The sequence below is a fragment of the Paracoccus sp. J39 genome (assembly GCF_000518925.1).
In the GTDB taxonomy this organism is placed as follows: Bacteria; Pseudomonadota; Alphaproteobacteria; order Rhodobacterales; family Rhodobacteraceae; genus Paracoccus.
This window is the reverse complement of the sequence record NZ_JAEN01000015.1, coordinates 1-53,545: the sequence shown is the minus strand read 5'-3', so window position 1 is coordinate 53,545 and position 53,545 is coordinate 1. Positions and strand designations below refer to the sequence as shown.

General features: G+C 67.4%; 56 protein-coding genes and 2 tRNA genes (1 of these 58 cut by a window edge). 32 read left to right on the top strand and 26 right to left on the bottom strand.

What is annotated here, in order from left to right:
• The 8 genes from trxC to L632_RS0115130 all read right to left on the bottom strand — a co-directional run.
• Positions 1-146 carry the 5' end (the start) of a thioredoxin TrxC gene (trxC, locus tag L632_RS0115165; protein ID WP_028713497.1) on the bottom strand. It extends 277 nt beyond the left edge of the window, so the window shows 146 of its 423 coding nt (coding positions 1-146); its start codon is at positions 144-146; the stop codon falls past the left edge of the window.
• 52 nt (positions 147-198) lie between these two features.
• Positions 199-1,041, bottom strand: a complete 843-nt coding sequence (locus tag L632_RS0115160; RefSeq protein WP_028713496.1) for an ATP-dependent Clp protease proteolytic subunit — start codon at positions 1,039-1,041, stop codon at positions 199-201.
• Positions 1,032-1,784: a rhomboid family intramembrane serine protease gene (locus L632_RS0115155; protein WP_028717082.1), complete on the bottom strand. Its 753-nt coding sequence runs from the start codon at positions 1,782-1,784 to the stop codon at positions 1,032-1,034. The genes L632_RS0115160 and L632_RS0115155 overlap by 10 nt, the downstream gene beginning before the upstream one ends.
• Positions 1,785-1,817: 33 nt before the next feature.
• A complete protein-coding gene (locus L632_RS0115150) occupies positions 1,818-2,396 on the bottom strand; it encodes an NADH dehydrogenase ubiquinone Fe-S protein 4 (protein ID WP_028713494.1) in 579 nt (192 codons plus the stop codon).
• Positions 2,393-3,532, bottom strand: a complete 1,140-nt coding sequence (locus tag L632_RS0115145; RefSeq protein WP_028717081.1) for an RNA polymerase sigma factor — start codon at positions 3,530-3,532, stop codon at positions 2,393-2,395. The genes L632_RS0115150 and L632_RS0115145 overlap by 4 nt, the downstream gene beginning before the upstream one ends.
• A 78-nt stretch (positions 3,533-3,610) precedes the next feature.
• Positions 3,611-6,517: an ATP-dependent Clp protease ATP-binding subunit gene (locus L632_RS0115140; RefSeq protein WP_028717080.1), complete on the bottom strand. Its 2,907-nt coding sequence runs from the start codon at positions 6,515-6,517 to the stop codon at positions 3,611-3,613.
• 63 nt (positions 6,518-6,580) lie between these two features.
• A complete protein-coding gene (gene ftsH / locus L632_RS0115135; RefSeq protein WP_028717079.1) occupies positions 6,581-8,413 on the bottom strand; it encodes an ATP-dependent zinc metalloprotease FtsH in 1,833 nt (610 codons plus the stop codon).
• Between the two features lie 14 nt (positions 8,414-8,427).
• Positions 8,428-8,859 carry a MarR family winged helix-turn-helix transcriptional regulator gene (locus L632_RS0115130; RefSeq protein ID WP_028713490.1) on the bottom strand — a complete coding sequence of 144 codons (432 nt, stop codon included), beginning with the start codon at positions 8,857-8,859 and terminating at the stop codon, positions 8,428-8,430.
• A gap of 202 nt (positions 8,860-9,061) precedes the next feature.
• Between L632_RS0115130 and L632_RS0115125 the strand changes: the two genes are divergently transcribed.
• The 5 genes from L632_RS0115125 to L632_RS0115105 all read left to right on the top strand — a co-directional run bounded on the left by L632_RS0115125 (position 9,062) and on the right by L632_RS0115105 (position 11,948).
• Positions 9,062-9,487 carry an Hsp20/alpha crystallin family protein gene (locus L632_RS0115125; RefSeq protein WP_028717078.1) on the top strand — a complete coding sequence of 142 codons (426 nt, stop codon included), beginning with the start codon at positions 9,062-9,064 and terminating at the stop codon, positions 9,485-9,487.
• 14 nt (positions 9,488-9,501) lie between these two features.
• The gene (locus L632_RS0115120; protein ID WP_028713488.1) at positions 9,502-9,900 is read left to right on the top strand and encodes an Hsp20/alpha crystallin family protein; all 399 of its coding nucleotides are present in this window, start codon (positions 9,502-9,504) and stop codon (positions 9,898-9,900) included.
• Between the two features lie 20 nt (positions 9,901-9,920).
• Complete coding sequence (locus L632_RS0115115; RefSeq protein ID WP_028713487.1) at positions 9,921-10,412, top strand: Hsp20/alpha crystallin family protein; 492 nt, start codon at positions 9,921-9,923, stop codon at positions 10,410-10,412.
• Between the two features lie 115 nt (positions 10,413-10,527).
• Entirely contained in the window at positions 10,528-11,007 is a 480-nt protein-coding gene (locus L632_RS0115110) for a phosphate-starvation-inducible PsiE family protein (protein ID WP_028717077.1), read from the top strand.
• Entirely contained in the window at positions 11,004-11,948 is a 945-nt protein-coding gene (locus tag L632_RS0115105; protein WP_028713485.1) for a zinc metalloprotease HtpX, read from the top strand. The genes L632_RS0115110 and L632_RS0115105 overlap by 4 nt, the downstream gene beginning before the upstream one ends.
• A gap of 573 nt (positions 11,949-12,521) precedes the next feature.
• Here L632_RS0115105 and L632_RS22780 read toward each other — a convergent pair.
• Positions 12,522-12,953 carry a helix-turn-helix domain-containing protein gene (locus L632_RS22780; RefSeq protein WP_036698444.1) on the bottom strand — a complete coding sequence of 144 codons (432 nt, stop codon included), beginning with the start codon at positions 12,951-12,953 and terminating at the stop codon, positions 12,522-12,524.
• Between the two features lie 127 nt (positions 12,954-13,080).
• Here L632_RS22780 and L632_RS23930 point away from each other — a divergent pair, with 127 nt between their 5' ends.
• The 3 genes from L632_RS23930 to L632_RS0115085 all read left to right on the top strand — a co-directional run bounded on the left by L632_RS23930 (position 13,081) and on the right by L632_RS0115085 (position 14,642).
• Positions 13,081-13,287, top strand: a complete 207-nt coding sequence (locus L632_RS23930; RefSeq protein ID WP_198021835.1) for a helix-turn-helix domain-containing protein — start codon at positions 13,081-13,083, stop codon at positions 13,285-13,287.
• 64 nt (positions 13,288-13,351) lie between these two features.
• Complete coding sequence (locus L632_RS24395; RefSeq protein WP_156933669.1) at positions 13,352-13,510, top strand: hypothetical protein; 159 nt, start codon at positions 13,352-13,354, stop codon at positions 13,508-13,510.
• Positions 13,503-14,642 carry a tyrosine-type recombinase/integrase gene (locus tag L632_RS0115085; RefSeq protein ID WP_156933668.1) on the top strand — a complete coding sequence of 380 codons (1,140 nt, stop codon included), beginning with the start codon at positions 13,503-13,505 and terminating at the stop codon, positions 14,640-14,642. The genes L632_RS24395 and L632_RS0115085 overlap by 8 nt, the downstream gene beginning before the upstream one ends.
• Before the next feature lie 15 nt (positions 14,643-14,657).
• Here L632_RS0115085 and L632_RS0115080 read toward each other — a convergent pair.
• Both L632_RS0115080 and L632_RS0115075 read right to left on the bottom strand, forming a co-directional pair.
• Positions 14,658-14,734, bottom strand: a tRNA-Arg gene (locus L632_RS0115080).
• 93 nt (positions 14,735-14,827) lie between these two features.
• Positions 14,828-16,258, bottom strand: coding sequence for a HAMP domain-containing sensor histidine kinase (locus L632_RS0115075; RefSeq protein WP_028714354.1), 1,431 nt, complete (start codon positions 16,256-16,258; stop codon positions 14,828-14,830).
• Between the two features lie 239 nt (positions 16,259-16,497).
• Between L632_RS0115075 and rpmH the strand changes: the two genes are divergently transcribed.
• The 10 genes from rpmH (at position 16,498) to L632_RS0115025 (ending at position 24,972) form a co-directional block, all read left to right on the top strand.
• Positions 16,498-16,635: a 50S ribosomal protein L34 gene (gene rpmH / locus L632_RS0115070; RefSeq protein WP_028714353.1), complete on the top strand. Its 138-nt coding sequence runs from the start codon at positions 16,498-16,500 to the stop codon at positions 16,633-16,635.
• 31 nt (positions 16,636-16,666) lie between these two features.
• Positions 16,667-17,107, top strand: coding sequence for a ribonuclease P protein component (gene rnpA, locus L632_RS0115065; protein ID WP_036698437.1), 441 nt, complete (start codon positions 16,667-16,669; stop codon positions 17,105-17,107).
• Positions 17,104-17,343, top strand: coding sequence for a membrane protein insertion efficiency factor YidD (gene yidD / locus L632_RS0115060; protein WP_028714351.1), 240 nt, complete (start codon positions 17,104-17,106; stop codon positions 17,341-17,343). The genes rnpA and yidD overlap by 4 nt, the downstream gene beginning before the upstream one ends.
• 54 nt (positions 17,344-17,397) lie before the next feature.
• On the top strand, positions 17,398-18,297 hold the full coding sequence (ttcA, locus tag L632_RS0115055; protein ID WP_051416349.1) for a tRNA 2-thiocytidine(32) synthetase TtcA: 900 nt from the start codon (positions 17,398-17,400) through the stop codon (positions 18,295-18,297).
• Between the two features lie 60 nt (positions 18,298-18,357).
• Positions 18,358-19,638 (top strand): EAL domain-containing protein, encoded by a 1,281-nt coding sequence (locus L632_RS0115050; RefSeq protein WP_028714349.1) that lies wholly within the window; start codon positions 18,358-18,360, stop codon positions 19,636-19,638.
• Positions 19,639-20,057: 419 nt separating this feature from the next.
• Positions 20,058-21,980, top strand: coding sequence for a membrane protein insertase YidC (gene yidC / locus L632_RS0115045; protein ID WP_028714348.1), 1,923 nt, complete (start codon positions 20,058-20,060; stop codon positions 21,978-21,980).
• Positions 21,977-22,735, top strand: coding sequence for an MOSC domain-containing protein (locus tag L632_RS0115040; protein ID WP_028717074.1), 759 nt, complete (start codon positions 21,977-21,979; stop codon positions 22,733-22,735). Before yidC ends, L632_RS0115040 begins: the two co-directional genes overlap by 4 nt.
• Positions 22,732-23,382 carry a ribosome biogenesis GTP-binding protein YihA/YsxC gene (gene yihA, locus L632_RS0115035; protein ID WP_028714346.1) on the top strand — a complete coding sequence of 217 codons (651 nt, stop codon included), beginning with the start codon at positions 22,732-22,734 and terminating at the stop codon, positions 23,380-23,382. Before L632_RS0115040 ends, yihA begins: the two co-directional genes overlap by 4 nt.
• Positions 23,383-23,443: 61 nt before the next feature.
• The gene (gene argB / locus L632_RS0115030; RefSeq protein WP_028714345.1) at positions 23,444-24,343 is read left to right on the top strand and encodes an acetylglutamate kinase; all 900 of its coding nucleotides are present in this window, start codon (positions 23,444-23,446) and stop codon (positions 24,341-24,343) included.
• A 110-nt stretch (positions 24,344-24,453) separates the two neighbouring features.
• On the top strand, positions 24,454-24,972 hold the full coding sequence (locus L632_RS0115025) for a histidine phosphatase family protein (RefSeq protein ID WP_028714344.1): 519 nt from the start codon (positions 24,454-24,456) through the stop codon (positions 24,970-24,972).
• Between the two features lie 14 nt (positions 24,973-24,986).
• On the opposite strand, the gene L632_RS0115020 is transcribed toward L632_RS0115025, so the two are convergent.
• A complete protein-coding gene (locus L632_RS0115020; protein ID WP_028714343.1) occupies positions 24,987-25,958 on the bottom strand; it encodes a 1-phosphofructokinase family hexose kinase in 972 nt (323 codons plus the stop codon).
• Positions 25,958-26,365 (bottom strand): metallopeptidase family protein, encoded by a 408-nt coding sequence (locus L632_RS0115015; RefSeq protein ID WP_028714342.1) that lies wholly within the window; start codon positions 26,363-26,365, stop codon positions 25,958-25,960. The genes L632_RS0115020 and L632_RS0115015 overlap by 1 nt, the downstream gene beginning before the upstream one ends.
• A 76-nt stretch (positions 26,366-26,441) precedes the next feature.
• On the opposite strand from L632_RS0115015, the gene gltX reads away from it, so the two are divergent.
• Complete coding sequence (gltX, locus tag L632_RS0115010; protein ID WP_028717073.1) at positions 26,442-27,767, top strand: glutamate--tRNA ligase; 1,326 nt, start codon at positions 26,442-26,444, stop codon at positions 27,765-27,767.
• An 853-nt stretch (positions 27,768-28,620) separates the two neighbouring features.
• Entirely contained in the window at positions 28,621-29,955 is a 1,335-nt protein-coding gene (gene tig, locus L632_RS0115005; protein ID WP_028714340.1) for a trigger factor, read from the top strand.
• A gap of 204 nt (positions 29,956-30,159) precedes the next feature.
• On the opposite strand, the gene L632_RS0115000 is transcribed toward tig, so the two are convergent.
• The 4 genes from L632_RS0115000 to rpsF form a co-directional block, all read right to left on the bottom strand.
• On the bottom strand, positions 30,160-30,984 hold the full coding sequence (locus L632_RS0115000; protein WP_028717072.1) for a hypothetical protein: 825 nt from the start codon (positions 30,982-30,984) through the stop codon (positions 30,160-30,162).
• Positions 30,985-31,142: 158 nt separating this feature from the next.
• Positions 31,143-31,727 carry a 50S ribosomal protein L9 gene (rplI, locus tag L632_RS0114995; protein ID WP_028714338.1) on the bottom strand — a complete coding sequence of 195 codons (585 nt, stop codon included), beginning with the start codon at positions 31,725-31,727 and terminating at the stop codon, positions 31,143-31,145.
• Positions 31,728-31,739: 12 nt separating this feature from the next.
• The gene (gene rpsR / locus L632_RS0114990; protein ID WP_011747229.1) at positions 31,740-31,967 is read right to left on the bottom strand and encodes a 30S ribosomal protein S18; all 228 of its coding nucleotides are present in this window, start codon (positions 31,965-31,967) and stop codon (positions 31,740-31,742) included.
• 18 nt (positions 31,968-31,985) lie between these two features.
• On the bottom strand, positions 31,986-32,381 hold the full coding sequence (gene rpsF, locus L632_RS0114985) for a 30S ribosomal protein S6 (protein WP_028714337.1): 396 nt from the start codon (positions 32,379-32,381) through the stop codon (positions 31,986-31,988).
• A 286-nt stretch (positions 32,382-32,667) separates the two neighbouring features.
• Between rpsF and L632_RS0114980 the strand changes: the two genes are divergently transcribed.
• On the top strand, positions 32,668-33,249 hold the full coding sequence (locus L632_RS0114980; RefSeq protein ID WP_028714336.1) for a YceI family protein: 582 nt from the start codon (positions 32,668-32,670) through the stop codon (positions 33,247-33,249).
• A 70-nt stretch (positions 33,250-33,319) separates the two neighbouring features.
• Here the strand turns inward: L632_RS0114980 and L632_RS0114975 are convergent, their stop codons facing one another.
• Entirely contained in the window at positions 33,320-34,396 is a 1,077-nt protein-coding gene (locus tag L632_RS0114975; protein ID WP_028717071.1) for a cytochrome-c peroxidase, read from the bottom strand.
• Positions 34,397-34,533: 137 nt separating this feature from the next.
• Between L632_RS0114975 and prfA the strand changes: the two genes are divergently transcribed.
• The 3 genes from prfA to L632_RS0114960 all read left to right on the top strand — a co-directional run bounded on the left by prfA (position 34,534) and on the right by L632_RS0114960 (position 37,459).
• Positions 34,534-35,589, top strand: coding sequence for a peptide chain release factor 1 (gene prfA / locus L632_RS0114970; protein WP_028714334.1), 1,056 nt, complete (start codon positions 34,534-34,536; stop codon positions 35,587-35,589).
• A gap of 4 nt (positions 35,590-35,593) precedes the next feature.
• The gene (gene prmC, locus L632_RS0114965) at positions 35,594-36,421 is read left to right on the top strand and encodes a peptide chain release factor N(5)-glutamine methyltransferase (RefSeq protein WP_028717070.1); all 828 of its coding nucleotides are present in this window, start codon (positions 35,594-35,596) and stop codon (positions 36,419-36,421) included.
• A 246-nt stretch (positions 36,422-36,667) separates the two neighbouring features.
• Positions 36,668-37,459, top strand: coding sequence for a DUF4167 domain-containing protein (locus L632_RS0114960; protein ID WP_028714332.1), 792 nt, complete (start codon positions 36,668-36,670; stop codon positions 37,457-37,459).
• 2 nt (positions 37,460-37,461) lie between these two features.
• On the opposite strand, the gene rsmA is transcribed toward L632_RS0114960, so the two are convergent.
• The 6 genes from rsmA to lptF all read right to left on the bottom strand — a co-directional run bounded on the left by rsmA (position 37,462) and on the right by lptF (position 45,312).
• Positions 37,462-38,310, bottom strand: a complete 849-nt coding sequence (gene rsmA / locus L632_RS0114955; protein WP_028714331.1) for a 16S rRNA (adenine(1518)-N(6)/adenine(1519)-N(6))-dimethyltransferase RsmA — start codon at positions 38,308-38,310, stop codon at positions 37,462-37,464.
• A complete protein-coding gene (gene pdxA, locus L632_RS0114950) occupies positions 38,307-39,275 on the bottom strand; it encodes a 4-hydroxythreonine-4-phosphate dehydrogenase PdxA (protein WP_028714330.1) in 969 nt (322 codons plus the stop codon). Before pdxA ends, rsmA begins: the two co-directional genes overlap by 4 nt.
• A gap of 65 nt (positions 39,276-39,340) precedes the next feature.
• Positions 39,341-40,699 (bottom strand): peptidylprolyl isomerase, encoded by a 1,359-nt coding sequence (locus L632_RS0114945; protein WP_256380443.1) that lies wholly within the window; start codon positions 40,697-40,699, stop codon positions 39,341-39,343.
• Entirely contained in the window at positions 40,644-43,049 is a 2,406-nt protein-coding gene (locus L632_RS0114940) for an LPS-assembly protein LptD (protein WP_232220985.1), read from the bottom strand. Before L632_RS0114940 ends, L632_RS0114945 begins: the two co-directional genes overlap by 56 nt.
• Complete coding sequence (lptG, locus tag L632_RS0114935) at positions 43,046-44,167, bottom strand: LPS export ABC transporter permease LptG (protein ID WP_028714327.1); 1,122 nt, start codon at positions 44,165-44,167, stop codon at positions 43,046-43,048. The genes L632_RS0114940 and lptG overlap by 4 nt, the downstream gene beginning before the upstream one ends.
• A complete protein-coding gene (gene lptF, locus L632_RS0114930; protein ID WP_028714326.1) occupies positions 44,164-45,312 on the bottom strand; it encodes an LPS export ABC transporter permease LptF in 1,149 nt (382 codons plus the stop codon). Before lptF ends, lptG begins: the two co-directional genes overlap by 4 nt.
• Before the next feature lie 130 nt (positions 45,313-45,442).
• On the opposite strand from lptF, the gene L632_RS0114925 reads away from it, so the two are divergent.
• Together L632_RS0114925 and L632_RS0114920 are read left to right on the top strand one after the other, a co-directional pair.
• Positions 45,443-47,044: a leucyl aminopeptidase gene (locus L632_RS0114925; RefSeq protein WP_028717069.1), complete on the top strand. Its 1,602-nt coding sequence runs from the start codon at positions 45,443-45,445 to the stop codon at positions 47,042-47,044.
• Complete coding sequence (locus L632_RS0114920) at positions 47,044-47,493, top strand: DNA polymerase III subunit chi (RefSeq protein WP_028714324.1); 450 nt, start codon at positions 47,044-47,046, stop codon at positions 47,491-47,493. Before L632_RS0114925 ends, L632_RS0114920 begins: the two co-directional genes overlap by 1 nt.
• Positions 47,494-47,591: 98 nt before the next feature.
• On the opposite strand, the gene L632_RS0114915 is transcribed toward L632_RS0114920, so the two are convergent.
• Together L632_RS0114915 and L632_RS0114910 are read right to left on the bottom strand one after the other, a co-directional pair.
• Positions 47,592-48,167 (bottom strand): TIGR02281 family clan AA aspartic protease, encoded by a 576-nt coding sequence (locus L632_RS0114915; RefSeq protein WP_028714323.1) that lies wholly within the window; start codon positions 48,165-48,167, stop codon positions 47,592-47,594.
• Positions 48,167-48,778 (bottom strand): MarC family protein, encoded by a 612-nt coding sequence (locus L632_RS0114910; protein WP_028717068.1) that lies wholly within the window; start codon positions 48,776-48,778, stop codon positions 48,167-48,169. The genes L632_RS0114915 and L632_RS0114910 overlap by 1 nt, the downstream gene beginning before the upstream one ends.
• 161 nt (positions 48,779-48,939) lie before the next feature.
• Here L632_RS0114910 and L632_RS0114905 point away from each other — a divergent pair, with 161 nt between their 5' ends.
• The 6 genes from L632_RS0114905 to L632_RS0114880 all read left to right on the top strand — a co-directional run bounded on the left by L632_RS0114905 (position 48,940) and on the right by L632_RS0114880 (position 52,217).
• Positions 48,940-49,266, top strand: coding sequence for a twin-arginine translocase TatA/TatE family subunit (locus tag L632_RS0114905; RefSeq protein WP_028714321.1), 327 nt, complete (start codon positions 48,940-48,942; stop codon positions 49,264-49,266).
• 19 nt (positions 49,267-49,285) lie between these two features.
• A complete protein-coding gene (tatB, locus tag L632_RS0114900; protein WP_028714320.1) occupies positions 49,286-49,786 on the top strand; it encodes a Sec-independent protein translocase protein TatB in 501 nt (166 codons plus the stop codon).
• A gap of 31 nt (positions 49,787-49,817) precedes the next feature.
• Positions 49,818-50,678 (top strand): twin-arginine translocase subunit TatC, encoded by an 861-nt coding sequence (gene tatC / locus L632_RS0114895; protein ID WP_028714319.1) that lies wholly within the window; start codon positions 49,818-49,820, stop codon positions 50,676-50,678.
• On the top strand, positions 50,671-51,513 hold the full coding sequence (locus tag L632_RS0114890; RefSeq protein WP_028714318.1) for an ATP-binding protein: 843 nt from the start codon (positions 50,671-50,673) through the stop codon (positions 51,511-51,513). Before tatC ends, L632_RS0114890 begins: the two co-directional genes overlap by 8 nt.
• Positions 51,514-51,722: 209 nt before the next feature.
• Positions 51,723-51,799: transfer RNA gene (locus L632_RS0114885), tRNA-Met, on the top strand.
• A 223-nt stretch (positions 51,800-52,022) separates the two neighbouring features.
• Entirely contained in the window at positions 52,023-52,217 is a 195-nt protein-coding gene (locus tag L632_RS0114880; protein ID WP_028717067.1) for a hypothetical protein, read from the top strand.
• Positions 52,218-53,545 lie beyond the last annotated feature (1,328 nt).

Genomic DNA, 53,545 nt, shown 5'->3' with positions numbered 1-53,545 from the left:
TGACGGTCAAAATTAGCCGCTGTAAGCGTGACGGGCCTGCCTTGAAAGAGAGGCGCGCCGCAGCGTCCGCAATTGGGAGTATCGGTCAGGCGCTCTTGCGGCACTCTGTTGGTGGAGTTGCACTGCGGGCAAGCGACCGTGGGCATCCTGTATCCTTTCGTTGACGGGCCGGTCTTGACGGCCGGCTGATGCAAGCATTCAGCGCGTGGACATGGCGCGGCGCGCCTGTCGCTGCCGCGGCTCGGGCAGGTATTCCACGCCACCGCCCTGGCGTCGAACCGGCTGCGGATAGAGCGTCATCAGCTCCAGTATTTCCTTGGGCATGTCCGTTCCGACGGGCAGGCCCAGCTCGCGTGCCTCATCGGCGGAGATCGGATAATCATGGGTCCAGGTGCCGGTCGCCAGTTTCGCCGCCACATCCGCCGCCCGGGCCTCATCCATCTTGTCCGAGAGAAGCCGTTTCGCGAATGCCTCGATCTGCGCGATGGCCTTGCGGCCGACATCGGCCATGATCAGGGTCTGGTCGTCGATCTCGGCGATGGGTTTCTCCTCGACGACCTTGATGAGCGAGGCAGCAGGCAACTGGCCAAGTTGCGGATCGACGGGTCCCAGCACGGAGTGTTCGCACATCACGATCTCGTCGGCAGCGAGTGCGATCAGCGTGCCACCGGACATCGCGTAATGTGGCACGAACACTGTGACCTTGCCCTTGTGTCCCTGAATGGCGCGGGCAATCTGTGTTGCCGCCAGCACAAGGCCACCCGGTGTGTGCAGCACGATGTCGAGCGGCACTTCGTCGTCGGTCATCTGGATAGCGCGCAGGACTTCCTCCGAGTCGTTGACGTCGATGTAACGCATTAGAGGGAATCCCAGCAGGTTCATCGTCTCCTGTCGATGGATCAGCAGGATGACGCGACTGGCGCGTTTCTTCTCGATCTGGGCGATCTTGCGTGTGCGCATCGCCTCAAGATAGCGGCGCTGGAGAACCGGCTGCAGCGCCGAAATGATGAAGAACAGCCAGAAAAGCTGCATTATGTCCATGGACCTTGTCCCCCTTCCCGTCGGCCATCCGGCAGAAAGCCATAGATGCCCTCGTCGCGATAATAATGGCGATAGGTGGCTGCCCGCCTTCGCAGGAGTGGCGTGACAATCCAACCGGCGAGAAACCCGCCGATATGCGCCCACCAGGCGATCCCGCCCGTGGCCTGATCGCCGCCGAGCGACAGAAAGCCGGGAATGACCTGCATGAAGAACCAGATCATTGCGAAAATGAACGCGCGCACTTCGAAGAACAGCGGAATGAACAGAATCGGCACGATCACCACCAGCCGAGCCGCCGGAAACATGCGTGCGTAGCAACCGATCACGCCCGCGATCGCCCCCGACGCGCCAAGCGCGGGAACGACCGAGTCCGGGTTCGCCAGCGCGTGAGCCAGTCCGGCCGCAACACCACAGAACAGATAGAACAACGTGAATCTACCCGGTCCGAGCCGATCTTCGACGGCGGGGCCGAAGATCCAGAGCGTCCACATGTTCAAGATGAGGTGCAGCCAGCCCCCGTGCAGGAAGATATTGGTCAGGAATGGGGTCCAGTCGGACGGGGCGACGAGGCTCAGCTGTCCGAAGAAGCGCGAGGGCACCAGCGCGAACTCGAACAGGAACCAGTCCAGCACGCGCGGCGGCAGGCTGGTCTGATAGAGAAACGCGACGACGTTCATGCCGATGACCGTCCATACGATGACGGGGGAGTAGCGGCGCGCGACGCTGTCAAGATAGGGAAACAAGCCGCAGATCCTCGCTCGCGCTGGCCATTCCGTTCATTGTTCTTTCCCGGCTATCGTCACGCCCGTCCAGGCCGGCGGATCGGAGGCCGGGAAGGATTCGAGCGAGGCTTCGAGCACCGGATCGAATTCGGCCTGTTCTTGCGACGACAGGTCCACCGTGCCTTTCTCCTCGACCGCGCGCCGGAGGCGGTGATCCGTGCGACCCCGATCCAGGCGGGACGGTATGCGAAAGGCGTCCGGGGCGTCGGCTCCCTTGTAGAGGCGATGCCGCTCCTCTCCCCGCCAGCGGTCAGGCGCATGCCGGTGAGCTGTGTCCTCACGCACGAAATAGCGCCAGTCCTGCCGCTCCGCGAATTCGACCGCGCTTTCGCGGTCAGGGAATTTCAGCCGGAGCGGACGATAGGGATCGTCGCTGGAGGTATATCCCATCAGCGGCTCGATTTGGGGCGGGCGCGACGGTTCGAATTCCAGTATCCAGTCGTTGGGCCGCGGCGCCGATGTCATCGCGGAACGAGCCGGCCGGTAGATGATCGCCGTCGGAACGTCCCACGACCTCATATCGGTCCCGGGTATCTTCGGCGGAAAGGGTGGACGATTGTGACCGCGCATCATGGTGCTACCCCTCGGTTGTCTCCCAGAAAAGCGTGTTCCAGCCGGGCGCGATCCCGCAGGGGCTGGGGAATTCGCGACCCTCTCTGATGAGCACTGTCAAACAGCGCATGAACGGTATCGGAAGACTGACCTGAGTCGCGCAGTTTATCGCGAAGATAATCGCGCGCCGCTTGGGCGATCCGGGTCACGTCGTCTTCGGGAATGCCGAGAACCGAGGAGGCCGTTTCAAGCGGGGTGTCGTTCAGGTCGACAAGAAACAGGACCCTGCGCCATAGCGCCGGCAGACCGGCGATCGCCCGGTGAAGGGCCAGCCCGTCCTGCCGTTTCGCGACCGCCGTTTCGGGGTCGTCCCCGCCGTCGTCGGCGATGAGCTCCTCGAGCAGCAGCACGTCGTCGGGCTGGTAGAACTCGAACATCTCCTCGTCCGACTCGGTGGGTTCCTCGGCCGGAGTCTCGGGTTTCGCGTCGATCGAGGCGGCGTCCTCCGGCACCGCGCGGCGCGCGGCGCGCGCCTCGGCCTCGATGGTCTCGAAAGCCAGTTTCAGCAGCCAGTCGCCTATGGAAAACTCGGTGGGCCGCTGCTCGAACCTTTCCAGTCCCTTGAGGATCGTCGCATCGACAAGATCGCGAACGCTGAGGTAACCCTCCGGCACAGATCCGCTGCATTCGAGATAGGTCAACTCGCGCCTGACGGTGTCGTAGACCGTATCGAGATGATCCTCGATCAGGTCGAAGAAGAGTTGGCGCCGCTCCGCCTCCGCCGCATCCCGCGCGGGCGGCAGCGGGGCGCCGATCCGGCGCCGGCGGGCGGGACGCTTGTACTCCGGCTCGTGCTTGAGGCGCGCCACATGCCGATCGACCTGGTGGCGCAGGTCGGCAAAGGCCTTGCGCAGGACCGGCTCGATCTCGAACCCCTCTTCCTGCGCCGCGATCACGCCTGAGGGCAGTTGCAGGCGCAGGCCGACTTTGATGCGCGTCTTGCCCCTCGTCTGCGAGGCGACGACTTCGAGCCGGACGAGATTCTCGCGGAAGCGTATAAGATGCGGTTCAAGTTGCCGCACCTCTTCCTCGATGACCTCAGGCGCGCGCTGTTGGCCGTGCCGGTCAAGATTGCGAAATGCTCTGATGACTTCCATGCCGCGGATCCTTCCTGCAACCCTCCGACGAAATGGGCCGGCGCGACCGTCGTCGCGCCGGGCCAGTCCTTCGCAAAGTCACCCGGCGGATTTGTCGTCCTTGGACTGCACCTCATCCTTGGCCTCGGCCGGGACGTCGGGCGTCGGAGCGTGCGCCTTTTCTTGGGCAACTTTGCCGGACTCGTCGATCCCGGCCTTGGCCTGATCGTCCGGGCTGTCGTCAGCGGTGTCCTTTGCGATCTTTTCGAACACGACCTTCTGCTCGTCCGCCGACCAGGCGACGCGGACCTTGTCACCATCCTCGATCCGCCCCGAGAGCATCTCGCGGGCCAACTCGGTCTCCAACTCCGACCGGATCAGCCGGCGCAGCTCGCGGGCGCCGAATTCGGGACGGAAGCCGACCGCGCCGAAGTGATCCACGACGCTCACATCGAATTCGAGTTCGACACCCTGGGTCAGGGCGGTCCGCTTCACCCGGTTGAGCTGCAACTCGACGATCTGGCGGATCTCCGACTGATTCAGCGAATGAAAGACGATGATCTCGTCGATCCGGTTGATGAACTCTGGCCGGAAATGACCGCGCAACACCTCCATCAGCTCGGACTTCTGCTTTGCCTCGTCGAACTCCTTGGTGCCGCGCTTCTTGAGGTTGCGCTGGATGATGTCCGAACCGAGGTTCGACGTGGCGATGATGATGGTGTTGGTGAAGTCCACCACGCGCCCCTTGCCGTCGGTCAGCCGGCCGTCGTCGAACACCTGCAACAGAATGTTGTAGACATCCGGGTGCGCCTTCTCGATCTCGTCGAGCAGCACGACCGAGTAGGGCCGACGGCGCACCTTCTCGGTCAGTTGCCCGCCTTCGTCGTATCCGATGTAGCCGGGAGGCGCGCCCACCAGCCGGGCGACCGAGTGGCGCTCGCCATACTCGGACATGTCGATGCGGATGATTGCGTCCTGATCGCCAAAGATTACTTCGGCGAGCGTCTTGGCCAGTTCCGTCTTGCCAACCCCGGTCGGCCCGAGGAAGAGGAATGTCGCGGTCGGGCCGCGTCCCTCGCGCAGTCCTGCGCGCGCCAGGCGCACCGCATCCGCCACGGCGCGGATGGCCTCTTCCTGGCCGATGACGCGCTCGTGCAGCTTCTCCTCGAGCTTGAGGAGCTTGTCCTTCTCCTCGGTGGTCAGCTCCGTGACCGGAACGCCGGTGATCTTGGAGACGATCTGCGCGACGTGATCGGCGCGCACCTCGGCGGTCGCCGAAGCCTGGTCGCGCTTCCAGATTTCCAGAAGCTCGTCCAGCTCCTTCTGCTTCTGCTCGAGTTCCTTCTTCAGTTCCGCTGCACGGTCGAATTGCTTGCGGGCTGCGGCATAGTCCTGTTCGCGCTTGATCTGCGCGACCTCGGCTTCGAGCTCCTGCACGTCCACGGGCCGAGCAGTGGCCGAGATCTTCACCCGCGCCGCGGCCTGGTCGATCAGGTCGATCGCCTTGTCGGGCATGAAGCGACCGGTGATATAGCGATCCGAAAGCTCCGCGGCGGCGATGATCGCCTCGTCGGTGATCGTCACCTTGTGGTGGCTTTCGAGCGTGTCGCGCAGCCCGCGCAGAATCATGATCGTCTGTGCGACCGTGGGCTCGTCCACATAAACCGGCTGGAACCGTCGCTCGAGCGCCGCGTCCTTCTCGATGTATTTCTGGTACTCGTTGAGCGTCGTCGCGCCGATCAGGTTCAGCTCGCCCCGCGCCAGCGCCGGCTTGAAGGTGTTGGCGATGTCGAGACCTCCTTCGCCACCGCCCTGGCCGGCGCCGACGATGGTGTGGATCTCGTCGATGAAGAGAATGAGGCTGTCCTTCTCCTCGGTGATCTCCTTGAGGATCTTTTGCACGCGCTCCTCGAACTCGCCGCGATACTTCGACCCGGCCACCATCGAGTTGATGTTGAGCTCGACCAGCCGCTTGTCGCGCAGCGCCTCGGGCACTTCGCCCGCGACGATCCGTTGTGCAAGTCCCTCGACGATGGCGGTCTTGCCCACGCCGGGCTCGCCGATCAGCACCGGGTTGTTCTTTTTCCGGCGGGCCAGCACTTCGATCGTCGTCTCGATCTCGCGGGCGCGGCCGATGACGGGATCGAGCTTGCCCTCGCGCGCGGCCTTGGTGAGATCGCGGCTGAACTGGTCGATATCGGGGGTGTTCGACGGAGTCTCGACGCGGCCTTCCTCGGCACCCTTGCCGACCACCTTCGTCACCTGCTGACGCAGCGCCTGCGGCGTCAACCCCAGCTTGCGCAGCATCGCCGCCGCGAGGCCTTCGCCCTCTTCGGCAAGGCCGATCAGCAGGTGCTCGGGGCCGACATAGGAATGGCCGAGTTCGTTCGAGGCGATGAAGGCCCGGTTCAGCGCGTCCTTCAGGCGAGGACTTACGCCGATTTCGCCTTCCGTCTTGGCGTCTCCACGCTTCGCTTCCTTCTCGATCTGGCGCCGCAGATCGTCCACATCGACCTTGAACTGTTCCAGGATCGTCTTGACGACGTCAGACGAGGTCAATGCCAGAAGCAGATGTTCGGTATCGACCTCGCTGCGCCCGAATTCCCCGGCCTTCTGTGCTGCATCCTGCAGCAGCTTGTTGCCCTGTTCGCTCAGCCGGTCGGCGATGGTGCGTCCGCCGCCGCGCCGCGATCCACGCCGCGGCGCGCCCTCCCCGAAGGTGGCATCCACGACGTCGTCCTCACCCGCGCCCGTGGCGCCCAGTGCACCACCCCGCAGCGGGCTGTCGCTGAACAGGCTGCCGAACCCGCTATCGCCGAAGAATTCGTCAAAAAGGGAATGTCGTCCGAACAGGGACTCCAGCGGCGATGCGCTGCGGCCCGACCGGCGCACCATTTCGCGGTAGTGCTGATCGCACAGCTCCATGTTCTGAACTTTGCCGTTCACCGAGGCGCGCACGCGCGCCGTCGCCGGGCGACCGCAAATATCGCAAGCTCCGTTTGCCATTCGTCTTCTCCGTTTCTTTATCCAGTCAGGGTTGTCCGCCGATCATCTGCGTCAGTGACGGTGTCACGCAGCGACTGCTTCCGTTCTTTTCACCTTGGACCCAATTGCCACCAGTTCGGGCTCGTCCAGTGTCTCCCGTTGCAGGAGATCCTGCGCCGATTGCTCGAGCAGCGCCCGGTTGGCTTCGAGAAGCGAGACGGTGCGCTTGAACACGCCATCCACGATGTCGCGCACCTTCGCGTCCATCCGCTCGGCAGTGGCCTCGCTGTAGCGGCGGTTCAGCCACGACGACTGGTCGCCGGTGCCGAGAAAGCCGGGCCGATCGGTGTCGTAGCTGACATGCCCGAGGTCTTCGTCCATCCCGTACCGCGCGACCATGGCGCGGGCGATATCGGTGGCCTTGACCAGATCGTCCGCCGCCCCGGTCGAGAGGTGGTCGTAGACAATCTTCTCGGCCGCGCGCCCGCCCAGCAGCACGGCGATCTTGTTCTCGAGTTCCTCCCGCGTCATCAGGAAGCGGTCCTCGGTCGGGCGCTGGATCGTGTAGCCGAGCGCGCCAATTCCGCGCGGTATGATCGAGACCTTGTGCACCGGGTCCACCCCCGGCAGAGCCATCGCCACCAGCGCGTGCCCCATCTCGTGGTGCGCCACGATCTCGCGTTCGCGCGGGTTCAGAACGCGGTTCTTCTTTTCCAACCCTGCGATGATGCGCTCGACGGCATTGTTGAAGTCGTCCATCGTCACCGCATCGGCCTTGCGGCGCGTGGCAAGCAGCGCAGCCTCGTTGACGAGATTGGCGAGGTCCGCCCCGGAAAAGCCGGGAGTAAGCGCTGCGACCTTCTCGGCATCGACGTCCGGGGCGAGCTTCACCTTTTTCATGTGAACGCCGAGAATCTGCATACGTCCTTTCTTATCCGGCCGATCCACCAGCACCTGCCGGTCGAAGCGTCCCGCACGCAGCAGCGCGGGGTCGAGGATCTCTGGTCGGTTGGTGGCGGCCAGGAGCACGATGCCCACCGAAGGGTCGAAGCCGTCGAGCTCGGTCAGAAGCTGGTTCAGCGTCTGCTCACGCTCATCGTGGCCGCCAGCGATCTGGCCGGAGGAGCGCGCCCGCCCGAGAGCGTCCAGCTCGTCGATGAAGATGATCGCCGGGGCGGATTTCCGGGCCTGCTCGAACAGGTCGCGCACCCGTGCGGCACCGACGCCCACGAACATCTCGACGAACTCGGAGCCCGAGATCGAAAAGAAGGTCACGCCGGCCTCGCCTGCCACTGCGCGCGCTAGAAGCGTCTTGCCGGTGCCCGGCGGCCCGACAAGCAATATGCCTTTGGGGATATGTGCGCCCAGCTTTCCGTATTCGGCGGGGTTCCTGAGGAACTCTACGACCTCCTCGAGCTCGGCCTTGGCCTCGTCCACACCGGCCACGTCGGCGAAGCTGACGCCGGTTTCTTTTTCCATGTAAACCTTGGCCTTGCTGCGGCCGACCTGCATGAACCCGCCGAAACCCTGTTTGTCGGCGAACTTACGGAACAGCAGCATCCAGATTCCGAAAAAGACAAGCGCTGGCGCCACCCAGGAAATCAGCGTGCCGAGAAAGGTGTTCTGAGGAACGCCCGTGATCTCGACGCCGGAGCGGTCGATCCGCTGCAGGATCGCGGGATCCACGACCGTGGTGACGAACTGGCTCTTGCCGTCGACGGGGTCGGTGAAGGTGCCGGTGATGGTGTCCGCGCCGACCGCAACGGACGCGACCCTGCCATCCTCGAGATAGCTCTCGAACTGGCTGTAGCTGATCGGTGCGACGGATTGCCAGCCGGCGATCAGGTTCTGGATGAAAATCACGGCTATGAAAGCCACCACCCAGTACCAGATGTTATATTCGGTCTTCCTTTCCATGCCGCTTGTCCCTTTCACTGGCGCCCGAGCCGCGCCCTGATCCGCTCGAGCAGCGCCAGCAGGATGCGCCTTTCGTCTGCCGACAGATCCTGCAGGATTTCATGTTCGAGCGCCGGTTGCCGCGGCGCGAGTTCCTCCAGCATCGCCCGGGCCTTCGACGTTGCGGTGACGATCTGCGACCGCCTGTCGTCGAGCGAGGGCGACCGCTCGACCCAGCCGTCCCGGACCATGCGATTGACGAGCTGGCCCGCAGTGGCCGGGCCGACCTCAAGTCGGTCGGCCAGATCGCCGATGGTCAGCCCGGGCGCATCCTCGACATGCGCCGCCGCCATCCAGGACAGGCGGGTCAGGCCGCTGTCGCGGATGTCTTGGTCGATCCGCTGCTGGATGAGCTGCGCGACCCGGTGGATCGTCGTCCCGATCAGCGCGATGTCCGAAGAGATCATAGGTATCCTTCCTCCGGTGGCATGAGACACAGGATAGACCGCACTCCATCCAAAGTGCAATGCAAGCATCATACATGCTTGCATAATAAATGGATCTGCCTATCTTGATGGGCGGTCTCCGAACCGACATCCAGCCGGCACCGTTGCCCGGTCGGACCATGCCGCCGGTTCGGGGGCATCGATCAGCTACAGGAGGCCAGCAATGCTCTATCCGACATATCTGCGCCGCAGCGATCCCTTCGCGCTGATGCGCTCCATGATGCGCGATCTCGACCGCGGCTTCTTGCCCCCGTCCCGCGCGGCGTTCCCGGCGGTGAATGTCTGGCAAGGCCCTGAGGCCGTTGCCATCGCCGCTGAACTTCCCGGCATCGAACCGGGCGACATTGAGATTTCGGTTAAGGACAACGTCCTGACGCTTTCGGGCGAACGCAAGGCGCCCGAGGTTCCCGACGGTGCGCGCTGGCGCCGCAACGAACGCGGTTTCGGCAGGTTTTCCCGCACTATCCGCCTGCCGTTCGCGGCCTCGGATGACAAGGTCGAGGCGAGGATGACGAACGGCGTATTGCGGATCGTCATCTCCCGGCCCGAGGAAGAAAAGCCGAAGAGAATCGAGATCAAGGCAGCCTGAGAGGAGCTGGAACGATGAGCACCGACATCACGCAAGCCGCCGAAAAGACGCCGACCGATTCGCCCGAGACCACCGGCGGCGGACGCATCTACCGCCCGTTGACCGATATCGTCGAGACCGATCAGGGTGTCTCCATGATGCTTGAAATGCCTGGGGTCGCCGCCGATGCGGTCGAGATCACGCTCGAAAATCGTGTGTTGACGATCCGCGGCAAAGTTGACCCGGTGCGGCCGGAAAACCTCGAACTTGCCTATGCCGAATATGGCGAGGGCGATTTCGAGCGTGCCTTCACGCTTTCCGAGGACTTCGACCCCAACAGGATCGAAGCCGAGATGCGTGGAGGTGTCCTCACCCTGACGCTCCCCCGAGCCCCTGAAGCGCAGCCGAAAAAGATCGCCGTCAAGGGCGCCTGAAAACCGAAGGAGACCATATCATGCAGATCAAAGACCTCATTCCCTGGGCGCGCAAGGACGGCGCGCCAGATGCCAAGAGCAGCGAAGACAACCCGATCGCGACACTCCAGCACGAAATGAACCATGTGTTCGAGAACTTCTGGAACCGTGTCGGTCATTTCGAATGGCCCTTTGGCAGCGGCGAAGCGAAATCCGACGTGGTCGAGACCGACAAGGCGATCGAAGTATCGATCGAGCTGCCGGGCATGGAGATGAAGGACATCGAGGTGACGGTCAACGATGACATGTTGACTGTGAAGGGGGAGAAGAAGATCGAGCGCCAGGAGGAGAAAAAGGGGTATTACCTGTCCGAGCGCAGCTACGGCGCGATCTACCGGACAATTCCGCTCCCTCCCGGTGTGGATGGCGAAAAGGCGCAGGCATCCTTCAAGAACGGGGTTCTGACGATCAAGCTGCCCCAGACTCCCGAGGCGCAGGCGAAGGTCAAGCGCATCGAGGTCAAGAACGGCTGATTTGCCACATTGGGTGTCGCCGGTTTGCGGCGTCCCCTCCGCTCCGTGCGATATCGCACCGTCTGGCAAAGCCCCGGGGAGCTTGTCTCTCCAGGGCGGCTTTCGAGAGGCAATCATGAAAGACTTGCAACGATCCGGGCTGACCCGTGAACAATGGTCGGCGATGACGCTCTACGAGAAGTTCGAGCAAGTTGTCATCTTCGTCCTCAGCGTCATCATTGCGGCGATCGTCGTGGCGTCGGTCTGGGCGCTGATGCGCGAAGTCGTGAACCGCTTGCTTCTGGGGGCATTCGACACTCTCGACTACGCCACCTTCCAGGTGGTGTTCGGCATGATCTTCACCGTGGTGATCGCGCTCGAGTTCAAGCGCTCCCTTCTTGTTGCGACCGAACGCAGCTTCGGGATCCTCCAGGTCCGCACGATCGTGCTGATCGCGCTGCTGGCCATCGCGCGCAAATTCATCATCCTGGACCTCGGCGAGACGGAATCATCCAAGATTGCCGCACTCGCGGGCGCGGCGCTTGCGCTCGGCGCTGTCCACTGGCTGGTGCGCGATCAGGACCGGCGCGAACTCGGAGGCCACGAGACGCGATGACCGCGGCCTCCGCCAGCCACCGCCTGCTCAATTTCGTGCAATCGGCGCTGCTGCTCGGGCTCATGGCGGCGCTCGCCTGGGTTTCGGTCACGGTGATCCTGGGGCCCGGAACGGGGCTGCTCGTCGCGCTCGGCATGGTCGCCGGCCTGTTTCTGGCCCCCGACCTGTCGCGGCGGATGCTGCTGTCGGCCTATCGCGCCCAGCGTCTGACGGGGCGCGAGGCCCCCGGTCTCGTCGCAGCACTTGCCGAGCTCGCGCGCCGCGCCGGCCTGCCGCGCACCCCGGCGCTGTATCGCGTCCCGAGCCGGCTGCCGAACGCCTTTGCCATGGGCAGCCCCGAGGACAGCACGATCTGCGTCACCGACGGGCTGCTCGAGATCCTGGACGGTCGCGAACTTGCCGGCGTCCTCGCGCACGAGATCGGCCACATCGCCCATCGCGACCTCTGGATTATGGGACTCGCAGACGTGATGTCGCGGCTGGTGTCGCTGGCAAGCTGGATGGGACAGTTGCTTGTGCTGGTGAACCTGCCGCTCGTGATGGCGGGCATGGTCCATGTGCCCTGGTCGGTCGTGGTGCTCCTGATCTTCGCGCCCACGCTGATGGCGCTGATCCAGCTCGGGCTGTCGCGCACCCGCGAATACGATGCAGACCGGGTGGCGGCGGACCTGACCGGCGACCCCGAGGGGTTGATCGGCGCGCTCGGCAAGCTCGAGCGCCGCGTCGGCCGGTTCTGGGAGGACATCTTCCTGCCCGGCAGACGCATCCCCGAACCCTCGCTGCTGCGGACGCATCCGCCGGTAGAAAGCCGGATCGCGAGGCTCCGCGCGCTGGCCCCCAGCCGAACGCTTTCCGTCCCGCCGATGGCCGGGCACGCGATGCCCGCACTGACGTCGCCACAGGCTCAACCGCGGTTCAGGTCCTTCGGATTTTATTGGTAAGGCAGCCGGACGGCTGACGGAAACGCACGTAAGTCATTGCTTTGTAAAGTAAATCAGTGGAAAAGGTTGTCTTTCAGACCCATCCCCTCCGCCATATTCCGTTGATTTAATTGATAAATATGCATTTTGGAGCGCGCCCGCCATTGTGCCCGCCACGCGCGAAACGCTTGTGTCGGCGGCGCGCACATCATCATCCCGGGTTAACCATCGCAGTGTCGGCATCTGCTCGTCTCTTTCTCATTGGGCGCGGCGGCGCCATGCATCAGTCGATCCGTGCCCGCGCTCTGCGAAGGCGGTGCATTTCCCAGAGGGAGTACAGGCAGAGTGTGCCCCAAATCAGGATGATCCAAAGCGCTCGGCTCGCTTGCACCTGCCCGTGGGAAAAAGGGACGACCACAAGCGCACAGTATATGAGCAGCGCGCCAGCCGTTGCCAGAAGACCAAGGAGGATCGGGCCGCGAAGGGCTGTAGGAAGCCATTCGTCAGGCTGAACGCGGTCCAGCAAGGCGTCGATCTCCTGCGCTTCGATCTGCGCGCGCGGGGGCAGCCGGTGTGCGGAAAATGAATGAATTGTCATGCCGCCATATCCAGAAGATTGTCGAGCCCGAGCGCCTCAAGGCTTGGCTTTTCACCTGTCTGGCGTAGGGCCGAGATGCGTTCTGAATAGAGCCGGCAGACGATCATCCAGCGTTTCTTGGCGCTGAGCCGCAGGTCTCGCTCAACGACGCGGCGCTCGACGGCCTCGAAGATCAACCCCAATTCTTGCATGATCTCTCCCTCACGGTTCTGGATACCCGCTTCACCATCCAGAACCCATAACGGGTCCGCGCGATAAAGCTCCAGCAGCTTTGCCAAAACGGCGGCAGGCAAGTCGCGCTCCTCGCGGGCATAGTTGTGCAACGTCGTTCGGCTGATCCCAAGCGATGCCGCAAAGTCTGCCTGCGATGTACCGCTGGATTGCCTGATTTGCTCAAGCCGCGCGCCGATGCCCGACTCGCGCGTCATCCTACACGCAACTCAAGTTGACGCGAATTTTGAACTGATGTAAACATATGTGAACGCTCTGCTTGATTCGAACTTTCTTCGAGCGGAACCGTAGCATTTCGCGAACAGGAGTCACAGTGAGATGGTGATGAGCAGGAATCGCCTGGAAAAGCCAAAGGAACTGGCCGAGCGGCTGGGCTGGCCGATTGCGCGTGTCAGGAAGCTGATCCGCCAAAAAGCCTTGCGTCACATGAAGATAGGCGGGCTCTACTTCGTGCCTGCTGGGGCTGTCGAGGAATACCTTGCTGCCCAGACCGTCGAGCCTGCGGCACAGCTGGATCACGGCGATGACTAGCCACTCGACGCATCCCACGGATGCCCGGATATCAAGAGCCGCTTCAGTCAAGTTGAGCACGCCCATGGCCAAGAAGATGATCAGGATCGTGCAGGAAATGGGCTTGCCAGTCACCGCCTGTGAAGTTCTGGCAAACGGCACTTTCAGGCTTGAGACCACCCTGGAAAAACAACGTGACGCGGATGCAGCATTGGATGCATGGATAAGGTCTCAGCGTGGTTAAGGCCAAGATCAAAGGCATCAATACGGTGCGCAAGCGCCTCGCTGATGGTTCTATTGCGATCTACTATTATCACCGGGCCAGTGGCATGCGCCTTCCAGGCTTGCCTGGTGACCCGAAATTCCTTGCTGCGTTTGCGGAGGCTGAAAGATTACGACCCCATGACGTGGAAAATGTGAACGCCATCATTCGCGAGTACCTCCAAAGTTATGCGTTCGAGCGTAAGGCCGCGAGCACGAAGAGAGAGTATAAAAGGATGTTGCTGGCGCTGGGAGAGAAATTCGGAACGCTACCCCTTCGGGCGCTCGCGAGCCCGCGAGTATCCGGCGTGTTCTTGGACTATCAGGAAGAAATAGCCCGCACGCGACCACGCGAGGCGGACAATCGACTTTCTGTTTTGTCCACCGTCTTCAGCCGGGCTAAGCGTAAGGGAAAGATCAGAAGCAATCCATTACACGATTTCGAGCGCCTTTATTCCGGCGACAGATCAGAGAAGATCTGGACAGCTGACGACATCACCACCTTTATGGCCGATGCTCCTGTGGAGTTGCAGGTCGCATTGATTCTAGCGTTGCATACCGGGCAACGCTACGGTGACCTCATCCGGCTGGAATGGTCGCAGTATTCTGGCACGACCATCCTATTGCGCCAGCGGAAAACCAAGGCCTTGGTCCCGATCCATGTCTCGCAGAACTTGCGGCGGACGCTGGATGGAATGCCACGGCTAGGCAGGAACATCCTGACCCGCGCGGATGGGCGCCCGTGGTTTACTGATGCCAACGATAAGGCCTTGAGCAAGGCATGGTCCGCCCACATGATCGTCTGCGGGCTGCGTCCCCAGAACTATGCAGCGTTGACGCAGCAGGAAAAGTCTCAGTTCCTGCGTTTCAATGACCTGCGAGGCACAGCGGTCACCTTGCTGGCCGAGGCCGGCTGCGAGGTGCCCCAGATCGCGTCGATCACCGGGCACACGCTGCAATCGGCGACTCGCATTCTTGAGAAATACTTGGCGATGACGCCCGCGCTTTCGAGGGCCGCGATTCAGGCATTCGAGAGCAGCCCGGCCACCGCCTTTGCAAACCAGTTGCAAACCGGCCCCCAGAAGAAGGAGCAGAGCGATGAAGAAACACAATGATGTCTGGATGTTATATGGCGGACCCGGAGCGATTCGAACGCCCGACCCCCAGATTCGTAGTCTGGTGCTCTATCCAGCTGAGCTACGGGTCCGCTGTGAGGCGGTGATTTAGTGTGCGGGCCGGGGGGGCGCAAGGCCAAAAATGACCTTCGGCAAAATCTTTTCCTGAAATCGCCGTGAGCAGCCTATCCCGCCGCGGCTTCCGCCCGCTGCGCAAGCCCGGCCAGCTCGCGCGGCAGGTGCAGGATGAACTGCGTGCCCTCCGCATCGCTGCGCAGCAGCTCCAGCCGGCCGCCATGGCTGCGCACCAGATCCGCCGCAATGGCCAGGCCAAGCCCCGTGCCGCCCTTGCGCGAGCCGCCCGAAAAGGGCTGGAACAGGAAGTCCCGCGCCTTCTGCGGCAGGCCGGGGCCGGTGTCGCCGATGCGGATCCACCATTCCTGCTCGTCCTCGCCGGCGCCGATCTCGATGGTGCCCGGCTGGCGCGTCGCCTCGATCGCCTGGCGCGCATTGCGCACCAGGTTCGACAGCACCCGGAACAGCTGGTCGCGGTCGGCACGAATCGTCAGGCTGGGCGGAATGTCGGTCAGGAACTCGATGGGCTCGGCCCCGTCCAGCCGGTCCGCCGCCATCGCCTCGCCCTCGGTCACCTCGGTCACCAGCGTCGAGAGGTTGAAGCGCGACAGCGCCGGGGCCGGTTCCTCGGCCTTGCCGAAGGCCAGCGTGGTCTCGCACAGGTTCACCGCCCGGCTGATCGAGTTCACCAGCTTCGGCGCAGCGCGGCGCACGGCGGGATCGGCGCTGGTTTCCAGCCGGTCGGCGAAGATCTGCGCCGTGGTCAGGATGTTGCGCAGGTCGTGGCTGATGCGGGCCACCGCTTGGCCCAGCTGCGCCAGCCGCGCCTGCTGCTTCAGCGCCGAGGTCACGGTGCGCTGCATGGCGGCGAGCGCCGTCTCGGCCTCGTTCAACTCGGCTAGCCGCGCGTTCGGGGTGATGATCGAGCGCGCGTCCTCCGGCGCGCCGGCATAGGCGGTCATGTGGCTGATGACCCGCCGGATCGGCACCAGCAGCAGCCTCTGCGCCGCCACGTTCAGCAGGATGGCGGTCAGGATCGAGAAGGCGGCCGAGATCAGCAGCAGCCGCAGCCCGTAATCGATCATCTCGGTGCGCAGCCGCTGGGTGTCGGTGGTGATCTCGATCAGCTGGCCGGCCTGGTTCACCGGCGCGCCGATCACCCGGATCACCTGGTTTCGCGGATCGAGAAGCTGCGCCATGGCATCGCGGATCGAGGTCCAGAACGGCTGCTCGCGCAGGTCGTAGGTGGCCGAGATCGGCCCTGGAATCGGCGAGGACAGCACCAGTTGCCGCACGTCGTTGCGCCGCAGCACGACGTTGAAGACGCCGGCATTCTCCAGAAGCTCGGATTCCAGGTCCGAGGCCAGCGATTCGTCGGTCGCCAGCAGCGCAAGGCTGGCGATCTGCGCGCGCTCTAGCCGCGATTCCAGGAAATCCAGCCGGTAGTTCGCGATCGAGGGCAGCAGGATCAGCAACTCGGCCAGAAGCACGAACATGCCCGTGAGCAGGGCGAATCGGCCGGATAAGGTATTCAGGGACATGGTAGGCTTTGCAATTCCCTCGGGTCTCGGCGCCGCTGCTTCACATAGTGGCTGTCCTTACGCAGTTCAAACCTGCGTGACATGGTCCCGGTTCCCCGGAACCTGCGGCGCCGGCGAAATCCGTGCAATGTGGTTGACTTGGGCGGCGGGCCCGACTATCCAGCGGGCCTCGAATGACCGGCGCGTCTTGCGTGGGCCGATGGCCCATACCCTGGCACGCCCTGACCCGGAGTTGAAAGATGTCGAAACGCACCTACCAGCCGTCGAACCTGGTTCGCGCCCGCCGCCACGGCTTCCGCGCGCGCATGGCGACCAAGGGCGGCCGCCGCGTGCTCAACGCCCGCCGCGCCAAGGGCCGCAAGACCCTCAGCGCCTAAGCCCTGCGCCGCAGGGCGTGGGCTTGCCGTGATGGACAGCACCCCCGAAGCTGCCGCCTCTGACCGTTCCGTCGCTGACCCGACGCCGGACAGGGCGGCTTCTGCCGTTTCGGAGGCGGGTGCGGGGGGCGGGCTGGAAACCCTGCGCAAGCGGGCGGATTTCCTGCGTGCGGCTTCGGCCCGGCGGCAGGGCATGCCCGGATTTCTGCTGCAGGCCCGCCGGCGTCCCGAGGGCGAGGCGGGGCAGGCGATCCGGGTCGGCTTCACCTGTTCCAGGAAGATCGGCAATGCCGTGGTCCGCAACCGTGCCAAGCGCCGGCTGCGCGCCTTGGCGCGCGAGGTCATGCCGGCCGCCGCTCGGCCCGGCTGGGATTACGTGCTGGTCGGGCGGCCGGGCACCACGGTCAGCCGCGATTTCGCCGAGCTGCGCGCCGATCTTGCCGCCGCGCTGGCGCGGGTGCACGGGAAATGAGCCCGCTGGCGCATCTGCTGGCGCTGCCGGTGCGCGGCTATCGGCTGATCGCCAGCCCCTGGGTCGGGCATGGCTGCCGCTTCCAGCCCACCTGCTCGGCCTATGCGCTCGAGGCGCTGGAGCGGCATGGCGCGGTCCGGGGCGGCTGGCTGGCGGCGCGGCGCATCTGCCGCTGCCATCCCTGGGGCGGGCATGGCCATGATCCGGTGCCGGGCTCGGAACAGCCGCGGGACTGACGCCGCGGCGCCTTTCATGCTAATCAGGGCGCGCAAGCGCCACGGGGACGAATGATGCGGGACAATATCGCCAGCGAGACCGGGACCTTCGACGCGGCAGAGGAGATCCACCCGCTGTTCCGCGGCGCGCCGGCCTCGACCGAATTCCGCAAGCTGCGCAAGCGGCTGGTGCGCGAGACCCGCGCCGCCATCGAGACCTATGACATGATCCGCCCCGGCGACCGCTGGCTGGTCTGCCTGTCGGGCGGCAAGGACAGCTACACGCTGCTCGCCGTGCTGCACGAGCTGAAATGGCGCGGCCTGCTGCCGGTCGAACTGCTGGCCTGCAATCTCGATCAGGGCCAGCCGGGTTTCCCGGCGACCGTGCTGCCGGAATTCCTGACCGAGCGTCAGGTGCCGCATCGCATCGAATATCAGGACACCTATTCCATCGTGAAGGAGAAGGTGCCCGAGGGCCGGACCTATTGCGCCCTCTGCTCGCGCCTGCGTCGCGGCAACCTCTATCGCATCGCCCGCGAAGAGGGTTGCCAGGCGGTGGTCCTGGGCCATCACCGCGACGACATTCTGGAAACCTTCTTCATGAACCTGTTTCATGGCGGCAGGCTGGCCTCGATGCCGCCGAAGCTGCTGAACGAAGAGGGCGACCTGAACGTGCTGCGCCCCCTGGCCTTCGTGGCCGAGGCCGATTGCGACCGTTTCGCCCGGGCGATGAATTATCCGGTCATCCCCTGCGACCTTTGCGGCAGCCAGGAAGGGCTGCAGCGCATGCAGGTCAAGAAGCTGCTGGACGAATGGGAATCGCGTGCGCCCGGCCGGCGCCAGGTCATGTTCCGGGCGCTGATGAATGTGCGCCCCTCGCATCTGCCGGACCCGAAGCTGTTCGACTTCACGGCACTGATGCCGGATGCCTCGGATTTTAGCGAAAAAGACGTGCCGATCCTGCGCGAACATTAACCGAGCAAAAAGCGTCGCGGGGCTAGGCTGCGATCCGGACAACAAGATTCGGATCTGGGAATGGCATACGGAATCGCGGCGGTTGCGGCACGGCTGGCAAGGCTGGTCAGGAACAGGGAGGCGGCGCGGGGCGGGGCACGGCTTGCGCTGGTGCTGCGGGTCGAGAATGTCGAGATGCTGCGCGCCAGCATCGGCCCGGCCATGCTGGAACAGATGCTGGACAGGCTGCTGCGGCGGCTGGTGGCGGATCTGCGCCTGCTGCCGCAGTCGCGCAGTCCCGGCTCGGCCGAGATTCAGGGCATTCTTGGCATTTTGCGCCAGCAGGCGGTGCCGGGACTGCTGGCGCGGCTCCAGACCATCTGCTCGGCCGGCGTTGACCTGCCCGACCTGCGCATCTGCCCGGTGGTGAATGCGGTGATCGTCAGCGACGAATCGGGCCGGCAGGATGCGGCGGCGCTTTATGCCCATGGCCGCGCGGCCTTGCAGGGGTGCAGCCCGTTTTCGGCCGCCGGACAGCTGCGTTTTGTCGAGATGCTTCCCCAAGCTGGGCCGGTGGCGCTGCCCGCGCTTGCGCCCGACCGGATCGGGCTGCTCTTCCAGCCGCAGATCTGCTGCGACACCGGCGCGGTGCTGGCGCTGCGGGTTCTGCCGCGGATTCGGATGGACGATCAGGACAGCTGCGATCTGGCCGAACTGCAGCCGCGCCTGGACGACGAAACCCTGGGGCTGGTCACCGCGCAGGTGCTGCGCCAGGCTTTTGCCGCCCTGCGGGTCTGGGACAGGATGGGGGCGCGGGTGCCGCTGCTGTCGTTGCCGCTGTCGGATCGCGCGCTGGCCGATCCGGCCACCGCCGACGCGATCCTGTGGGAGCTGGACCGCCAGGACCTGCCGCCCGAGCGGCTCGAGGTCGAGGTGACCGAGCCGGTCGGCCGCCACGGCGGCCGTCTGCCGGTCGGCGCCAGCCTCCAGCGCCTGGGCACCGCGGGCTGTGCGGTGGCCCTGGGCGAATTCGGCACCGGCAGCGCCGGGCTGGACGACCTGCGCCGCTTTGGCATGCGCCGGGTGCGGATCGGCCGCAACTTCATCGCCGGCTGCGACCGGCGCGCCGACCAGCAGCGCATGATCCTGGCCATTCTGGCCCTGGCCGAGCACCTGGGCCTGGCAACCCTGGCCGACGGCGTCGCGACTCAGGAAGAGCAGGCGTTTCTGGCGCAGATCGGCTTCAACGGCGTGCAGGGGCTGGCGGTGGCGCCGCCGCTCGAGCCCGCGGCGGTCGATGACTTCCTGCTGGCGCACGGCCATTCCCTGCCCGCGCCCTTCGACCTGCGCCGCAAGGCGTGAATAGGCTTGCCGATTGCCTTGCGGCTCTCGGCCAGGGTCCTGACGCACAGCGCCCGCGGGGACGGCCGCTTGACCGGGGCAGGTGCGATCATGGCCTGACCCCTGCGCCTGGCCCCTGCGCCGCGCCCGCCCGCTTCCGCATCACCGGGTGCCGGCTTGCGAATGCGGGCGGACGGGCACCGGGCCCAAGCCCGCGCGGCGGCGGCTTGCAGGGCACGGGCGGCCTTCTCCGGCATGGACCTCGGGCCTGCGTCCGGGCGACAGCTGCCGGGCCCGCCCGTTGCCGGGCTGGCCGATGTCGCGGGACCGAGGTGGCGGCGGCGCCGGTTTTCCGGCAAATTCCCTTGACCTTTGCCGGTCGCTTCTGTTGAAGCGGCCCGAACCCTCAGACTGGGGTGACGACGAAGGGCTGGTCCGGAATGCAAGACAACAACCGCAATCTCATCCTGGCGATGGTGCTTTCGGCCCTCGTCATGCTTGTCTGGTCGATTTTCTTCGCCCCCGAGCCGGTGCCCCCCGCCCAGGATACCACGCCGACCAGCACCCAGGGCGCCACCACGCCCGAAACCGGCTCGCCCGCGACGCCGGGCGCGGTGCCGCAGGGCGCGGCGCCGGAGCTTGAGGCGGCGACCGCGACCAGCGACGATCCTTCGGCCGGTGCCGGGCGGGTGCGGATCGACTCTCCCTCGCTGGCCGGCACGATCTCGCTGGCGGGCGGCCGCATCGACGACCTCGAGCTGACCGGCTATCGCGAGACGCTCGATCCGCAATCCCCCTCTGTTCGCCTGCTGTCGCCCACCGCGCAAACCACCGTGCAGGCCGAAGGCAGCCCGGTGGCTCCGGGCGGCGCGGCGCAGCTTGCGGTGCAGAAGCCCTATTACGCGGTCTATGGCTGGATGCCCGCCGCCGGCACCGATCCGGCGCTGGTTCCCGGCCCGGCCACGGTGTGGGAGGTCGAATCCGGCGCGACGCTCGCCCCCGGCCAGCCGGTGACGCTGCGCTGGGACAACGGCGCCGGCCAGGTCTTCCGCCGCACCTACGAGCTTGACGACAAGTTCCTGTTCACCGTGACCCAGACGCTGGAGAATACCGGGACCGCACCCTTCTCGGCCGCGCCCTACGGCATTCTGGCCCGGCACGGCAGGCCCGACACCCAGAACTTCTTCGTGCTGCACGAGGGCGCGGTCGGCATGACCGACGGCAAGCTTCTGGAAGAGAAATACAAGGACATGGCCAAGCTCGACCCCATGGCGGGCGAGGGGCCGGCCCAGCTGATCGAGGTGCAGGAAAACGGCTGGATCGGCTTTACCGACAAATACTGGATGACCACGCTGGCGCCTGCCCCCGGCCAGTCCTTCACCGCGGTGGTGAAATACGCCCCCGGCGCCGACATCTACCAGGCCGAGACGCGGATGCCGGTGCAGACCGTCGCCCCGGGCGCGACCGGGACCTCGTCCAGCTATCTCTTCGCCGGCGCCAAGGTCTGGGAGGTCATCAACGGCTATCAGGAAAATCCCGGCATCGACCGCTTCGTCGATTCCATCGACTGGGGCTGGTTCTATTTCCTGACCAAGCCGATCTTCCGCCTGCTGCACTGGCTGCATGGCATGATCGGCAACATGGGCTGGGCGATCATCGCGCTGACCTTCGTGCTGAAGCTGCTGGTCTTCCCGCTGGCGCGCAAATCCTACATCTCGATGGCCAAGATGAAGGAGCTGCAGCCCGAGATGGAGGCCATCAAGCAGCGCACCGGCGACGACCGGATGAAGTTCCAGAAAGAGGTGATGGAGCTCTACAAGCGCGAAAAGGTGAACCCCGCCGCGGGCTGCCTGCCGGTGCTGCTGCAGATCCCGATCTTCTTCGCGCTCTACAAGGTGATCTTCGTCACCATCGAGCTGCGGCACGCGCCCTGGATCGGCTGGATCCGCGACCTTGCCGCGCCGGACCCGTCCAGCCTGTGGAACCTGTTCGGCCTCTTGCCCTGGGCGGCGCCGGGCCAGGGCAGCTTCCTGCACAGCTTCACCCTGCCGGTGCTGGCGATCCTCCTGGGCATCTCGATGTGGATGCAGCAGAAGCTGAACCCGGCCCCCACCGATCCGGCGCAGAAGATGATCTTCGCCTGGATGCCCTGGGTGTTCATGTTCATGCTGGGGGGCTTCGCCTCGGGCCTGGTGCTTTACTGGATCACCAACAACACCATCACCATCATCCAGCAATATACGATCATGTCGATGCACGGCCACCGGCCCGACTTCTTCGGCAACATCCGCTCCAGCCTGCCCTCACGCGCCAAGACCGAGGCCAAGGCCGGCGAAAAGGGCGGGGACAAGGGCGGAAAATGACCGCCTGCATCGCCCGGATCCGCCGGCACCCGATCAAGGCGATCGGCGGCGAGGACCTGCGCCGCACCCGTCTGGCCGCGGCGCGGCGCCTGCCCGGCGACCGCATCTGGGCGCTGCTGACCGAGGGCGGCGAGCGTCACGCCGGGGCGGAGCCGCAACGCTGGCTGCCCAAGTCCTGCTTCCTGCGCGGCGCGGCCTCGGCCGGGCTGCAGGCGGTGCAGGGCGGCTGGGGCGAGGGCGCGGAGGAGGGGCGGATCCGCCTGACCCATCCCGGCCTGCCCGATCTGGACTTCGACCCCGAGACCGAGGGCGCGCGGCTGGTGGACTGGGTCCGCCCGCTCTGGTCCGAGGGGAAGCCCGCGCCCACCCGCCTGGTGCGCGGGCCGACCGGCTGGACCGATGTCAACCAGCCCTGGGTCTCGATCCTGTCGCTGTCGAGCCTGGCGGATCTGGAATCCCGGCTGGGAATGGCTTTGGGCGTCGAACGCTGGCGCGGCAATCTCTGGCTGGAGGGCTGGGCGCCCTATGCCGAACGCGATCTGATCGGCCATGTCCTGACCGTGGGGGATGTCGAACTGCGGGTGACCGAGGCCATCGGCCGCTGCCCGGCGACCAGCGCCGATCCCTCGACCGGCCGCATCGACATCGACATGCCCGAGGCGCTGGAGGCGCAGTTCGGCCATCGCGATTTCGGCATCTATGCCGAGGTGGTGACCGGCGGCGAGATTGCGCTGGGTGGCGAGGTGCGGGCATGAAGGTCGCCTTTCCCGTCGCCCCCGAGCCCGATCCCGACACCGCCGAGGCGGCACGCAAGCTGTTCGCCGGCCCGGTCGATTTCCTCAAGGGCGTGGTCGCCATGGATGGGCTGCCGCCCGCCGACCGGCCCGAGGTCTGCTTCGCCGGCCGCTCGAATGTCGGAAAATCCAGCCTTATCAACGCCCTGACCGGCCGGAATGGGCTCGCGCGCGCCTCGAATACCCCGGGCCGCACGCAGGAGATCAATTATTTCACCCTGGGCGAGCAAGCCTATCTGGTCGATCTGCCGGGCTATGGCTTCGCCAAGGCGCCGGTGGCGGTGGTGGCGAAATGGCAGGCGCTGCTGAAGAACTATCTCGCCGGCCGGCCGACGCTGCGCCGCGCCTTCACGCTGATCGATTCGCGCCATGGCGTGAAGGACGTCGATCACGAGATCATGAAGCTGCTCGACCGCTCTGCCGTGCCCTTCCAGGTGGTGCTGACCAAGGGCGACAAGATCGGCAGAGAGGCGATGGAGGCCACCGTCGCGCAGGTGCAGGAGGCGCTGCAGAAGCATCCCGCCGCCTATCCCGAGCTTGTGATCACAAGCTCGGACAAGGGCCAGGGCATCGCCACGCTGCGCGCCATCATCGCCGGTCTGGACTGATCGGCGCCCGCGTCCTAGGATCGGGCGCGACGAACAGGGGCCTTCGATGAGAAAGCAGAAGATGAACCGTGACTGGATCGCCACCGCCCGCACTCTGTCCGAGGCCCTGCCTTACATGCAGCGCTATTCCGGCGCCGTGGTGGTGGTGAAGTTCGGCGGCAATGCCATGGGCGACGACGAGGCGATGGCCGAATTCGCCCGCGACATCGTGCTGATGAAGCAGGTCGGCATCCATCCGGTCGTCTGCCATGGCGGCGGCCCGATGATCAACGACCTGCTGGGCAAGCTGGGCATCGAAAGCCGTTTCGTGCGCGGCAAGCGCGTCACCACCCGCGAGACGGTCGAGGTGGTCGAGATGGTGCTGTCCGGCCTGGTCAACAAGCGGATCGTGCAGGCGATCAACGACGCCGGCGGCCGCGCGGTCGGCATTTCCGGCAAGGACGACGACCTGATGGTCTGCGAGCCGGACGACCCGGAGCTGGGCTTCGTCGGCCGCCCGGTCGAGATGAACGTGCAGATCATCCGCGACCTCTACAATGCCGGGCTGATCCCGGTCATCGCCCCGGTGGCGACGGGCATGGAGGATAACGAGACCTTCAACGTCAACGGCGACACCGCCGCCGGTGCGATTGCCGGCGCGCTCCGGGCCGACCGGCTGCTGCTGCTGACCGATGTCTCGGGCGTCAAGGACGCTTCGGGCGAGGTGGTAACGGCGATGCATCCCGACCAGGTGCGGGCGATGATCGCCGACGGCACCATCGCCGGCGGCATGATCCCCAAGACCGAGACGGCGCTGAAGGCGCTGGAGGAGGGCGTGCGCGCCGTGGTGATCCTGGACGGGCGGGTGCCGAATGCCTGCCTGCTGGAGCTGTTCACCGAACATGGCGCCGGCTCGCTGATCCGCTCGACCGAGCCGCGGGTCAAGCCGCGCGGGTTGCGCCAGGGCGACAGCGGGCTGTAGGACCCCGGGCGGGCGGGGGCGAAGACAGGGCTTGCCCGCGCGGCGGAAGCTGTGGCAGGCTCCTCGGACCCGCTGCCCAATCTTAACCGTATGGCCGAAAAGGCAATTCGATGACCCCTCTCGGACACTGCCGTCTGATCCTGACCCGTCATGCCAAATCGTCCTGGGACGATCCGGCGCAACCGGATCACGACCGCCCGCTGAACGCCCGCGGCCGCCGCTCGGCGCGCGAGCTGGGCGACTGGCTGGCCAGCCGGGGCTACGAGCCCGAGGAAGTGCTGTGCTCGACCGCCGAGCGCACGCGTGAGACCTGGGCCGGCATCGCCATGGCGCCCCTGGAGGTGCGGCCGCATATCCGTTACGAACCGGGCCTTTACCACGCCGCGCCGGAAAAGATGCTGGAGATCCTGCGCAGCGCCTCGGCGCCGACGGTGATGATGATCGGGCACAATCCCGGCATCGCCGAATTCGCCGCCATGCTGCCGGCGCGCGCGCCGCTCGACCCGGATTTCCGCCGCTATCCGACCGCGGCGACGCTGGTGGTCGATTTCCAGATCGACGACTGGTCCGAGCTGGGCCCGGCCCAGGGCAGCGTGCTGGACTTCGTGCGCATGGACGGGCGCGCCTAGGGCCTCGGCCCCATTCAGGCGGCCGTGCCGCCGCGCATCTGCGTCACCACGCGGGCGGCGAACAGCCGCTCGACATCCTCGCCCCGGCAGAGTTCGGTCGCCGGCGTCAGCACCGTGGCCGAGGCGGCGGCCGCCGCCAGCCCCAGCGCGTCGCAGACCGGCCAGCCGCGGGCATGGCCCAGCGTGAAGCCGGCCAGGAAACTGTCGCCTGCGCCCACCTTGCTGACCACCTGCACCCGCGCCGCCTCGGCATGCCAGATGCCCTTGTCGGTCGCGATGATGTTGCCGTCGCGGCCGCGTGCCACGATCACCCCATGCGCGGCGCCCGAGGCGACCAGGCTGGCCGCGAAATCGGCGGTGTCGGCGCGATAGGGCAGGGGCCGGCCGGCGAGTCCCTCGGCCTCCTCGTCGTCCATGCGCAGGATCTCGACCCTTCGGTCGCTGGCGGCGGCGACCTCGGCCAGCGCGGGCCCCGAGGTGTCCACGACCAGCCGTGCGCCGCTGCCGCGCAGCCGCTCGGCCAGCAGGGCGGCAAAGCCCGCCGGCACGCCCGGCGGGTTCGAGCCCGACAGCACCACCAGCGCACCGGGCTCGGCGGCGTCGGCGGCGGCCTCCAGCGCGGCCTCGACATCGGCTTCGGACCATTCCGGGCCGGGCATGACGAAACGGTATTGCTGGCGGATGGTGCGGTCGTCCACGGTCAGGGACTGCCGCGTCTCGCCCGGAGCGGGCAGGGTGACAAGCGGGACGCCGGTTTCCTCCAGCAGCCCGGCGATGCGCTGGCCGGTGGCGCCGCCAAGCGCGACCAGCGCGGTGCTGTCGCCGCCCATGGCGCGGATCGCCCGGCTGACATTGATGCCGCCGCCGCCCGGATCGAAACGCGGCGCCGCGCAGCGCAGCTTGATGTCGGGCACCACGCGTTCGGCGGCGGTGGTGACGTCAAGGGCGGGGTTCAGGGTGATGGTGAGGATCGGCGCCTGCTCCATCATTCCCACCACCGGTCTATGGCGGCGATATCGTCGTCGGACCAACCGAAATGATGGGCGAATTCATGGACCACGACATGCGCGACCAGCGCGCCCAGCGTGACGTCGCCGCGCGAGGCCCATTCGTCCAGGATGGCGCGGCGGAACAGCCAGACCGTGTCGGGGAAATGCTGCGGCTCGCTGGCGGATTTCTCGGTCATCGGCACGCCGTCGTAAAGCCCGGTCAGTTCCAGCGGGTCGTCGATCTGCAGCTCGTCGAGGAATTCCTCGCTGGCGAAATCCTCGATGCGCAGCACGACCTGCGCGGCGGGTCCGGCGAATTCCGGCGGCAGCCCGGCGATGGCCTCGCGCGCCAGTTCCTCGATCATGGCCGCGTCGGGGGCCTCGGCGTCTTTCCAGTCAAGCATCGGCTAACCTCGTCTTTGGTCCCGATATGGACAAAAACCGCCGTTTGTGAAAGAGCGAAGCCGACAGGAGACACCCATGACCACCACCCGTTTCGCCCCTTCGCCCACCGGCCACATCCATGTCGGCAACCTGCGCACGGCGCTGATGAACTATCTGATCGCGCGCAAGGCGGGCGGCACCTTCATCCTCCGGCTGGACGATACCGACCGCGAGCGGTCGAAGCAGGAATATGCCGACGGCATCCAGCGCGACCTGGAATGGCTGGGTCTGCAATGGGACCGGATCGAGCGGCAGTCGGACCGCCTGGACCGCTATGCCGAGGCTGCGCAGGGCCTGCGCCAGGCCGGCCGGCTCTACGAGGTGTTCGAGACCCCGACCGAGCTGGACCTGAAGCGCAAGAAGCAGCTCAACATGGGCAAGCCGCCGGTCTATGACCGGGCCGGGCTGAAGCTCTCGGCCGGGGACAAGGACCGGCTGCGCGCCGAGGGCCGCGACGGCTACTGGCGCTTCCTGCTGGACCAGGAGCGGATCGAGTGGCCGGACGGCATCCTGGGCGAGATTTCCATCGATGCGGCCTCGGTCTCGGATCCGGTGCTGATCCGCGCCGACGGCCAGGTGCTTTACACCTTCGCGAGTTCGGTCGATGACGCAGAGATGGGCGTGACCCATATCGTGCGCGGCGCCGACCATGTGACCAATACCGCGACGCAGATCCAGATCATCCGCGCGCTGGGGGCCGAGCCGCCGGCCTTTGCCCATCACAGCCTGCTGACCGGCGCGCAGGGCGAGGAGCTGTCGAAGCGCCTCGGCACGCTGTCCATCAAGGACCTGCGCGAAAGCGGCGTGGCGCCCGAGGCGCTGCTGTCGCTGATGGCGCGGCTGGGCTCGTCGCAGCCGGTCGAGCTGAGGATGTCGCTGGACGAGCTGGCCGAAGGGTTCGAGCTGAGCCAGTTCGGCGCCTCGCCCACCAAGTTCGACGCCGAGGACCTTTGGCCGCTGACGCGCGAAGCCAACCAGGCGCGTCCCTTCGCCGAGGTCAGGGATCGCATCGCCGCGCTTGGCGTGCCGGACGAGCTGGCCGAGCGGTTCTGGCGCGTCGCCTCGCAGAACATCACCAGGCTGGACGATCTGGCCGGCTGGTGGGAGATCTTCTCGAACGGCGCCGAGCCGCAGGTCGATCCCGAGGATGCCGATTTCATCGCCGAGGCGATGAAGCTCTTGCCGCCGCCGCCCTATACCGACGCGACCTGGGGCGAGTTCACCAATGCGGTGAAGGCGGCGACCGGCCGCAAGGGCAAGGGCCTGTTCATGCCGCTGCGCAAGGCCCTGACCGGCCAGGCGCATGGCCCGGACATGTCGGAGGTGATGCCGCTGCTGCAGGTGGTGCGCGCGCGCGGCTGAAGCACGCCGGCGCATCGTCGCGAAAAGGCCGTCCCTGGGCGGCCTTTGTCATTCCGGGACGGTCATGCGGCGCAAGCCGTGGATCGGATTTGCATGTTTTGCCTGAACGCGGTTGCGGGCGGCGGAATCGCCACAGGCGAACCGGGTCAAAGCCCGCCAAGCCGCCCTGCAACCATGGCATGAGGAAATCCGACGCAGTTTCGCGGATTCATGGCCGGGCGGACGCAGGAACGCGCGTCCGCCCGGTCAGGTCTGAACAGAGGACCAAAGCACCGCTTACCAAGGTTAACAAACAACCGCTTACACAACGATGCCTGTATGCCCCGCCCGCGCGGAGAAGGGAATATATCCTTAAGTTAGGTATTATTTACTGACCTAATAATGGCAGCCTGTTGATTTCCCGAGCGGTGCAACCACAGGCTGCGGAAACCGCGTTTCGGCGGATTGCCGCCTGCCAAAGGTGACGCAGCGTCAGCCCGTTTTGACGGAGCAAGTCTGGCGCGCGAGGCCGAATTGATCAATTCCACCATGAGGCGAGCGACCATGCGCCCGGTCCATGCGCCCGGTCCATGCGCCCGGTCCATGCCCCCGGGGCCTCGGCGCCGTGCCGGGTCGGTGCGGAAGGCGCGGCGGCGGTGCGGCCTTGCCGCAATGCCGGGCCGCCATGGTGCGGATTTCATTTGCCCGCCGCACCGGCAAAGACCCGGCGAATCCAGCCTTCGTCCTTGCTATGCGGGGCGAAATCCCATAGCTAGCGCGCTGAAACAGGCGGCGGCGCCGGACGGCAGGTCCGGGCGCCGATGGGGCCGCGCGGCCTCGACCCGCGCGATGGTTCGTGAATGAAGGAAGACAAATGCAGGTCAAGGAAACCCAGAACGAAGGGCTGAAGCGGGGCTATGAATTCACCCTGCCCGCGGCCGATCTGGCGGCGCAGGTGGATGCGAAGCTGAAAGAGGCCCAGCCCGAGATCGAGATGAAGGGCTTCCGCAAGGGCAAGGTGCCGATGGCGCTGCTGAAGAAGCAGTTCGGCCAGCGCGTCATGGGCGATGCCATGCAGGAGGCCATCGACAAGGCGCTGCGCGATCACCTGGAGAAATCCGGCGACCGCCCCGCCGTGCAGCCGAAGATCGAGATGGTCAACGGCGAGACCTGGAAAGAGGGCGACGATGTCGTCGTCACCGTGAATTACGAGGCCCTGCCGGCCATCCCCGAAGCCGACCTGTCGGGCGTCGAGCTTGAGCGGCTGGTGGTCGAGGCCAGCGAGGAGCAGGTGAACGAGGCGCTGGAGAACCTGGCCAAGAACGCCCAGTCCTTTGAGGACCGCAAGAAGGGCAGCAAGGCCAAGGAAGGCGATCAGATCGTGATCGACTTCAAGGGCATGGTCGATGGCGAGGCCTTCGAGGGCGGCACCGCCGAGGACTATCCGCTGGTGCTGGGCTCGAAAAGCTTCATCCCGGGTTTCGAAGACCAGCTGGTCGGCGCCAAGGCCGGCGACGAGATCAAGGTCGAGGTGAAGTTCCCCGAGGATTACGGCCATCCGGCCCTGGCCGGCAAGGACGCGGTCTTCGAGACCACCGTCAAGGCGGTGAAGGCGCCGAAGCCCGCCGAGCTTGACGACGAGCTGGCGAAGAAATTCGGGGCCGAGAGCCTTGAGGCGCTGAAGGGCCAGATCCGCGAGCGGCTGGAGGCGGAATACAAGGGCGCCTCGCGTCAGGTGCTGAAGCGGGCGCTGCTGGACAAGCTGGACGCTCTGGTTCAGTTCGACCTGCCCGAATCGCTGGTCGAGGCCGAGGCGCATCAGATCGCGCACCAGCTCTGGCACGAGGATCACCCGGAAGAGCATGGCCATGACCATGGCGAGATCGAACCGACGGACGAGCACAAGAAGCTTGCCGAGCGCCGCGTCCGCCTGGGCCTGCTGCTGGCCGAGATCGGCCAGAAGGCCGAGATCACCGTCTCGGATCAGGAAATGACCCAGGCCGTGCTGCGCCAGGCCCGCCAGTTCCCGGGCCAGGAGCGCGCCTTCTTCGAGTTCATCCAGCAGAATCCGCAGGCCCAGCAGCAGCTGCGCGCGCCGATCTTCGAGGACAAGGTCGTGGACCATATCGTCGAGGGCGCCAAGGTTTCGGAAAAGCCGGTGACCAAGGAAGAGCTGGAAAAGGCCATCGAGGCGCTGGATCAAGCCTGATCCCTCGCTTTGACTGCCACGGGAAAGGCCGTCCCCTCGGGGGCGGCTTTTTGCTTTCAGGCCGGCGGCCGCATGGAAGGTCCGCAAGGCTTCGCCCGCCGACGTGGCCGACGGACGAAGCGGCGGCGGCAAGGGCTCCGCGGACGGGCAAGCGGCACCGCCGGGGCATTCGAGTATTTGGAAAACGGAGAAATGACTGTCGGATCAGAGCCGATGCAGGCGCGGGTCGTGATCGGCGGGACCGCCCGGGTGGGGACCTTCCATCGGGTCGTGCAGCAGCGGATCGTCGCGCAGGTCCGGCATATGCGTGCCATGGCGGTCATCGGCGCGGTCCTCGCGATGCGCGTCGCGGCGGGCGCGCGGCGTGCTGCGGGGCTGCGGCGCTGCCGGCTTGCGGTCGATGATCTCGCGCACGAGGGCGGCGGCATCGCCGAATTCCCGCATGATGGTTCCGGCCTGCCCCGCCACGGTGCGGAAGCCGGTTAGGGCGGCGGTCAGCGCCTGCATGACGTTCTCGACCCCATGGGACAGGCTGGCGGTATTCGCCTCGACCTCCTGCAGCAGGCCCTGGCGCGGCGCGCGACGGGCCGGGCGGGCCGGGCGGCCGGGCTTTGCCTCGGCGCGGATGCGTTCGGGGCGGCGGGCGGCGGGGGGCTCGCCCGTGTCGCGCCCGGACGCGGCGTAGCGGGGGGGCAGGCTGTCCCGCGGGGCGGCCGGACGGCGGGAGTCCCCGTCCTTCTCCGAGACCAGGTCGATCAGATGCCGGGCGGCGATCACGGTGCCGGCGGTCAGCGCCGCCGCGACAAGGCCGGTGCCGCCCCAGACCAGCCATTTCGCGCCGCGCGAAGGATGCGGCCAGGGATGGCTGCCATCCGGGGAGACATCGCCATGCGGCGGGATGCGGCGCGATTCCATCGGCCCCGACGGGCGGCGATGGCCCTCGGGCACCGGGCGCGGGCCGAAGCGGGTCTGGCTAGTCTCGTCGGCCTCGGTATGGGTGATGGGCGGCGGGTCGTCCTGGTGGCGCATTCCGGAAAATCCTCTGGCGGCAGGGTGCTTTGCGGTTCAACCCCGCAAGCCGGGGAATGTTCCGCAAGCCGCGCGCCGCGGGCAAGAGGCGTTGCCGTCCGGGCATGAAAAAACGCGCCGGATCGCGGCGCGTTTTTCCTGTTCCGGCGAAGGCGCGATCAGTTCGCGGCTTCGTCCTCGTCGCGGCCGGCCGAGCCGATGTCGTCGAAGAGCTCGGCGATCTCGAATTCCGCGGCGGCTTCCTCTTCGGCGGCCAGTTCCTGGATCGACTTGCCCGAAGCCTGCAGTTCGGCCTCTTCGGCCGAGCGGGCGACGTTCAGCTTGATGGTCACGTCGACTTCCGGGTGCAGGTGCACGCGGACCTCGTGCAGGCCCAGCTCCTTGATCGGGGCGGTCAGGACGACCTGACGGCGCTCGATCGCGAAGCCTTCGGCATTGGCGACATCCGCGGCGTCACGCGGGGTGACCGAGCCGTAGAGCGCGCCGGCATCCGAAGCCGAGCGGATGATGACGAAGGCCTGGCCGTCGAGCTTCGCGGCGATCTTCTCGGCCTCGGCGCGGCTCTCGTCGTTGCGGGCGGCGAGTTCGGCCTTGCGCTCTTCGAAGGCCTTGACGTTGGCGTCCGAGGCGCGCAGCGCCTTGCCCTGCGGCAAGAGGTAGTTGCGCGCGAAACCGTCCTTGACCTTCACGACCTCGCCCATCTGGCCCAGCTTGGCCACACGTTCCAGCAGGATGACTTGCATGATCGTCTCTCCTTACTTCACGGCATAGGGAAGCAGGGCGAGGAAACGGGCGCGCTTGATGGCGCGCGCGAGTTCACGCTGCTTCTTGGCCGAGACGGCGGTGATGCGCGAGGGCACGATCTTGCCGCGTTCGCTGATATAGCGTTGCAGCAGGCGCGTGTCCTTGTAGTCGATGGCGGGGGCGTTGTCGCCCGAGAAGGGGCAGACCTTGCGGCGGCGGAAGAAGGGTTTGTTGGCCATGATCCTGGTTCCTTTCCCTTAGTTCCGGTCGTCGCGGTCGCGGCGTTCGCGGCGTTCGCCGCGGTCGCCACGATCCCCGCGCTCGCGCTCATCGCGCTTCTGCATCTGGACCGAGGGGCCGTCCTTGTGCTCGTCCACGCGGACGGTCAGCACGCGCATGACGTCGTCATGCAGGCGGGCAAGGCGCTCCATCTCCTGCACGGCGGCCGAGGGGGCGTCCGAACGCAGGAAGGCATAATGGCCCTTGCGGTTCTTGTTGATCTTGTAGGCGAGGGTGCGCACACCCCAGTATTCGTTGTCCACGACCTTGCCGCCATTGTCGGCGATCACGGTCGAGAAATGTTCGATCAGCCCTTCGGCCTGCGTGTTCGACAGGTCCTGACGGGCGATCAGCACATGCTCATAAAGCGGCATGTCTGCACCTTTTTTCGGGGCGCACTTCAACGGCGGGACAGCCCTTCCGCGCCCCGCCACGAGAGGCTGCGCCGGTTTCGCATTTGCGGAAGGATGCGGCCTTATAGCGGCCGTGCCGGGGAATGCAAGGGAAAACCCCGGAAACTCCCTGACAGTCGCCCTGGCGGCGATACAGTTTCCGCGCTGCGGCGAAACACGAAAATGTCAGGAAACTTGTCGGAAACCCTTGTTGATGCTGGGGCATTTTCTGGCAGAACGCGCATGACCTTTTCATCGGGAGTTCAGCATGAAATCCATCCTCGCCCCTGTCGCCGCAATCACGCTGCTTGGCGCCACCGCCGCCATGGCCGAGCCCGTGGTCTATGATTTCGACCCCTCGCACAGCCAGGTGGTTTTCGAATACAACCACATGGGCTTTTCGACCAGCACCGGCATCATCAACGGCGTGACCGGTACGCTGACCCTTGATGCCGAAAACCCGGCGAATTCCAGCGTCGAGGCGAGCATTCCGCTGTCCGGCCTGCGCACCGTCTCGGAAGAGCTGGACAAGCATCTGTTCGGCCCGGATTTCTTCAACACCGACGCGGCCCAGGCGGTCGCGACCTTCAAGTCCACCAAGGTCGAGCCCGATGGCGACAAGGAGGCGAAGGTCACCGGCGATCTGACCCTGAACGGGGTGACGAAACAGGTCGTGCTGGATGTCGACCTGAACCAGATCGCCGCCCATCCGATGACCGGCAAGGAAGCCGCCGGCTTCGACGCCGAGGCCGAGATCAAGCGTTCCGAGTTCAACCTGGGCAAGTTCGCTCCGGCGGTGGAGGACGAGGTCGAGATCAAGATCACCGTCGAGGCCGTCAAGGCCGGCTGAGCCGCCGCGGGATCGCAAGCAAAAGGGGCCCGCCGGGCCCCTTTTTTTCCGTTTTTCCAGCCGCTCGGGCCTACATCGGCGCGGGCAGCGGCGTTTCCTGGGTGCGCACCGGCAGGATCGGATGCTCGATCAGGGGTTGCTCGCCGGTGACGGCGCCGAGGAAGGCGACGATGTCGTCCACCTGCGCCTCGTTCAGCTCGGTGCCCAGCTGCGACGAGGACATGATCTGCACCGCCTCGCGCAGGTCCCAGACCACGCCCGAATGGAAGTAGGGTGCGGTCAGCGCGACGTTGCGCAGCGGCGCGGCGCGGAACACGTATTCGTCGTCAACCGTATTGGTGACCTCGAACCGGCCGGTATCGCCGGCGGGCAGGATCTCGGCGCCAGGCTTGGCGACCAGGCCGAAGGGGTAGTAATCCTGACCGCCCAGGTTGATGCCGTAATGGCAGGCGGTGCAGCCGGTCTCCATGAAGGCCTGCAAGCCGCGCATCTGCTGCTCGCTCATCGCCGAATCGTCACCGGCCAGGAAGCGGTCGAAGGGGCTGTTCGGCGTGATCAGCGTGGCCTCGAACTGCTCGATCGCGGCGGCGAAGTTGTCGAAGTTGACCGGATCGTCGCCCGGGAAGGCATTCTGGAACGCCTCGACATATTCGGGCATCGAGGCGATGGTCTTGACCAGCTCGTCGGGGGTATTGCTCATCTCGACGCTGGCCTGGACCGGTCCCTTCGCCTGCTCGGCCAAGTCGGGCGCGCGGCCGTCCCAGAACTGCGCGGCGTTGAAGATCGCGTTCAGCATGGTGGGCGCGTTGCGCGGTCCCTTCTGCCAGCCGTGCCCGACCGAGGTCGGCAGGCCGTCCACGCCGCCCAGACCGACGTTATGGCAGGTCTGGCACGAGATCAGGCCCGAGCGCGACATGCGCGGATCGAAGAACAGGGCCTTGCCCAGCTCGATCTTTTCCGCCGTCAGGGCGACGCCTTCGGGATTGTCCTCGGTCTGCTTGATGGCTGTCAGTTTTTCCGGAATCGCCTCGAACACGCCCTTGGCTTCTTCGCGCAGGGCGCTGCTGTCGATGGCTGCGGTCTGCGCCATGGCCGGCAGAGCGGACAGGGCGAGACTCGTCGCTGTCAGCAGGGGGACGAGTTTCACGTTATGCCTCCTTCTTGGCTTGGTTCGGCGCGTGTGGGCAGACTTTGCACCCTGGCGGCACGCCGCGCTTTGATCTGGGTCAGATCGCGCCGAGGTTCCGCCTTGCCGGGCGTTGGCGCAACGGCTAATTGCATCAAATGCTTCCGGAAGACCGCCTTACCCAGATCGTCGAGCGTTTCGAATATCTCGAGGCGCGGCTGAATGCCGGCCCCGCAGCCGAGGAGATCGCTGCGATCAGCCGCGAATATGCCGAGCTGAAGCCGGTCGTGGCGCAGATCGCGGAATGGCGCGATGCCGCGGCCGGCATCCGGGAGGCCGAGGCCATGCTCGCCGATCCCGAGATGCGCGAGCTGGCCGAGGACGAGCTGGCCCGGCTGCGCGCCGCGCTGCCCGGGCTGGAACATGCGCTGCGCATCGCGCTTCTGCCGCGCGACGCCGCCGATGCCCGGCCCGCGATCCTGGAGATCCGCCCCGGCACCGGCGGCGAAGAGGCGGCGCTGTTCGCCGGCGACCTGCTCGCCATGTATCGCCGCTTCGCCGAGGCGCAAGGCTGGCAGTTCCAGCTGCTGGAACTGGCCGAATCCGACCTCGGCGGCGTGCGCGAGGCCGTGGCCCGGATCGAGGGCGAGGGCGTATTCGCCAAGCTGAAATACGAATCCGGCGTCCACCGGGTCCAGCGCGTCCCCGAGACGGAATCGGGTGGCCGCATCCACACCAGCGCCGCCACCGTCGCCGTGCTGCCCGAGGCCGAGGAGGTGGATATCGACATCCCCGCCGGCGACATCCGCATCGACACCATGCGTGCCAGCGGCGCCGGCGGCCAGCATGTCAACACCACCGATTCGGCGGTGCGCATCACCCATCTGCCGACCGGGATCGTGGTGACCAGCAGCGAGAAGTCCCAGCATCAGAACCGCGCCAATGCCATGGCGGTGCTGCGCGCCCGCCTCTATGACATCGAACGCTCGCGCGCCGATGCGGAACGCGCCGCCGACCGCAAGTCGCAGGTCGGTTCGGGCGACCGGTCCGAACGCATCCGCACCTACAATTTCCCGCAGGGCCGGATGACCGATCACCGCATCGGGCTGACGCTCTATGCGCTCGACCGCATCATGCAGGGCGATCTGGCCGAGATCGTCGATGCGCTGGCCGCCCATGACCAGGCGGCGCGGCTGGCCGCGCAGGGCGCGTGATTCCATGACCGGGGCCGAGGCGCTGCGGCAGGGTGCCGCCCGACTCGCCGCAGCCGGGGTTCCGGCGGCCGCCGATGATGCCCGGCTGCTGCTGGCCCATGCCCTCGAACTGCCGCGCCGCCACCTGGCTGCCGCGCTGGCCGCGCCCCTGCCGCCCGAGGCGCTGCGACGTTTCGACGCAGCTCTTGCCGCGCGCGCCGCCCGTCAGCCGGTCAGCCAGATCCTCGGCCGCCGCGCCTTCTGGAAGCACGAGTTCCGCGTGACCCGCGACACGCTCGACCCGCGGCCCGAGACCGAGGCGCTGGTCGAGGCGGCGCTGGCCGAGCCCTTCGCCTCGGTGCTGGACCTCGGCACCGGCACCGGCGCGATCCTGATCTCGCTTCTGGCCGAGCGGCCGGGCGCGCGCGGACTGGGCACCGACATCTCGCCTGCCGCCTTGGAGTTGGCGCAGGAAAATGCCGCCAAGCTTGGGGTTTGCGCGGATTTCCTGGAATCGGACTGGTTCGCCTCGGTCAGCGGAGAGTTCGACCTGATCGTCTCGAACCCGCCCTATATCGCGCTGGACGAAATGGCGGATCTGTCCCCCGAGGTCCGGGAATGGGAGCCGCGCAAGGCCCTGACCGACGAGGCGGACGGCCTTTCCGCCTATCGCGCCATTGCCGCCGGCGCGCCTGCGCATCTGTCGCCCGGCGGCCGCCTGCTGGTCGAGATCGGCCCGACCCAGGGCGCCGCCGTGGCCGCGCTGATGCGCGAGGCCGGGCTGACCGAAGCCCGCATCCTGCCCGATCTGGACGGGCGCGACCGGGTCGTGGCCGCCAGAAAGCCGCGCTGATCCGGCAAACTTCCGCGTTTTTCGCGGGATTCGACAAAATTTTCGCTTGTAAGCGACGCTGCGGCGTGTTTATTCGCAATTGTGACGGGGGCGCACCGCCCACGCACGGGTCAGTCACACTCAGATACCCAGCCTTTCACTGGTGACGCGGGAGCCGGAGCAAAACGCCGCACCTGCGCTGACGCCCGCCTTAGAATGACCCCAACCTCAGCCGGCCTTTGCCGGACATAAACTGACAACAAGCTGATGAGATCATCCAAATCCCGTTCGCGTAACAAGTCGAACCGACAGCGTTCGCTGGGCAATATCGTCAACCGCGTCTTCGATTCCTCGGGTCCCGAGGGCAAGGTGCGCGGCACGCCCCAGCAGATCATCGAGAAATACCTCACTCTCGCCCGCGACGCCCAGCTCTCCAACGACCGCGTGGCGGAGCAGAGCTTCCTTCAGCACGCAGAACACTACACCCGGATGCTGGGCGAGGCGCAGCGCGAGCAGGCCGAGCGCCAGAGCCAGCAGCACCAGAGCCGCGACGACGATTCCGAGACCGGCGGTCAGGCCGCTGCGGCCGAGAACGGCAACGGCCATAACGGCCACCGCCACCATCAGGATCGCCAGGACCGTCAGGATCGTCGCGACCAGGACCGCCAGGACCGGCGCGAGGAACGCCGCGACGACCGTCGCGACGAGCGCCAGCCCGCGCCCCGGGCGGAAGAGCGCCCCGCAGCGGCCCAGCCCGGCCTGCCCCCGGCGATCGCCTCGGACGAGGATGCCGCCGGCCCGGTCGAGACCCCGGAAACTGCCGCTGCGCCTGCCGATGTTCCGGCCGAGCCTGCCGCGGCCCCGGAAGAGCCCGCGGCAACCCCCGGAGAGCCCGCCGCCGAACCGGCCCCGCGCCGTCGCAGCCGCAGCACGACCGCCGCGCCGCGCAGCCGCAAGAAGCCGGCCGAAGAGGGCGGCAAGACCGCGGCCGCGAAATCCTCGGGCCGGGGCGGCGCCAAGGCTGCCAAGAGCCAGCCGGAAGGCGCCTCGGGCGATTGAGTTCAGCGCGGCGCGGCGGCCAGGCCCCGCGCCAGCGCGCAGAACCGTTCCAGGCCGATCTCCTCGGCCCGGGCGGTGGGGGCGATGCCGGCTTCGACCAGCAGCTCCTCGATGCGCGGATGCAGCCCCTTCAGCGAGGCGCGCAGCATCTTGCGGCGCTGGTTGAATCCGGCCGCCACGACGCGATTCAGCACCGCCGGATCGGCCGGGAAGCGCGGCTCGGGCAGGGCGGTCAGCTGCACCACCGCCGAATGCACCTTGGGTGCCGGCACGAAGGCTTCGGGCGGCAGGGCCATGACGATCCGCGCCTCGGTCCGCCATTGCGCCAGCACCGCCAGCCGGCCATAGGCCTTGCCGCCCGGCCGGGCCACGATGCGCTCGGCCACCTCCTTCTGGAACATCAGCGTCAGCGACTGCCAGAAGGGCGGCCATGCCGGCGGCGTCAGCCAGCGGATCAGTAATTCGGTGCCGACGTTATAGGGCAGGTTCGCCACGATGCGGATCGGCGGCGACAGATGCGCCAGGGGATCGACCTCCAGCGCGTCGCCATGGATTACCTCCAGCCGGCCGGGATAGGCGGCGGCGATCTCGGCCAGGGCGGGCAGGGCGCGGGCATCCTTTTCGATGGCCAGAACATGGCGCGCGCCCTCGGCCAGCAGCCCGCGCGTCAGCCCGCCCGGCCCCGGCCCGACCTCGATCACGTCGCAGGCCGTCAGGTCGCCCGCGGCGCGCGCGATCTTGGCGGTCAGGTTCAGGTCCAGCAGGAAGTTCTGCCCCAATTGCTTCTTCGCCCGCAGATCGTGCCGCGCGATCACCTCGCGCAGCGGCGGCAGCCCGTCGATGGCGCTCATCGCCGCGCCGCCATCTCATGCGCCATGCGCAGCGCCGCAATGACGCTCTGCGCATCGGCGATTCCCTGGCCGGCGATGTCGAAGGCAGTGCCGTGATCGGGAGAGGTGCGCACGAAGGGCAGGCCCAGCGTCACGTTCACCCCGCCGGCGAAATCCAGCGTCTTGATCGGGATCAGCGCCTGGTCGTGATAGGCGCACAGCGCCGCGTCGTATCGCGCCCGGGCCGCCGGATGGAACATGGTATCGGCCGGCAGCGGGCCGCGCAGGTCGAACCCTTCCCGGCGCAGCCGCTCGATCAGCGGGACCATCCAGCGCGCCTCCTCGTCGCCCATGACGCCGTTCTCGCCGGCATGGGGGTTCAGCCCGGCGATGGCCAGACGCGGCCGCGCCAGGCCGAAGTCGCGCCGCATCGCGGCATCGGTGATGCGGACGGCCTGCTCCAGTCGCAGGGGCGTCAGCGCCAACGGCACCTCGGACAGCGGGATGTGGATGGTCACCGGCACCACCCGGCAGGCCGGCTCGACCGAGGTCGAGGCCAGCATCATCGCCACCGGCACGTCGCCGGCCAGATGCGCCAGATATTCGGTATGGCCGGGAAAGCCGAAACCGGCGCCGCGCTTCAGCGCCTCCTTGTTGATCGGCAGGGTGCAGATGCCGCCGGCGGCGCCGGACATGGCCAGATCCACGGCGCGGGCGATGACCTCGACGACCGCGGGCGCATTGGCGGGATCGGGCCGGCCGGGTCGGGCCGGGGCCGGGAAATCATGCCGCAGCACCCCCAGCATGCCCGGCGGCACCGGCTCGCCCGGCGCCTCGACCTCGGCCCAGGCGGTGCCTTCCGGCAGATGCCGCGGATCGCCCAGAAACAGGAAGGGCACGCCCGAGGCCAGCGCCTTGGGGGCCAGCTCCGGCCCGACGCCCGCAGGCTCGCCGCAGGTCAGAATGATCGGCCGGGCTTCAGTCATTTTCTCTGTTTCCCAAATACCCTCTGGGGGTCCGGGGGGCGAAGCGCCCCCGGCCTCGACCGGGCTCACGGCCGGCGGATGATCGCATTGGCCCGCAACTCGGCCAGATAGTTTTCCGCCGCCTGGCCGACCTTGCGGTTGAAGATGACGTTGCGCACTTCCTCGCGGTCGGGCAGCGCGTCGGGCCCGGGCGCCGCGGCGCCCTCTTCCTCGGCGGTCACCGGCACCGCCGCCTCCTGCGCCCCCGCCGCCAGCAGCGCGGGCCGGCGCTTGCACAGCATCAACAGCTCGACCGCGCCGCCCTGATTGATGACGGTGGATTCGTTGTCGTCCAGCACCGCCAGGCGCAGGGCGTCGCCGGTCGGGATCTGGCCCTGCGGCAGGGTCTGGCGCTGGATCTGCTCGGGCGGCAGGCCGCGGGCATGGACGAACACATCGGCGCAGGTATCGGAAAGTGCCGCGATGCGGTTCGCCTCCTCGGCGCTCGCCAGGCGCAGGCGCAGGAAATCCAGAACCTGGTCTGTGGCGCCGGGGCGCAGCGTGCCGCGGGTGTCGCGCAGATAGAACAGCACCACCGCGCCCGGCACGCTCAGCGGCTGGCTGATCTGGCCCGGCTGCATCGACAGGATGATCTGCCGCAGCGAGGGCGGCAGGTTGGCCAGCGGCGTCCAGGGCAGGCGCCCGCCCTCGGGGGCCGAGGGCGTCGCGGAATGGCGCCGCGCCGCGGCGGCGAAATCCGCCTCCGAGCGCACGTTCTGCACCACCGATTCCGCAAGGTCCATGGCCTGCTCTTCCTGGCCGGACGGGGCGGGGATGATCAGTTCGGACAGGGCGACATGGGTGACGCGCGGCGTCTCCAGCGCGCGCTGCATCTCCTGTTCGATCTCGGCATCATCGACCTGGACCTGCGGCACGACGCGCTGGCGCACCACGTCGCGCCAGACCACGCCGGCGGCGACGAAATCGCGGAAGGCCTGGCGTTCGACCCCGGCCTGGCCGAGCGCGCGCACGAATTCCTCGACGCCCATATTGGCGCGGCCGGCGAATTCGGCGAGGCCGGCGTCGATCTGCTCGTCGCTGGCGGTGATGCCCAGCTGGCGGGCGGCAAAGATCCGCAGCCGGTCGTCGATCAGCGCCTGCTCGGCCGAGGCCCGGTCGGCGTCCGGCGCCCGCAGCAGCTGCATGAAGCGCATCCGCTGGTCCAGCTCGTAGCGGGTGACGGCCGAATCGTTGACATAGACCAGCGGCTGGAACGGATTGCCCTGCGCAAAGGCCGGGGAAACCCCGCTTGCCGCCAGCATCGCGGCCATGGCCGCCCCCAGAAGAATTCGCCGCATCAGCTCCCTCGCCGCATGGTTTTGCCGGACATTAGCGCAGGCAGGCGCGGCGCGCCACCGTTCCCGGACCCGGCTTCTGCTGGCCAAAGCCGCCCAGCCGGATGCCCAGATCGAAGCGGGTGTCCGGCCGCACCTCCTCCGAGGAGGTGAAGCGCCGCTCGACCGACATCTCGACGGTCACGCATTCGTTGCGGTATTCCAGACCCATCTGCGCCTTCTGCGCCCGGTCGGCGGTGAAGTCGTAGCGCGTCTCGGTCGTGGCCCACCATCCGCGGGCGACCTGCCAGCCGCCGGCCATGGTCAGTTCCGAAACATCCTGGGCGCGATTCTCGTTCTCGTCCGCGTCCAGCCAGAGATAGCCCGCCGAGACCTGAAGCCCCGGCCTGAACCATCCCAGCCGCAGCTCGTTGCGGCTGATGGTCAGGCTGTCGTCGAACAGCGCCCGGTTGACCAGCGCCAGCCCGTTCGCGCCCTGATAGGTGGTCGACAGCAGCCAGTCCGAGCGTTTCTTGCCCTGCGGCCCGGTGAAGGCCGGGCCGTCCGGGCCGGCCTGGGCAAAGGCCGGGTCGGGTTCGGTGCGGAACACGCGCCCCGCGGTCAGGCCGAGCGACCAGCCGGCCGGGTCGATCCGCGTCCAGCTGACGCCCAGATTGGCGCGAAAGCCGGATTCGCGTGCGTCCCAGCCCGGAAAGCGGTTCAGCGAGAACAGGTTGCCCTCGTCGAACTCGATCAGGCGGCTGTCCTCGTTGGGCACGTCGTCCTCGCGCGAGCGTTCGGGCGACCAGACCAGCTGCGCCACCGGCTCCAGGATATGCGTCACGCTGCCCGAATACCGGGCAAGCGGCCAGCGCAGCTCGGCCGCCAGCGTCGGATCGGCGCGGGCCACCCAGTCCTCGTAGTCGCTGTCCTGGTTGATGCGGTAGATGTCGGCGTTCACATGGCCCTCGACGGTGCCGACGAGGCCGCCGCGCAGGATCTCGCTGCGATGCCAGCCCAGGGCCACCGAGCCGCGCGCCATGTCGCGGCCCAGCACGTCCTCGCCGGACGAGCGGTGATGCGCATGCAGCGACCATTCCAGGCTGGCGATGCCGCCGATCCGGTCCGGCGTCCAGCGCCGCTTCCAGAGCGCGTCGGCCACGATCGAGGGGGTGGAGGCCTCGGGTTCGTCGTCGCGCAGCGATTCGTAATTGCCGATCCGCGCCATGACCATGCGGTCGCGGCGCACGCGGTCCAGGGTCAGGCCGCTCCACAGCCGGTCTGCCTCGGAAATGTCGTAATCCAGCAGATAGGCGCGGTTGCTGGCCATCTGGATCTGCAGGCCCAGCATATAGCCGCGCGGCAGCTCGAAGCGGGCGCCGCCGAACAGATAGCCGCGGGTCTCGCCCTCCTCGATGTCGTCGCGCGAGATGGCGCCATTCCATTCCATCGCGCCGTTGCTGAAGGCCTGGCGATAGCGCAGTTCCAGCGTGCTGGTGCGCGAGGCGGCGACATAGGGCGTCAGCGTGATGTCGGCATGGTCGCCCAGCGTCACGAAATAGGGCAGCTTGACCCCGAAGCCCAGCCCCGAGGTGGTGCGGAACTGCGGCTGCAGAAAGCCGGTCATACGCTCGACGCTGGGATCGGGCGCGGTCAGCCAGGGCAGGCTGGCGACGGGCAGGCCAAGCGCGCGCAGCTGCGGGCGGTCGAAATGCAGCTTGCGGGTGCGGGCGTCGTGGGTGATGGCGCGGGCGCGGATTTCCCACAGCGGGATCGGGTCCTCGGCGCAGATCTGGCAGCTTGAGGCGACCACGTTGTCCAGCCGGGTGACGGCGCCGTTCTGGCTGCGGCGCATCTCGCGCGCCGCCATCTGCATCTCGCGCGCCAGCACCAGCCGGGCGCCGCGCAGGATGCCGTCCTGCATGTTCGGGTCCAGCTGCGCGCTGTCGGCGATCAGGATGGTTTCCTGCGGCGTGCCGGCGCGGGCCGGCTCGGTCAGGTGGATCGGCCCCTCGATCTCGGCCGCGCCGGTCCGGTTGTCATAGACCACGCGCGAGGCGATCAGCCGCGCGCCGCGATACCAGATCACCACGCCGCCCCGGGCGGTCAGCTTGTCGTCGGCGCCCAGCGTGACCTCGTCGGCCAGCAGCGTCGCCGGGCTGCCCTGGGCTTCCTCGCCGCTGCCGGCGATGCGCACCGTGCCGGGCCGGCTGGCGACGCTGGGGGTATGCGAGGCCTCGGTCCCGTCGGCAAAGCGGGTCACGGCGCCGGGGTCCTCGGTCGGGGCCAGGGCGGGGCCGGCCGGGTCCTGCAGGAACGGGTCGGTCGGGCCGTAGACCGGCAGGGTCTGGCCCTCGGGCGTCAGGCTCTGGGCCAGCGCCAAGCCGGGCAGGGCCGCCGCCAGCAGCGCGGCGCGCGCCGTCCCTGCGCCCAGCCGGGTCTTGTGCCTGCGCGTCATCATCCGTCCTCCAGCCGCAAGAGTGCCCCCAGCGCAAAGAGCAGCGCCGCGACGGGCGGCGCCCAGCCGGCCAGGGCCGGCGGGATGCCGCCATTGTCGCCCAGCACCTGCGCCAGGTTGCGCAGGAAGAACAGGCCGATGCCGCAGCCGAAGGCGCCCAGCACCAGCAGCCCCATCCGTCGCCCGCGCATGTGGCGCATGGTGAAGACCGCCGCGATGGCCACCATGGCCGCCAGCAGCAGCGGCCGGGCCAGTTCCATCTGGAACCAGACCTTGTGCCGCTGGGCCGAGAAGCCCGCCCGCTCCAGCCCCTGGATGAAGGCCGGCAATTGCCAGACCGGAATCGCCTCGGGCCGGCCGAAACTGTCGCGGATGCGGGCGGCGGTCAGGTCGGTCGGCAGTTCCAGCCGCGGCGCGGTGCGGGCCATGGCCTCGGGATTGGGCTGGGTCAGCGGCCATTCCTTGGTGTCGGTCAGCTCCCAGGCGCCCTGGGTCAGCCGGGCGCGGGCCGCGTCGATGCGCCGGGTCGGGCCGGTCTCGGGCGAAAAGACCATGAAGGTGGCGTCGTAAAGCGTCGTCGCATCGGGGCTGGCGCGGCCGGCGCGGATCACCACCTGGCCCGAGGTCTCGGCCCCGTTCGCGTCGCGCGCGGGCAGGGCCTGGCGCAGCCAGACCGCGTTGTCGCCGACGCTGACGGTCTGGTCCTCGCCGCTGCGCATGCGCGCCACCGCGTCGTCATAGCGTTTCGTGGTCGCCGCCACCACCGGGTTCAGCACCGCCACCGCCAGCATCCCCGCCAGCGCCGCCGTGACCGCCGGCGCGCAGAGCACCCGGATGCCCGAGCGCCCCGAAGCGCGGATCGCCACCAGTTCGGAGCTGCGCGACAGGTTCAGGAACAGCGCGATCCCCGCCAGCACCGTGATCAGCGGCAGGATGGAATAGAAGCTGGCGGTGATGTTCAGCAGCGACAGGCCCGCCGCGCCGGAAAGCCCGATATTCTCGTCCGAGAAGCGGCGGATCTGCTCGACGATGTCGATCAGGAACAGGATGGCGCCGAAGATCGCGGCGATCATCACCAGCATGCGCAGGAAGCGCCGCGCGACATAGGTCGAAAGGATCATGCCGGCCCCCCTTTTGCCGCCGCCGCCTTCGCCCCGCCGCGCAGGCGCCGCGGCCGCGCGGCCAGCCACAGAACCGCGGCGCAGATCGCCGCGCCCACCAGCGGCGAGACATAGATCAGCGGCCAGCGCGCGGCATTGCCGGCCACCTGGTTCTCGGCCGCCGTGCCCAGGAACTGCACCACGATCAGGGCGATCACCGCCCAGATCACCTGCCGCCAGACGCCGAAGCGGCTGAACCCGCCCAGAAGCAGCATGGCAAAGCCCAGCAGCGCCGCGACCGGCGCCTGGAACGGCTTGGCCAGCCGCTCATGCGCCTCGGCCAGCGCCTTGTCGGGGGTGGCGCCGGTCGCGGCCAGCAGCTCGGGATCGGGGTCCAGCAGCCGCAGGGTCGAATAGGCGCGCAGGTCGCGCAGGCGGCTCGACCCGGTGTCGATCAGCGTGCCGAGGTCGTAGGCCAGCTCGGAAAACCGCGTCACCGACAGGCTTTGCCGGTCGCCGGAATGGCGCAGGTTCTGCACCATGCCCTGCATCATCACCAGGCGCGGGCCCGCCTCGGTCCGGACCAGCAGCGCCTCGGTCGCGGTATAGGTGGTCTGGTTGCCCGGGTCGCGGGCGTCCTCAAGGAAGAAGTCCACCAGCCGCCCGTCCGCCGCGATGTCGCGGATGTAAAGCGTCACGCCCTGCACCGGGTATTGGAAGGCGCCGGCGCGGAGGAATTGCGCGGTGACGTTCTGCGCGATCTCGGCCTGGCGGTCGGCCAGCCGTCCCCGCGCCATGGGCACCAGCGAATGCACCAGCAGCGCCACCATCAGCCCGACCAGCACGCCGAAGACCAGCACCGGCCGCGCCAGCCGCCAGGGCGAGATTCCGGTCGCCTGCATCGCCACCAGCTCGGATTCCGAGGCCAGCCGGTTGGTGCCGTAGGCGCTGGCCGCGAAGGCTGCGATGGGCAGCACGACCGAGATCACCAAGGGCAGGGTCAGCGCGGTGAATTCCAGCACCACCAGCGCGGTCTGCCCGTCCGAGATCAGCTGCTCGAACAGCGAGACGGCGCGGTTGATCCAGTAGACCGACACCAGCACCAGCGCAAAGAACCCGAACAGGGTCAGGAATTGCGACAGGATGTAGCGGTCGATGCGGGGCATGGGGGCTTTCGCGGGCTCGGACCCCGTCTGATTAGCCGCTGCGCGGGCGTTGGGAAAGCCCCGGCTCTGGTCAAGTCGCCCGCGCGTGACTAGTTTCCGCCGAGATGGAGCAACGCAAGAGGGCAGGACCATGACTCACCCGGTCGAAATTTCCTTCACGGCGATGGATGCCGCGGGGCTGGCCGAGCGGCCCGGCCGCGTCGCCATTCTGGTGCCGAAGGCCGGGCGGCTGCCGGGCGGCCTGCCGCGCGCCACGCGCGAGGCGCTGGCGCGGGCCTTCGCCTCGGAGGCGTGGAAGGCGGTCAAGCCCGGCAAGGCGCTGGAGCTGGCCTTTCCCGCCGGGCTGAAGGCCGAGGCGCTGCAGCTCGTCCTGCTGCCCGCCAATGCGGATGTGGCGACGGCCCGGGCCGCGGGCGCCAGCATCGGCGCGAAGCTGGGCAAGGCCGAGACCCTGGTCCTGGCCGGCAACCATGCCCGCGCCGCCGAGGTGGCGCTGGGGCTGGCGCTCAGGGCCTATGACTTCTCGGCCTACAAGACCAGGAAGATCGGGGATGGCGCCGCCCCCGAGGGCGAAGCGCCCGCCGAGCCCGCCGCCAGCACCAGCCGCACCGGCGCGGCCGAGGATGCGCGGCTGTCCGATGCCGCCGGCGGGCCCGGGCCTGTGGCCGACGCGGCCCCGGCCGGGACGCTGCGCGGCCGGGTGATCTTCATGCACAAGGACCCCGAGGCGCTGGGGCGCGCCGCGGCCGACGGCGCCGCCGTGGCCGAGGGCGTGTTCTTCACCCGCGATCTGGTGAACGAGCCCGCGAACGTGCTGACCACCAGCGATTTCGCCGACCGCCTGCTGGCCATGCGCGAGCTGGGGCTCGAGGTCGAGGTGCTGGAGGAGGACGAGCTGGCCAGGCTGGGCATGCGGGCGCTGCTGGCCGTGGGGCAGGGCTCGGAAAGCCCGTCCAAGGTGGTGGTCATGCGCTGGAACGGCGGCGGCGAGGCCGCGCCGCTGGCGCTGGTCGGCAAGGGCGTGGTCTTCGACACCGGCGGCATCTCGATCAAGCCGGCCGCCGGCATGGAGGAGATGACCATGGACATGGGCGGCGCGGGCGTGGTCGCCGGCGTCATGCGGGCGCTGGCGCTGCGCCGCGCCAGGGCGAATGTGGTGGGGCTGGTCGGGCTGGTCGAGAACATGCCCGACGGCCGTGCCCAGCGTCCGGGCGACATCGTGCGCTCGATGAAGGGCGACACGATCGAGGTCGTCAACACCGATGCCGAGGGCCGGCTCGTGCTGGCCGACGTGCTCTGGTATGCGCAGGAACGCTTCAAGCCCGCCGCCGTCGTCGATCTGGCGACCCTGACCGGGGCGGTGATCATCGCGCTGGGGCATGAGAATGCCGGGGTGTTCTCGAACGACGACGCCTTCGCCACGCAGGTGCTGAACGCCGCCAGGGCCGAGGGCGAGGGCGCCTGGCGCCTGCCGCTGGGACCGGGCTACGACAAGCTGATCGATTCGCGGCTGGCCGACGTCAAGAATACCGGCGGCCGGCCGGCGGGCTCGATCACCGCCGCGCAGTTCCTGCGGCGGTTCGTGCGCGAGGACGTGCCCTGGGTGCATCTGGACATCGCCGGCGTGGCCCTGCCGCCTGCCGAGACCGCGCTGGCGCCCAAGGGGGCCTCGGGCTGGGGCGTGATGACGCTGGACCGGCTGGTGCGCGACCGTTTCGAGAAGCAGGGCTGATGGGTTCGGCCCTGTTCTATCACCTGACCCGCTCGGGTCCCGGGCAGCTCTTGCCGATGCTGATCGGCAAGAGCCTGCAGGCGGGCTGGCGGGTCGAGCTGCGGGGCAGGGACCGGGCGCGTCAGGTGGCGCTGGACGAGAGGCTGTGGCTGGGCGAGGGCTTCCTGCCGCACGGCCTGGCCGGCGGACCGCATGATGCCCGCCAGCCGGTGCTGCTGACGGTCGAGGGCCAGGCGGCGGCGAATGCGGCGCGCTGCCTGATCGCGCTGGAGGGCGCCGAGGTCTCGGCCGCGGAATGCGGGGCGCTGGAGCGGGCCTGCATCCTGTTCGACGGCAACGACCCCGAGGCGCTGGAACGCGCCCGTGCGCAATGGCGGGCGCTGACGGCCGAAGGCGTGGCGGCGGAATACTGGTCCGAGGCGGGGGGGCGCTGGGAACGCAGGCAGTAGCGCGGGGCGTCGGGGGCTCTGCCCCCCGCGCGCCCTGCACCCCTTGGCGGGGCGCAGGGCGCGCTCCCCCCGGGATATTTGGGCAAGAAAGAAGCGGGTCAGCGTTCGAGGATGAGGCGGTTGGCCTCGATGCTGACGCGGGCGAAGCGTGACAGGTAGGACATGCCCATCAGCGACTGGCTGAGGTCGGCGCGCAGCACCACCGCCGGGACGCGGCTGTCGCGGATCTCGCCGATGGCGACCGTATCGAGCAGGACGGTCGCGGTCTGGACGATGCCGTTGGCGGTGCGCGCCTGGCCGGCATAGGCGAGGCTGTCGGGATCGATGCCGACCCGGGCCGCGTCCCTCGGTCCCAGCGCGATGGTGCTGGCGCCGGTATCGATGACGAAGCGCACCGGCGTGCCGTTCACCTCGGCCGTCAGGTGGTAATGGCCGTCATTGCCCAGCGGGACCTCGATCCGGCCGCCTTCGAGCATGCGCGCCTGGGGCGAGACCGCGCCGCGGATGTCGTCCCAGAGCCCGGCCAGGGCCACGGCGCCGAGGAAGATCAGCCCCCAGGCCGCCGCCTGCCGCAGGGTCTTGCCCGGGCGGTTGCGCAGCTCGACCAGCAGGAAGCCGCCGATCGCGATCAGCAGCAGCACGAGATAGGCGAGCCGGCCGAATTCCTCGCCCATCACACCAGCCCCGAGCCCTTGAGCCCGTCGATCACGAACTGGATCGACAGCGCCGCGAGCAGCATGCCGAAGAGCCGCGTGACCACCATGGTGCCGGTGCGGCCCAGCACATGGGCGATCGGCCCGGCCATGGCGAAAAGCGCCGCGGCGATCCCCAGCACCGCCAGCATCACCAGATGGATCATCAGCGTGTGGCCGGGGCTGGCGTCCTGGCCGACCAGCAGGATCATCGAGGCCAGCGCCCCGGGCCCGGCCAGGAGCGGCGTCGCCAGCGGAAAGACCGAAGGGTCGTCGTCGTCGTCCCTGGCCTGGCCCTCGCGCCGCTCGGTGCGGCGCTCGAAGAGCATGTCGAGCGCGGTCAGGAACAGAAGCAGCCCGCCCGCGATGCGGAAGGAGGAAAGCGAGATGCCGATCCCGGCCAGGATCGCCTCGCCCGCCAGGCCGAAGAGCGTCATCAGCGCCGCGGCGATGGCCAGCGCCCGCCAGCCGATTCGCCGCCGCCTTTGCGGCGACATGCCGCGGGTCAGCGCGATGAAGAGCGGCGCCAGCCCCACCGGGTCGATGACCACGAAAAGCGTGACGAAGGCGCTGATGATCTGTGTGCTTTCCATGGCCGGCAGTATTGCGCGGAACCTTCGGAGGGGGAAGCGGGGCCGCGCGTCAAACCGTCCGATCACGCGTTTGGGGGTTTCGAAACAGCCGATCCCGACCTATATCGGAACGAATAGAGGCACCGCAGGGCCCAAGGGGGCCCGGCCACGGAGGTAAACAGATGCACGCACCTTCACCCATGGCGCTATTGCTGATCGCAATCGTCGTTCTGGTTCTTTTCGGGCGCGGCAAGGTCTCGTCCCTGATGGGCGAGGTCGGCAAGGGGATCACCGCCTTCAAGAAAGGCGTCAAGGAGGGCAGCGAGGATATCGACGCTGCCGCCCGCAGCGAGCCCAAGGAACTGGAGCAGCTGAAGACCACCGACGATATCGAGCGCGCCCGCGCCGAGATCGCGGCAGAACGCGCCAAGCTGGAGGCCGAGCGCGCCCGCGCCACTGCCGACAGCACGCTGCGCGACGTGACGCCGACCGACACCACCAAGCTCTGATCCCCCGGGTCCGGCGCTCATGTTGGATATCGGCTGGAGCGAGCTGCTGCTGATCGGCGTCGTGGCGCTGATCGTCCTCGGCCCGGAGGACCTGCCCAAGCTGTTCCACAGCCTGGGGCGGATCACGGCGCGCGCCCGGTCCATGGCGCGCGAGTTCAGCAGCGCGATGGAGGATGCGGCGAAATCCTCGGGCCTCGACGATGCGGCCAAGACGCTGAAGGACGTGAACGCGCTGAGTTCGAAACGCACGCTTGGCCTTGACGCGCTGGAGCGCGCCACCGAGCGGTTCGAGAAATGGGACCCGCTGAACCCCAAGCAGGAAGCCGGCCGCAAGGCGGCGCCCCTGCCAGATCCTTCGGCCCCGCTGCCGCCGCGGCCCACGGCCAATGACAGCGCCACGCCCGCCCCTTTGCCGCCCGCGCCGGGCATCGCGGCGCCGGCGGTTGCGACGGATGAGGCGCTGGACACCGCTGAGGGCCGCCGACGCCTGCATGCCGTGCGCCGCTCGGACCGCGCTTGACACGATTGACAGAAGAGGCCGCTCCGTGGCGATGAAATCAGCCAAGCCGGACGATATCGACGACACTTCCGCACCGCTGATCGAGCATCTGGCAGAGCTGCGAACGCGGCTGATCTGGTCCGTGCTGGCTTTCGTCGTGGCGATGGTGGCGTGCTATTTCATCTGGAACCCGATCTTCGACTTTCTGACCCAGCCGATCTGCCAGGCGCTGGAAAAGCGTGACCAGACCTGCGGGCTGATCCTGCTGAAGCTGCAGGAAGGGTTCTTCGTCGCCATGCGCATCGCCTTTTTCGGCGGTTTCGTGCTGGCCTTTCCCGTGGTCGGCTACCAGCTGTGGCGGTTCGTGGCACCGGGGCTCTATCGCAGCGAAAAGAACGCTCTGCTGCCCTTCCTGGTCGCTTCGCCGGTGATGTTCCTGATCGGTGCGGCTTTCGCCTATTACATCATCCTGCCCTGGGCCTTCGATTTCTTCCTGGGCTTCCAGCAGGGGCCGCTGGCGCTGCCCGACGATCCTGCCGCGGCGGCCACCCAGGCGGCCGGAGCGGTGGCCTCGGCCAAGGAACCCTGGGCCGGCATCGTCTTCCAGGGCTCGGTCGAGGAATACCTGACGCTGACCACCAAGTTCATCCTGGCCTTCGGCCTGTCCTTCCAGCTGCCGGTGGCGCTGACGCTGATGGGCAAGGCGGGGCTGGTGTCTTCGGAGGGGCTGGCGAGCGTGCGGCGCTATGCCGTCGTGGTGATCCTGGTGCTGGCCGCCATGGTGACGCCGCCCGATGTCATCAGCCAGATCGTGCTGTTCACGGTGATCTATGGGCTTTACGAGGCGTCGATCTTCCTCGTGCGCCGGATCGAGAAGAAGCGCGAACTGGAGGAACGGCAAGCCGATGTCTGAACAAGCCCTGCTGCGCGTGGCCGAGGCGCTGGAGCGCCTTTCGCCGCCGCCCGCCCCCGAGCCGAGCTTTACCGAGGCCACAGCCTATGTCTGGCATCCCGATCCCGACCGGTTGGAGCCCGTGGCCGAGGTCAACCGCGTCGATCTGGTGCAGTTGATCGGCATCGACAGGGCGCGCGACACGCTTCTGGCCAATACGCTGCAATTCGCCCGCGGCCATGCGGCCAACAACGCCCTGCTCTGGGGTTCGCGCGGCATGGGCAAGAGCTCGCTCGTCAAGGCGGTGCATGCCGAGGCGGTGCGTCAGGGCCTGCCCCTGGTGCTGGTCGAGATCGCGCGCGAGGATCTGGGTTCGGTCGGCCGGCTGCTGGCGATCCTGGGCAGGGCCCGGGACCGGCGCTTCGTGCTGTTTTCGGACGACCTGTCCTTCAGCCATGACGACACGCAATACAAGTCGCTCAAGGCGGTGCTGGACGGCGGCATTTCGGGCCGTCCCGCCAACGTGATCCTTTACGCCACCTCGAACCGGCGCCACCTGATGCCGCGCGACATGATCGACAACGAGCGTTCGACCGCGATCCATCCCGGCGAGGCGGTCGAGGAGAAGGTCTCGCTTTCGGACCGGTTCGGGCTGTGGCTGGGTTTTCATCCCTGCTCGCAGGACGAATATCTGGCCATGGTGCGCGGCTATTGCGATGCCTACGGCCTGCAGGTCCCCGAAGAGCAGCTGCGCGCCGAGGCGATCGAGTGGCAGGCGACGCGCGGCGCGCGCTCGGGCCGGGTGGCCTGGCAGTTCTTCACCGATCTGGCCGGGCGCAACGGCATCTCGGTCTGACGAGCCGGCCGCATCGGGCCCCTGTCCTTTTCCTTCTGGGAGGTTCGCGCCGAAGCGGCGCGGCACGTCCGCAGGCTGGACCCTGGTCGCGTGGCGGGGGGCCTGGTGCCGGACGGGGAGCGATTTTCGATCCGGGCCAAAAACTTTGACAAAGCTGCTTTCGGCCCCTTGACGCTCCCCGCCGCTCACCGTAAATCGCACGCACCCGTGGCGGAGTAGCTCAGCTGGTTAGAGCAGAGGAATCATAATCCTTGTGTCGGGGGTTCAAATCCCTCCTCCGCTACCATTTCCCTCCAAGACGCATCGCATGGTGCCGCAGGCGCCGGCAGGTCCGCGTCACATTGCCGGGCAGTCCTTGCGGCGGGCAGGGATTTTCTTCTCGTTCCCGGGTCAAATTTGGCAACTGGTTCTCCGCAGGGGGAACGGTTCATTCTTGAAAAAAACGATTAACTTTGTCGTAATATCTCTGTCCCGGCATCCACGGCGCCGGTCAGGACAGGAGGTTCGGAATGACCAGAGTAGAGGAACTGCCCGACGAAACCATCGCATGGATTCTGGAACGCGAGGTTTCTGCCGATGTCGCCCTTGCGGATATCGAATTGAATCTCGGCCAGGAACCTGACGAGTTGAGCCTCTACCGGATCAACGTGCTGCATGAGGCCGCCCGGCGGCTTCGGACACGGCTGGCGGAAGCTGGTCCCTGACCGTTCTCCCGGGCCGTCCCTGGCGATGAGGCGGCCATGGACTGTCCTCCGTCCGGTGTGTGGTCCGGCAAAGGCCGCGATCAGCCTTTCAAGACGAGTGTGATGCCGACAGGTCAGGGGGCTGCCACAAGTGTCAGATGCCGACCCGCAATCCGGCGACGGGCTCAAGCCGGCAGAGCTCGGACCTCAGGAGGTCAGATTCAAAATCCGGACAGGGCGGTTGCGGCGAGGGCGATGCGGTCAGTCCTTGGTCCTGCCGGACATGTCTCGATCCTGTTGAGACGTTTGCTGGGGCCTTGCCGGGTCTGACAGGCTTGCTTGTCGTTTGTCTTTCAAGGGCATCTCTACCATTCAGCGCCATGGCTTCACTGCGCCGGCACTCGGTCGACCTGGGACAGGCTGGTCAGAGAGGGCAGCTTGTCATCGCGGAGGATCGAGGCCCTGCGCATCGACAAGCGCGTGACGTTCGAGGGTTCATCCTCTTCCTTCGCCCGATCAGCCTGCTACGCTCCTTTTTCACCCGCCGGCTCGGGCCGGTGCGATGCGCTGTCAGGGATTTGCGCAGCCTTCCTCGAAACGCTTGGCATTCGCCTGCTCGCATCGATCGTGACAGCCTTCCATTTACCGGATTCGAAGGGCCATCCCTTTCCGCAGAGGCAACGCGATCACGCATGTTTTTGGGATCGCATCGTCGGCAGGGGGGATCTTCGCGACCAGCTTCCCGCCGGTTCCGGCACGACCTCGGTCAGTGTGCCGCCCAATCTGCCGGCGCGGCGTGATCCATCGACGTCATGCAGGCGAAGCCGTTGGCCGCTGCGCCGATCTCAGGCTGGGGATGCGCGGGGGCACGGGGTCCTCAATTCCCCAGACAGGGGCGCTGCATCCGAAAGCGCGATCATCCGCGCCCGCCAGGTCGCGGTCTGGGGGAAACGGGCGAAGGTCACGGCTGTTGTAACGGAGTGGGTCGGGATCAACGACATGGCCGATCATCGCGGCCTGCAGGTTGCGATCAGGCCGCCCGGAACGGGCTTCGGTCTCGGCCGCCGAACAGGCACCAGACCCCCAGGGCGCATGCTCAAAGAAAAAGCGCCACCTTTTCCGGCCCTTCTGCGTGGGCGTGCGGCGCCGGCTGCCGGTGGTGCGGGCAGGTGTGGCCCGCCTGCCGAAGCTCCGGCAGGCGGGCCAGTTCAGTGCCGGGCGGGTGGCTACGGCTTGACCACCACGAGATCGTTCTGGCGCCTCTGGTTTTCCGGCATGGCCTGATAGCTGTCGTAATCGGCGGCGAGGATCAGCCGGGCGAGGCCGGCCTCGCGCGCCGCCTTCAGGTT

What these genes read in the sequence shown, in the direction of transcription:
- L632_RS0115160 (WP_028713496.1), bottom strand. Translation starts at nt 1,041, where the DNA reads ATGGACATAATGCAGCTTTTCTGGCTGTTCTTCATCATTTCGGCGCTG.
- L632_RS0115150 (WP_028713494.1), bottom strand. Translation starts at nt 2,396, where the DNA reads ATGATGCGCGGTCACAATCGTCCACCCTTTCCGCCGAAGATACCCGGG.
- L632_RS0115145 (WP_028717081.1), bottom strand. Translation starts at nt 3,532, where the DNA reads ATGGAAGTCATCAGAGCATTTCGCAATCTTGACCGGCACGGCCAACAG.
- L632_RS0115140 (WP_028717080.1), bottom strand. Translation starts at nt 6,517, where the DNA reads ATGGCAAACGGAGCTTGCGATATTTGCGGTCGCCCGGCGACGGCGCGC.
- ftsH (WP_028717079.1), bottom strand. Translation starts at nt 8,413, where the DNA reads ATGGAAAGGAAGACCGAATATAACATCTGGTACTGGGTGGTGGCTTTC.
- L632_RS0115130 (WP_028713490.1), bottom strand. Translation starts at nt 8,859, where the DNA reads ATGATCTCTTCGGACATCGCGCTGATCGGGACGACGATCCACCGGGTC.
- L632_RS0115125 (WP_028717078.1), top strand. Translation starts at nt 9,062, where the DNA reads ATGCTCTATCCGACATATCTGCGCCGCAGCGATCCCTTCGCGCTGATG.
- L632_RS0115120 (WP_028713488.1), top strand. Translation starts at nt 9,502, where the DNA reads ATGAGCACCGACATCACGCAAGCCGCCGAAAAGACGCCGACCGATTCG.
- L632_RS0115115 (WP_028713487.1), top strand. Translation starts at nt 9,921, where the DNA reads ATGCAGATCAAAGACCTCATTCCCTGGGCGCGCAAGGACGGCGCGCCA.
- L632_RS0115110 (WP_028717077.1), top strand. Translation starts at nt 10,528, where the DNA reads ATGAAAGACTTGCAACGATCCGGGCTGACCCGTGAACAATGGTCGGCG.
- L632_RS0115105 (WP_028713485.1), top strand. Translation starts at nt 11,004, where the DNA reads ATGACCGCGGCCTCCGCCAGCCACCGCCTGCTCAATTTCGTGCAATCG.
- L632_RS22780 (WP_036698444.1), bottom strand. Translation starts at nt 12,953, where the DNA reads ATGACGCGCGAGTCGGGCATCGGCGCGCGGCTTGAGCAAATCAGGCAA.
- L632_RS23930 (WP_198021835.1), top strand. Translation starts at nt 13,081, where the DNA reads ATGAGCAGGAATCGCCTGGAAAAGCCAAAGGAACTGGCCGAGCGGCTG.
- L632_RS24395 (WP_156933669.1), top strand. Translation starts at nt 13,352, where the DNA reads ATGGCCAAGAAGATGATCAGGATCGTGCAGGAAATGGGCTTGCCAGTC.
- L632_RS0115075 (WP_028714354.1), bottom strand. Translation starts at nt 16,258, where the DNA reads ATGTCCCTGAATACCTTATCCGGCCGATTCGCCCTGCTCACGGGCATG.
- rpmH (WP_028714353.1), top strand. Translation starts at nt 16,498, where the DNA reads ATGTCGAAACGCACCTACCAGCCGTCGAACCTGGTTCGCGCCCGCCGC.
- rnpA (WP_036698437.1), top strand. Translation starts at nt 16,667, where the DNA reads ATGGACAGCACCCCCGAAGCTGCCGCCTCTGACCGTTCCGTCGCTGAC.
- yidD (WP_028714351.1), top strand. Translation starts at nt 17,104, where the DNA reads ATGAGCCCGCTGGCGCATCTGCTGGCGCTGCCGGTGCGCGGCTATCGG.
- ttcA (WP_051416349.1), top strand. Translation starts at nt 17,398, where the DNA reads ATGCGGGACAATATCGCCAGCGAGACCGGGACCTTCGACGCGGCAGAG.
- L632_RS0115050 (WP_028714349.1), top strand. Translation starts at nt 18,358, where the DNA reads ATGGCATACGGAATCGCGGCGGTTGCGGCACGGCTGGCAAGGCTGGTC.
- yidC (WP_028714348.1), top strand. Translation starts at nt 20,058, where the DNA reads ATGCAAGACAACAACCGCAATCTCATCCTGGCGATGGTGCTTTCGGCC.
- L632_RS0115040 (WP_028717074.1), top strand. Translation starts at nt 21,977, where the DNA reads ATGACCGCCTGCATCGCCCGGATCCGCCGGCACCCGATCAAGGCGATC.
- yihA (WP_028714346.1), top strand. Translation starts at nt 22,732, where the DNA reads ATGAAGGTCGCCTTTCCCGTCGCCCCCGAGCCCGATCCCGACACCGCC.
- argB (WP_028714345.1), top strand. Translation starts at nt 23,444, where the DNA reads ATGAACCGTGACTGGATCGCCACCGCCCGCACTCTGTCCGAGGCCCTG.
- L632_RS0115025 (WP_028714344.1), top strand. Translation starts at nt 24,454, where the DNA reads ATGACCCCTCTCGGACACTGCCGTCTGATCCTGACCCGTCATGCCAAA.
- L632_RS0115020 (WP_028714343.1), bottom strand. Translation starts at nt 25,958, where the DNA reads ATGGAGCAGGCGCCGATCCTCACCATCACCCTGAACCCCGCCCTTGAC.
- L632_RS0115015 (WP_028714342.1), bottom strand. Translation starts at nt 26,365, where the DNA reads ATGCTTGACTGGAAAGACGCCGAGGCCCCCGACGCGGCCATGATCGAG.
- gltX (WP_028717073.1), top strand. Translation starts at nt 26,442, where the DNA reads ATGACCACCACCCGTTTCGCCCCTTCGCCCACCGGCCACATCCATGTC.
- tig (WP_028714340.1), top strand. Translation starts at nt 28,621, where the DNA reads ATGCAGGTCAAGGAAACCCAGAACGAAGGGCTGAAGCGGGGCTATGAA.
- L632_RS0115000 (WP_028717072.1), bottom strand. Translation starts at nt 30,984, where the DNA reads ATGCGCCACCAGGACGACCCGCCGCCCATCACCCATACCGAGGCCGAC.
- rplI (WP_028714338.1), bottom strand. Translation starts at nt 31,727, where the DNA reads ATGCAAGTCATCCTGCTGGAACGTGTGGCCAAGCTGGGCCAGATGGGC.
- rpsR (WP_011747229.1), bottom strand. Translation starts at nt 31,967, where the DNA reads ATGGCCAACAAACCCTTCTTCCGCCGCCGCAAGGTCTGCCCCTTCTCG.
- rpsF (WP_028714337.1), bottom strand. Translation starts at nt 32,381, where the DNA reads ATGCCGCTTTATGAGCATGTGCTGATCGCCCGTCAGGACCTGTCGAAC.
- L632_RS0114980 (WP_028714336.1), top strand. Translation starts at nt 32,668, where the DNA reads ATGAAATCCATCCTCGCCCCTGTCGCCGCAATCACGCTGCTTGGCGCC.
- prfA (WP_028714334.1), top strand. Translation starts at nt 34,534, where the DNA reads ATGCTTCCGGAAGACCGCCTTACCCAGATCGTCGAGCGTTTCGAATAT.
- prmC (WP_028717070.1), top strand. Translation starts at nt 35,594, where the DNA reads ATGACCGGGGCCGAGGCGCTGCGGCAGGGTGCCGCCCGACTCGCCGCA.
- L632_RS0114960 (WP_028714332.1), top strand. Translation starts at nt 36,668, where the DNA reads ATGAGATCATCCAAATCCCGTTCGCGTAACAAGTCGAACCGACAGCGT.
- rsmA (WP_028714331.1), bottom strand. Translation starts at nt 38,310, where the DNA reads ATGAGCGCCATCGACGGGCTGCCGCCGCTGCGCGAGGTGATCGCGCGG.
- pdxA (WP_028714330.1), bottom strand. Translation starts at nt 39,275, where the DNA reads ATGACTGAAGCCCGGCCGATCATTCTGACCTGCGGCGAGCCTGCGGGC.
- L632_RS0114940 (WP_232220985.1), bottom strand. Translation starts at nt 43,049, where the DNA reads ATGATGACGCGCAGGCACAAGACCCGGCTGGGCGCAGGGACGGCGCGC.
- lptG (WP_028714327.1), bottom strand. Translation starts at nt 44,167, where the DNA reads ATGATCCTTTCGACCTATGTCGCGCGGCGCTTCCTGCGCATGCTGGTG.
- lptF (WP_028714326.1), bottom strand. Translation starts at nt 45,312, where the DNA reads ATGCCCCGCATCGACCGCTACATCCTGTCGCAATTCCTGACCCTGTTC.
- L632_RS0114925 (WP_028717069.1), top strand. Translation starts at nt 45,443, where the DNA reads ATGACTCACCCGGTCGAAATTTCCTTCACGGCGATGGATGCCGCGGGG.
- L632_RS0114920 (WP_028714324.1), top strand. Translation starts at nt 47,044, where the DNA reads ATGGGTTCGGCCCTGTTCTATCACCTGACCCGCTCGGGTCCCGGGCAG.
- L632_RS0114915 (WP_028714323.1), bottom strand. Translation starts at nt 48,167, where the DNA reads ATGGGCGAGGAATTCGGCCGGCTCGCCTATCTCGTGCTGCTGCTGATC.
- L632_RS0114910 (WP_028717068.1), bottom strand. Translation starts at nt 48,778, where the DNA reads ATGGAAAGCACACAGATCATCAGCGCCTTCGTCACGCTTTTCGTGGTC.
- L632_RS0114905 (WP_028714321.1), top strand. Translation starts at nt 48,940, where the DNA reads ATGCACGCACCTTCACCCATGGCGCTATTGCTGATCGCAATCGTCGTT.
- tatB (WP_028714320.1), top strand. Translation starts at nt 49,286, where the DNA reads ATGTTGGATATCGGCTGGAGCGAGCTGCTGCTGATCGGCGTCGTGGCG.
- tatC (WP_028714319.1), top strand. Translation starts at nt 49,818, where the DNA reads ATGAAATCAGCCAAGCCGGACGATATCGACGACACTTCCGCACCGCTG.
- L632_RS0114890 (WP_028714318.1), top strand. Translation starts at nt 50,671, where the DNA reads ATGTCTGAACAAGCCCTGCTGCGCGTGGCCGAGGCGCTGGAGCGCCTT.
- L632_RS0114880 (WP_028717067.1), top strand. Translation starts at nt 52,023, where the DNA reads ATGACCAGAGTAGAGGAACTGCCCGACGAAACCATCGCATGGATTCTG.